This window comes from Streptosporangium sp. NPDC053982 (genome assembly GCF_055585205.1).
Genome location: NZ_JBVJKQ010000016.1, coordinates 206764 through 249406, shown reverse-complemented (window position 1 = coordinate 249406; position 42643 = coordinate 206764). Strand labels below are relative to the sequence as shown.

At 72.0% G+C, this 42643-nt stretch carries 36 protein-coding genes; 16 read left to right on the top strand and 20 right to left on the bottom strand.

Features of this window, described 5'->3' with window-relative positions; translation table 11 throughout:
* Window positions 1–586 precede the first annotated feature (586 nt).
* Window positions 587–1702, bottom strand: coding sequence for a PP2C family protein-serine/threonine phosphatase (locus tag ACZ6W9_RS28880; RefSeq protein ID WP_389965953.1), 1116 nt, complete (start codon window positions 1700–1702; stop codon window positions 587–589).
* Window positions 1703–1820: 118 nt separating this feature from the next.
* On the opposite strand from ACZ6W9_RS28880, the gene ACZ6W9_RS28875 reads away from it, so the two are divergent.
* Window positions 1821–3050, top strand: coding sequence for a GNAT family N-acetyltransferase (locus ACZ6W9_RS28875; RefSeq protein ID WP_389965957.1), 1230 nt, complete (start codon window positions 1821–1823; stop codon window positions 3048–3050).
* 41 nt (window positions 3051–3091) lie between these two features.
* The gene (locus ACZ6W9_RS28870) at window positions 3092–3280 is read left to right on the top strand and encodes a hypothetical protein (RefSeq protein WP_362946655.1); all 189 of its coding nucleotides are present in this window, start codon (window positions 3092–3094) and stop codon (window positions 3278–3280) included.
* A gap of 54 nt (window positions 3281–3334) precedes the next feature.
* Here the strand turns inward: ACZ6W9_RS28870 and ACZ6W9_RS28865 are convergent, their stop codons facing one another.
* Window positions 3335–3802 (bottom strand): ribose-5-phosphate isomerase, encoded by a 468-nt coding sequence (locus ACZ6W9_RS28865; protein ID WP_389965960.1) that lies wholly within the window; start codon window positions 3800–3802, stop codon window positions 3335–3337.
* A 107-nt stretch (window positions 3803–3909) separates the two neighbouring features.
* Here ACZ6W9_RS28865 and def point away from each other — a divergent pair, with 107 nt between their 5' ends.
* The gene (def, locus tag ACZ6W9_RS28860; protein ID WP_362946661.1) at window positions 3910–4398 is read left to right on the top strand and encodes a peptide deformylase; all 489 of its coding nucleotides are present in this window, start codon (window positions 3910–3912) and stop codon (window positions 4396–4398) included.
* Between the two features lie 16 nt (window positions 4399–4414).
* Here def and ACZ6W9_RS28855 read toward each other — a convergent pair whose 3' ends face one another.
* From ACZ6W9_RS28855 to ACZ6W9_RS28845, 3 genes are all read right to left on the bottom strand, one after another.
* Entirely contained in the window at window positions 4415–4954 is a 540-nt protein-coding gene (locus tag ACZ6W9_RS28855) for a hypothetical protein (protein WP_389965964.1), read from the bottom strand.
* 129 nt (window positions 4955–5083) lie between these two features.
* Window positions 5084–6493, bottom strand: a complete 1410-nt coding sequence (locus tag ACZ6W9_RS28850; RefSeq protein ID WP_389965967.1) for an aldehyde dehydrogenase family protein — start codon at window positions 6491–6493, stop codon at window positions 5084–5086.
* A gap of 299 nt (window positions 6494–6792) precedes the next feature.
* Window positions 6793–7413 (bottom strand): mycothiol-dependent nitroreductase Rv2466c family protein, encoded by a 621-nt coding sequence (locus ACZ6W9_RS28845; protein ID WP_470120545.1) that lies wholly within the window; start codon window positions 7411–7413, stop codon window positions 6793–6795.
* A gap of 220 nt (window positions 7414–7633) precedes the next feature.
* Here ACZ6W9_RS28845 and pepN point away from each other — a divergent pair, with 220 nt between their 5' ends.
* Together pepN and ACZ6W9_RS28835 are read left to right on the top strand one after the other, a co-directional pair.
* Window positions 7634–10204 carry an aminopeptidase N gene (gene pepN, locus ACZ6W9_RS28840; RefSeq protein ID WP_389965971.1) on the top strand — a complete coding sequence of 857 codons (2571 nt, stop codon included), beginning with the start codon at window positions 7634–7636 and terminating at the stop codon, window positions 10202–10204.
* A 94-nt stretch (window positions 10205–10298) separates the two neighbouring features.
* The gene (locus ACZ6W9_RS28835; protein ID WP_389965974.1) at window positions 10299–11261 is read left to right on the top strand and encodes a hypothetical protein; all 963 of its coding nucleotides are present in this window, start codon (window positions 10299–10301) and stop codon (window positions 11259–11261) included.
* An 85-nt stretch (window positions 11262–11346) separates the two neighbouring features.
* Here ACZ6W9_RS28835 and ACZ6W9_RS28830 read toward each other — a convergent pair whose 3' ends face one another.
* Window positions 11347–12132, bottom strand: a complete 786-nt coding sequence (locus ACZ6W9_RS28830; protein WP_470120542.1) for a Pycsar system effector family protein — start codon at window positions 12130–12132, stop codon at window positions 11347–11349.
* A gap of 701 nt (window positions 12133–12833) precedes the next feature.
* Between ACZ6W9_RS28830 and ACZ6W9_RS28825 the strand changes: the two genes are divergently transcribed.
* The 3 genes from ACZ6W9_RS28825 to ACZ6W9_RS28815 all read left to right on the top strand — a co-directional run bounded on the left by ACZ6W9_RS28825 (window position 12834) and on the right by ACZ6W9_RS28815 (window position 16224).
* Window positions 12834–13544, top strand: a complete 711-nt coding sequence (locus tag ACZ6W9_RS28825; RefSeq protein WP_389965981.1) for a nuclease-related domain-containing protein — start codon at window positions 12834–12836, stop codon at window positions 13542–13544.
* A gap of 217 nt (window positions 13545–13761) precedes the next feature.
* Window positions 13762–15600, top strand: a complete 1839-nt coding sequence (gene ilvD / locus ACZ6W9_RS28820; RefSeq protein ID WP_470120540.1) for a dihydroxy-acid dehydratase — start codon at window positions 13762–13764, stop codon at window positions 15598–15600.
* 138 nt (window positions 15601–15738) lie between these two features.
* Window positions 15739–16224 carry a helix-turn-helix transcriptional regulator gene (locus ACZ6W9_RS28815; RefSeq protein ID WP_362946682.1) on the top strand — a complete coding sequence of 162 codons (486 nt, stop codon included), beginning with the start codon at window positions 15739–15741 and terminating at the stop codon, window positions 16222–16224.
* Between the two features lie 107 nt (window positions 16225–16331).
* Here the strand turns inward: ACZ6W9_RS28815 and ACZ6W9_RS28810 are convergent, their stop codons facing one another.
* Genes ACZ6W9_RS28810 through ACZ6W9_RS28800 form a run of 3 tightly spaced genes read right to left on the bottom strand, consistent with a single transcriptional unit; the run spans window position 16332 to window position 17924 of the window.
* Window positions 16332–16547, bottom strand: coding sequence for an FmdB family zinc ribbon protein (locus ACZ6W9_RS28810; RefSeq protein WP_470120537.1), 216 nt, complete (start codon window positions 16545–16547; stop codon window positions 16332–16334).
* A 15-nt stretch (window positions 16548–16562) separates the two neighbouring features.
* Window positions 16563–17384, bottom strand: a complete 822-nt coding sequence (locus ACZ6W9_RS28805; RefSeq protein WP_389965992.1) for a GNAT family N-acetyltransferase — start codon at window positions 17382–17384, stop codon at window positions 16563–16565.
* Window positions 17385–17414: 30 nt separating this feature from the next.
* Complete coding sequence (locus ACZ6W9_RS28800; RefSeq protein WP_362946693.1) at window positions 17415–17924, bottom strand: HNH endonuclease; 510 nt, start codon at window positions 17922–17924, stop codon at window positions 17415–17417.
* Between the two features lie 336 nt (window positions 17925–18260).
* Between ACZ6W9_RS28800 and ACZ6W9_RS28795 the strand changes: the two genes are divergently transcribed.
* From ACZ6W9_RS28795 to ACZ6W9_RS28785, 3 genes are all read left to right on the top strand, one after another.
* Window positions 18261–20333: a prolyl oligopeptidase family serine peptidase gene (locus ACZ6W9_RS28795; protein WP_470120534.1), complete on the top strand. Its 2073-nt coding sequence runs from the start codon at window positions 18261–18263 to the stop codon at window positions 20331–20333.
* A gap of 80 nt (window positions 20334–20413) precedes the next feature.
* Window positions 20414–21349: a helix-turn-helix domain-containing protein gene (locus tag ACZ6W9_RS28790; protein ID WP_389965999.1), complete on the top strand. Its 936-nt coding sequence runs from the start codon at window positions 20414–20416 to the stop codon at window positions 21347–21349.
* The gene (locus ACZ6W9_RS28785) at window positions 21315–21662 is read left to right on the top strand and encodes a VOC family protein (protein ID WP_470120532.1); all 348 of its coding nucleotides are present in this window, start codon (window positions 21315–21317) and stop codon (window positions 21660–21662) included. The genes ACZ6W9_RS28790 and ACZ6W9_RS28785 overlap by 35 nt, the downstream gene beginning before the upstream one ends.
* 26 nt (window positions 21663–21688) lie before the next feature.
* Here the strand turns inward: ACZ6W9_RS28785 and purU are convergent, their stop codons facing one another.
* The 3 genes from purU to ACZ6W9_RS28770 form a co-directional block, all read right to left on the bottom strand.
* A complete protein-coding gene (gene purU, locus ACZ6W9_RS28780; protein WP_362930316.1) occupies window positions 21689–22543 on the bottom strand; it encodes a formyltetrahydrofolate deformylase in 855 nt (284 codons plus the stop codon).
* Window positions 22544–22927: 384 nt separating this feature from the next.
* On the bottom strand, window positions 22928–23422 hold the full coding sequence (locus ACZ6W9_RS28775) for a GNAT family N-acetyltransferase (RefSeq protein ID WP_362930314.1): 495 nt from the start codon (window positions 23420–23422) through the stop codon (window positions 22928–22930).
* Window positions 23419–24981 carry a tetratricopeptide repeat protein gene (locus ACZ6W9_RS28770; RefSeq protein ID WP_389966007.1) on the bottom strand — a complete coding sequence of 521 codons (1563 nt, stop codon included), beginning with the start codon at window positions 24979–24981 and terminating at the stop codon, window positions 23419–23421. The genes ACZ6W9_RS28775 and ACZ6W9_RS28770 overlap by 4 nt, the downstream gene beginning before the upstream one ends.
* A 443-nt stretch (window positions 24982–25424) precedes the next feature.
* Between ACZ6W9_RS28770 and ACZ6W9_RS28765 the strand changes: the two genes are divergently transcribed.
* From ACZ6W9_RS28765 to ACZ6W9_RS28750, 4 genes are all read left to right on the top strand, one after another.
* Window positions 25425–25607 (top strand): hypothetical protein, encoded by a 183-nt coding sequence (locus ACZ6W9_RS28765; RefSeq protein ID WP_362930310.1) that lies wholly within the window; start codon window positions 25425–25427, stop codon window positions 25605–25607.
* A gap of 579 nt (window positions 25608–26186) precedes the next feature.
* Window positions 26187–27062 (top strand): mechanosensitive ion channel family protein, encoded by an 876-nt coding sequence (locus tag ACZ6W9_RS28760; protein ID WP_389966010.1) that lies wholly within the window; start codon window positions 26187–26189, stop codon window positions 27060–27062.
* 36 nt (window positions 27063–27098) lie between these two features.
* Complete coding sequence (locus ACZ6W9_RS28755) at window positions 27099–27497, top strand: globin (protein WP_362930306.1); 399 nt, start codon at window positions 27099–27101, stop codon at window positions 27495–27497.
* Window positions 27498–27563: 66 nt separating this feature from the next.
* The gene (locus tag ACZ6W9_RS28750; protein ID WP_470120530.1) at window positions 27564–29093 is read left to right on the top strand and encodes a glycoside hydrolase family 13 protein; all 1530 of its coding nucleotides are present in this window, start codon (window positions 27564–27566) and stop codon (window positions 29091–29093) included.
* Window positions 29094–29301: 208 nt separating this feature from the next.
* Here the strand turns inward: ACZ6W9_RS28750 and ettA are convergent, their stop codons facing one another.
* The 8 genes from ettA to ACZ6W9_RS28710 form a co-directional block, all read right to left on the bottom strand.
* Complete coding sequence (gene ettA / locus ACZ6W9_RS28745; RefSeq protein WP_389966017.1) at window positions 29302–30966, bottom strand: energy-dependent translational throttle protein EttA; 1665 nt, start codon at window positions 30964–30966, stop codon at window positions 29302–29304.
* 10 nt (window positions 30967–30976) lie between these two features.
* Window positions 30977–32239, bottom strand: a complete 1263-nt coding sequence (locus tag ACZ6W9_RS28740; RefSeq protein WP_389966020.1) for a GGDEF domain-containing protein — start codon at window positions 32237–32239, stop codon at window positions 30977–30979.
* 494 nt (window positions 32240–32733) lie between these two features.
* Window positions 32734–33426 (bottom strand): Rossmann-fold NAD(P)-binding domain-containing protein, encoded by a 693-nt coding sequence (locus ACZ6W9_RS28735; RefSeq protein ID WP_389966023.1) that lies wholly within the window; start codon window positions 33424–33426, stop codon window positions 32734–32736.
* 282 nt (window positions 33427–33708) lie between these two features.
* Window positions 33709–34608: a single-stranded DNA-binding protein gene (locus ACZ6W9_RS28730; RefSeq protein ID WP_389966026.1), complete on the bottom strand. Its 900-nt coding sequence runs from the start codon at window positions 34606–34608 to the stop codon at window positions 33709–33711.
* A 157-nt stretch (window positions 34609–34765) separates the two neighbouring features.
* Entirely contained in the window at window positions 34766–36409 is a 1644-nt protein-coding gene (locus ACZ6W9_RS28725; RefSeq protein WP_470120527.1) for a YfjP family GTPase, read from the bottom strand.
* A gap of 7 nt (window positions 36410–36416) precedes the next feature.
* Entirely contained in the window at window positions 36417–38147 is a 1731-nt protein-coding gene (locus ACZ6W9_RS28720) for a GTPase (protein ID WP_389966031.1), read from the bottom strand.
* A 1445-nt stretch (window positions 38148–39592) separates the two neighbouring features.
* On the bottom strand, window positions 39593–40825 hold the full coding sequence (gene cobA / locus ACZ6W9_RS28715; RefSeq protein WP_389966034.1) for a uroporphyrinogen-III C-methyltransferase: 1233 nt from the start codon (window positions 40823–40825) through the stop codon (window positions 39593–39595).
* Between the two features lie 390 nt (window positions 40826–41215).
* Window positions 41216–42421, bottom strand: a complete 1206-nt coding sequence (locus ACZ6W9_RS28710; RefSeq protein ID WP_389966037.1) for a nicotinate-nucleotide--dimethylbenzimidazole phosphoribosyltransferase — start codon at window positions 42419–42421, stop codon at window positions 41216–41218.
* On the opposite strand from ACZ6W9_RS28710, the gene ACZ6W9_RS28705 reads away from it, so the two are divergent.
* A partial coding sequence (locus tag ACZ6W9_RS28705; protein WP_470120525.1) for a hypothetical protein occupies window positions 42420–42643 on the top strand: 224 nt, incomplete at its 3' end. The two genes, ACZ6W9_RS28710 and ACZ6W9_RS28705, sit on opposite strands and share 2 nt — an antisense overlap.

The following is a 42643-nucleotide window of genomic DNA, read 5'->3' as shown; positions in this document are numbered from 1 at the left end:
CGGACGTTCCCGGCACGGCCGCCGAAGCGCAGCCGTGCCGGGAACGTCCGCCCCGGCAGGGGACGCGGCCCGTCATCGGAACCGCGCCCCCTGCCGCCTTCGCGCCGCGCTCGGCCGGACCTCCCCCACGAAAGCCACGACGTCGCGCGGCGCGCCACCGAGGAGTCACCGATCACCGATGCCACGACGGATGACACCGGCGGCCGCCCGCCGGGTGGTCCGGCGCGCCGCACCGTCCGCTGCCCAGACCGGGCCCCGGGGTAACCGCGCCACCATCCCCGGGGTCCGGAACCCATGCGGACGGGCGACCACCGGACCGGCCGGGCCCGCGGTGAAAGGACACCGGGTCCGGCCGCCCACGGGGCGACTCCCTGAGGGTTCGAAACCGCTCCTAGAGCGTTCCAAAAATCCCCTCATCCCCGCCAGTGTTCCGGCTCACCAGAAAACGGTGCGGAACACTGGCCGTTGACCATGCGTTCCGTCATGGTCTGGATACTCTCAGTGTGCTCCGCGTGGCACGGGGGCAGCGGCACGGGGACATGTGCCCGGCGGCGGGTCACCGGTTTCCCGGACCCCGCGCCGGACGTCAGGGACGCCAGATGAGGATGAGCGCGCAGTCGTCGTTGTGCCCGGCCGACATGGTGGTGACGAGGTTCCGGGCGCCGTCGCGGAAGCCGGAGGGCAGCAGCCGCTCGGCCTCGCCGAGCAGCCGGTCGAGACCGGCGTCGATGTCGCGGCCCGGTTGCTCGATCAGCCCGTCGGTGTAGAGCATGAGCGCGTCGCCTCTGCGGAGCATGCCCTTGTCGGCCTCGCAGTGCAGGTCGCCGACGACGCCCAGCACCACGCCCTTGGAGGGGGAGACCTTCCAGGTGCCGGTCCCCGCCTCGAACTTGACCACCGGCGGGTGCCCGGCCGAGTTGATCACGTATTCCGCCGTGGCGAGGTTGATCCGCACATGGACCGCCGTGACGAAGCCCTCCGCCTCGCGCTGACGGCGCAGGTAGGTGTTGCAGGCGCCGAGGAAGTCGTCGACCGAGCCGAGCAGGCCGCCGAAGGCCCCCGACAGCATCAGCGCCCGGGTGCCGGCGTCGACGCCCTTGCCCGAGACGTCGACGAGGGCGAGCTCCAGGACGTCTCCCTCCCGGATGGAGACGAGGAAGTCTCCGCCGAAGGAGGAACCGCCCGCCTGCTTGAGCACGACCCGTGAGTCCCAGTCCTTGGGCAGCTTCGGCAGCTCGCTCTGCTTCTTGAGCCGGTCGCGCAGCTCCAGGAGCATCACGTCGCCGCGCAGGCCCTGCACCCCGAGCTTGCCCCGGGTGCGGGCCATCAGGGCGGCCAGCACGGTGGTGAAGCCGAACGTCACCAGCAGGCCGGGGCCGATGTGCCCGACCCCGCGCACGACGGCCACGTAGAGGAGCGAGACGGCGACCGCGCACAGCAGCTTGGACAGGCTGCGCAGCCGGAGCTGCAGTCCGCCGACGAGGGTTATCGGGATCATCAGCGCCGGGGAGAACCACTCCATGGAAGCCTTGGCGGCCAGCGCGCCGACCGCCAGGGTCAGGACGCTCAGCGTGATGAGGAGGTTGCGGTCACGGGCGAACGGCCCGCGCCGCAGGAACCGCACGATGGGTGCCAGAAGGGGGATCCGCGCCAGGAACGCACGGAGCCCAGGAGGAATCAGCGGCACCGGGCGAGAACTCATGATGCGCCTGACTGTATCGGGCTGCCCCCCGTTTGGGCAGCCCACTTGACTGACACCTTGATCATTTAGGGGGGAAATTGAATGGCCCGACGGGTTTGTCACCTCTACCGTGGGAGAAATGTCCTTCACCCTGCGCCCGATGACGGAGACCGACTGGTCCGCCTGGCTCGACCTCGACGAGGAGGCGTTCGGCTCCGCCGTTCCGCCGCACCGGAGAGAGCAGTACCGGGCGGTGACGGAGTTCGACCGCTCACTGGGCGCGTTCGACGGTGATCTGCTGGTAGGAACCGCCGGTGTGTGCAGCTTCACCATGACGGTGCCCGGCGGGCCGATCCCGGTGGCCGGGGTCACCTCCGTCGGGGTGCTGCCCTCGCACCGCCGCCGGGGGATCCTGTCCGCGCTGATGACCCGCCAGCTCGCCGACATCCGCGACCGCGGCGAGTCGGTCGCCGCCCTGTACGCCGCCGAGGCGGCGATCTACGGGCGCTTCGGGTACGGCAGGGCCGCCGACACCATGTTCTTCGACATCCCCCGGCATGGCGCGACCCTGGCCGCGCACGCCCCGGACGACCCCGCTCTCCGGTTGCGCGTCGTCCGCCCGGCGGATGCCCGCGACGTCTTCGAGAAGATCTTCGAGTCCGTCCTCGGCAGCAGGCCGGGGCTGTACGCCCGCACCGCCGCGCGCTGGGACCGGGTGCTGTCGGACCACGACGCCGACCAGCGGGGCGCCGGGCCGCTGCGCGCCGTGGTCGTCGAGGACGACGGCGGTCCGCGCGGCTATGCCCTGTTCCGGATCAGGCCGGGCGCCACCCCGCACGACGTGCCCGACGGCGAACTGCGGCTGCACGAGCTCTTCGCCCTGGATCCCGAGGCTTACGCCCTGCTGTGGCGGCATGTGCTCGACCGTGACCTGGTCGCGCGGATCAGGGCGGCGGCGCGGCCGGTGGACGACCCGCTGATCCACATGCTGGCCGAGCCGCGCCATCTCAACGCGGGCTGGCTGGACGATCTGTGGATCCGCCTGGTGGACGTCCGGCGGGCCCTCGCGTCCCGTGCCTACTCGGCGCCGGTGGACGTGGTGATCGAGGTCGCCGACCCCGTGTGCCCGTGGAACGAGGGCCGCGTGCGGTTGACGGCCGGTCCCTCCGGCGTCCGGTGCGTGTCCACCGGCGATCCGGCGGAGGTGTCGCTTCCGGTGACCGCGCTCGGCTCCGCCTATCTGGGCGGCCGTCCGCTGACGCCGCTGCGCTCGGCCGGGCTGGTGCGCGAGGCGCGGGCGGGAGCCGTACGGGAGCTGTCGGCGGCGATGTCCTGGGAGCCGGCCCCCTGGGCGGGGCTGGTCTTCTGAGCACTCCCGCGGGCCCCGGCCCGCGGGTTACGGTGGAGGGCATGGCACTGCAGAGCTTGCAGATCACCTCGCTCACCGCGATGCGGGCCCGGGACGTCTCCCGGCCCACCCGGGAGCAACAGGAGGGGGCCGACGCGCGGCCCCTGCGCGACGAGACGCCGCGCAGGGAGCCCCGGCGCGCGGAGCCCCGGTGGGGGGACCGCCCACGCGGAGAACCGCGCCGCGGGTGACCGGCCCGCGGTCCGCGGAAGCCGGTCCGCGGAAGCCGTACCGCGGAAGCCCGTCTACGGAAGCGGCGGGAGACCGCCGCCGGTCTCGTACGAGCCGATCTGCGCGATCCGGCGGTCGTGCCTCTCCTGGCCCGAGTACGGCGTGCCGAGGAAGATCTCCACGAACCGGAGCGACTCCTCCTCGCTGTTCGTCCGGGCGCCGAGGCTGATCACGTTGGCGTCGTTGTGCTCGCGGGCGAGCTTGGCGGTGTCGTCGCTCCAGGCCAGGGCGGCGCGGATACCGCGCACCTTGTTGGCGGCGATCTGCTCACCGTTGCCGGAGCCGCCGATCACGACCCCCAGGCTGCCCGGGTCCCCCGCGACGCCCTCGGCGGCGCGCAGAACGAACGGCGGGTAGTCGTCCTCGGCGTCGTAGACGAACGGACCGCAGTCGGTCACCTCGTGGCCGTTCTCCTTGAGCCAGGAGACGACGCGGTTCTTGAGTTCATAGCCGGCATGGTCGGCACCGATGTAGACACGCACCCGCCCAGTTTCGCAGGTGTATGTCGCCCCGCCGACCCGCCCCCCGGATAAGGTAATGACCGGCATGCCAACGCACCCCTTACAGGGCCCACGAAAGAGAAACCCACATGCGTGACATCCGAGTGATCGGAGATCCGGTCCTGCGCACGCCCGCCGAGTTCGTCACGGATTTCGACCGCGACCTGCGCCGCCTGATCGACGAGATGTTCGCCGCGATGTACGCCGCGCAGGGCGTCGGCCTCGCCGGCCCGCAGATCGGCGTGTCGAAGAGGCTGTTCGTCTACGACTGCAGCAACCGCAAGGGGCACGTGGTCAACCCCGTGCTGACCGTGGACGACTCCGCGGAGGTCCTCGACGAGGAGGGCTGCCTGTCGGTCCCCGGCCGCGAGACCGGCACCCCGATCTACGCCCGGACCCCCCGCGCCGCCGGCGTCACCGTCGAGGGCTTCGACCGCCTGGGCCGGCCGGTCCGGGTCAAGGCCCGCGGCCTGCTCGCGCGCTGCTTCCAGCACGAGACCGACCACCTCGACGGCATGCTCTACGTCGACCGCCTGCCCAAGGACGCCGCCCGCAAGGTCCTGCTCCAGACCCCCTGACCGGTCCCGGTCCGGTTCACGGTTCAGGGTCCGTTCGCGTTCCGAGGTCCGTTCGCGATGCGGGGTCCATTCGCGATGCGGGGTCCGTTCGTGAGCCGGGGTCCGTTCGCGGGCCCGCGGCGGGCTCGCCGGCCCGCCGTCGTGCGCGCCGGAGCCGTCGGAGCGGCCTGGACGCCAGGCCGAGGCCGGCCAGCAGGAGCAGCGCGACGGCGATCCACTCGTTGGACCCGCCGGGGCCGTAGACGTGGCCCCGGCGGCCGGTGTCGAAGGCCCGCACCGTCTGACCGGGGGTGAACGTCCCGCGGTCGCCGCCGTAGAACGCCACCTCGGGGCGGACCGTCCGGCCGGCGCGGAACTCCCCCAGCCAGGTGCACTGCTCGTGGCCGGGGTGCTGGACGCACTCGACCCGGTGGGCGGTGAAGGCGCCCCAGACGCCGTCGCCGCGGAACGCGGCCAGGGCCGGTCCGAGGTTCTGCGCGGCCAGCAGCAGCAGGACCAGCCCGCCCGCGGCGATGACCAGATCGAACGCGCCGACGCGCGCGGTGCCCGGTCTCATGTCGTCACCGTGCTCCTTCGGGGAGGTTGCCCGGACGCCCCTTCGGGGAGGCCGCCCAGACGGGTCTACCCCACGCGGGCCACAATGACGACCCGGTCCCGTGGCCGGGTCCGGCCGCGGGACCGCCGGTCAGAGCTGGACCGACTTGACCTCCAGGTACTCCTCCAGGCCGAACACGCCCAGCTCGCGTCCCAGACCCGACTGCTTGTAGCCGCCGAAGGGCGCCAGCGGGTTGAACTGTCCGCCGTTGACGGCCACCTGGCCGGTGCGCAGCCTGCGCGCGACGGCGACCCCCTGTTCCTCGGTGCCCGCCCACACCGCGCCGGCCAGGCCGTACGGCGTGCCGTTGGCGATGGCCACGGCCTCGTCCTCACCGCGCGTGTAGGGGATGACCGCCAGGACCGGCCCGAAGATCTCCTCCTGCTCGATCACCATCCCCGGCTCGACCCCGGCGAACACGGTGGGCTCGACGTAGAAGCCCCGTTCCAGGGGCCGGTCGACGCCGCCGGTGATGAGCCGGGCCCCCTCCTCCTGGCCGCGGTTGATGTAGCGGACGACCCGGTCGCGCTGGGCGGCCGAGACCAGCGGGCCCAGGCGGGTGCGCTCGTCGAAGGGGTCGCCGACGGTGTACTTCGCCGCGGCCTGGGCGGCCAGCCCGACGGCCTCGTCGTACCGGTCACGGTGGACGATCATGCGGGTCCAGGCGGAGCAGGTCTGCCCGGAGTTGAGGAAGGCGTTGGCCACGGTCACCTTGACCGCCGCGGCCAGGTCGGCGTCCGGCAGGATCACGCTGGCCGACTTGCCGCCGAGCTCCAGGGCGACCCGTTTGATCCCCTCGGCCGCCAGCGCGGCGACCCGCCGACCCGCCCGGGTGGAGCCGGTGAACGAAACCATGTCCACGTCCGGGTGGGAGACCAGCGCCTCGCCGATGGTCGGGCCGTACCCGCTGACCATGTTGAACACCCCGGCGGGCAGCCCGACCTCGTCGAAGATCCCGGCCAGCGCGAAGGCCGCCAGCGGCGCCACCTCGCTGGGCTTGAGCACCACCGTGCAGCCGGCGGCGAGCGCCGGCCCCACCTTGCACAGGATCTGGTGGAGGGGGTAGTTCCACGGCGTGATGGCGGCCACCACGCCGACCGGCTCCCGGAAGACCCGGGAGTTGCCGACCCGCTCACCCTCGAAGTCGTAGGAGGCGGCGAGTTCGGCGTAAGAGGCCAGGACCCCGGCGGGCATCAGCGTCTGCACCTTCATCGCCACGCCGTACGGCGCGCCCATGTCGGTGGCGATGATCCTGGCTATCTGGTCGGAGCGCTCGCGTATCAGGTCGGCCGCCGCGGCGAGGATCTTGCCGCGGTCGGCGGGGGCCGTGCCGGACCACGCGGGCAGGGCCGCCCGGGCCGCGGCCACGGCGGCCTCGACGTCGGCGGCCGCCCCTGCGGGCACCCGGTCGACCGTCTCCTCGGTCGCGGGGTTGACGACGTCGATGCCCTCGCCCGAAGCGGACGGCTGCCAGGCTCCGTTCAGATAAAGATGACGCATGACTCTCATCCTCGCGCGCGGATCGTCATAAGGCGAGAGCCCGGCAGGTCAGGCGAGGGGCGGGTCGCGCGGCGTCACGGCGCGGGCCGGACGCGGGGCCCCTCGCCGCGGCGGGCGCTCGGCCGTCTGTGTACCCGAGCGTACGGCGGAGTGCGCCGTCTGGCAGCGAATGACCGGCATCTGCCCGACATCATTCAAGATTCGTAATATTGGGGATATTTCGGAAGCACTGAAGGGCGGCTTCCGGTCCTGCCCTCCGCTCCTCCGCGCCGGGGAGGGCAGGACCGGACCGCCACGGGTCACTCGAAGATCGGCGGCCGGGTGCGGGAGCGCTTGAGCTCGAAGAAGCCGTCGGTCTCGGCCACCAGGCGGACGCCGTCCCAGAGCCGGCCGGCGGCCTCGCCCTTGGGGGCGGGCGTGATGACCGGCCCGAAGAACGCGACGCCCTCCACGGAGATCACCGGCGTGCCGACCTCCTGGCCGACCCGGCCGATGCCGTCCTCGTGCGAGGCCCGCACGAGGTCGTCGTGGTCCTCGGAGTCCATCGCGTCGGCGAACCCGCGGTCGAGACCGGCGGCCTCCAGGGCCTCCTCGACCGTCTCGCGGAGCCGGTCGAGCTGCCTGAGCATGCCCCGGTTGTGGAAACGGACGCCGAGCTCGGTGTAGAGGCGGCCGACGGTGTCGGAGTCGTACTTCTCCTGCACGGCCGCCACCACCCGGACCGGGCCGATGGCCCTGGCGATCATCTCGCGGTAGGTCTCGGGGACGTCCTTGTCCTCGTTGAGGACGTTGAGGCTCATGATGTGCCAGCGCGGCTCGATGGGCCGCACCTTCTCCACCTCCAGCAGCCAGCGCGACGTTATCCAGGCGTACGGGCAGAAGGGGTCGAACCACAGGTCGACGGGAGTGCGCTCGGTCATCTCTTCAGCTCTCTGGTCGTGAGACTCGTTCATCCGGCGACAACCCGGGACGCGGAGTCCCCTATTCCGGACACGGCCATCGGCGTCCACCGGCCGCTTTATCCTCGGATGGGGTGACCGGCCCGCCCGCGGTCCCCGAGGCGGCGTTCCCCCATGCCGCATGGCAGGATTCGATGGACCCTTCGCAAGGGAGCGGAGGAGTTGTGACGAGGGAGCTGTGGTGGCAGGCAATCTGACCCGTGACGAGGCCCGCGAGCGCGCGCGGCTGCTCAGCGTGCAGTCGTACGCGGTGGAGCTCGATCTGACCGAGGGCGAGGAGCTCTTCGAGAGCGTCACCACGGTCCGCTTCACCAGCGAGCGGGCCGGGGCCGGGACGTTCATCGAGCTGGCCGACGCCAGGATCCGCTCGGCGGTCCTGAACGGCGTCGAGCTGGACGTGAGCGCCTACGACCCGGAGACCGGGCGACTGCCGCTGCCGGGCATCGCCGAGGTCAACGAGCTGCGCGTCGACGCCGACTGCCGCTACACGCACACCGGCGAGGGCCTGCACCGCTTCGTGGACCCCGTCGACAAGAACGTCTACCTGCACAGCCAGTTCGAGACGGCCGACGCCCACCGGATGTACGCCTGCTTCGACCAGCCCGACCTGAAGGCGACCTTCGAGCTGACCGTGCTCGCGCCCTCGCACTGGGAGGTCGTCTCCAACGCCGCGCCCGACGAGATCGAGGAGCTGGAGGGGCACCGCGGCAAGCACGGCGCCCTGCAGGACGCCAAGCGCTGGCACTTCCCCGCCACGCCGGTGATGAGCACCTACATCACCGCGCTGTGCGCCGGGCCGTACCACAAGGTGACCTCCGAGCACGACGGCATCCCGCTGGGCCTGTACTGCCGGGCCTCGCTCGCCGAGCACCTCGACTCCGACAACATCTTCGAGGTCACCCGGCAGGGCTTCGACTTCTTCCACCGGGTCTTCGGGGTCCGCTACCCGTTCGGCAAGTACGACCAGCTGTTCGTGCCGGAGTTCAACGCGGGCGCGATGGAGAACGCCGGCTGCGTGACCTTCCTGGAGGACTACGTCTTCCGCTCCCGTGTCACCGACGCGGTCATCGAGCGCCGCGCCGAGACGATCCTGCACGAGATGGCGCACATGTGGTTCGGTGACCTGGTCACCATGCGCTGGTGGGACGACCTGTGGCTGAACGAGTCGTTCGCCACCTACGCCTCGGTGCTGTGCCAGTCGGAGGCCACCCGCTGGGGCCAGGGCGCCTGGACCACCTTCGCCAACGTGGAGAAGGCCTGGGCCTACCGGCAGGACCAGCTCCCCTCGACCCACCCGATCGCCGCCGACATCGTCGACATGCAGGCGGTCGAGGTCAACTTCGACGGCATCACCTACGCCAAGGGCGCCTCGGTGCTCAAGCAGCTCGTGGCCTACGTCGGCCTGGACAACTTCCTGGCCGGCGTCCGGGACTACTTCAACGAGCACGCCTGGGGCAACACCACGCTCGCCGACCTGCTGGGGGCGCTGGAGCGCACCTCGGGCCGCGACCTGTCGTCCTGGTCCAAGGAGTGGCTGGAGACCGCCTGGGTCAACACGCTGCGCCCGTCGTTCACCGTCGACGACGAGGGCCGCTTCACCTCCTTCGAGGTGCTGCAGGAGGCCCCGGCCGAGTACCCGACGCTGCGCTCGCACCGCGTCGCCGTCGGCCTGTACTCCCTGCGCGGCGAGGAACTGGTCCGCACCAGGCGCGTCGAGCTCGACGTGGTCGGCGCGCGCACGGCCGTGGCCGAGCTGGTCGGCGAGGTCCAGCCGGACCTGGTGCTGCTCAACGACGACGACCTGACCTACGCCAAGATCCGGCTCGACGAGCGCTCGCTGCGGACGCTGGTCGAGGGCGGCATCAGCAGGTTCACCGAGTCGCTGCCGCGGGCCCTGTGCTGGTCGGCCGCCTGGGACATGACCCGCGACGCCGAGATGGCGGCCCGCGACTACGTGGCCCTGGCGCTCTCCGGCCTCGCGTCGATCAAGGACATCTCGGTCGCCCAGGCCGTGCTGCGCCAGGCCCGCCAGGCCGTCCAGCAGTTCGCCGACCCGGCCTGGCGCGCCGAGGGCCTCGCCCTGCTGGCCTCCGGCCTGCGCTCCCTCGTCGCCGGCGCCGAGCCCGGCTCCGACCACCAGCTCGCCTACGTCAACGCCCTGGCCTCCGTGGCCACCTCCGCCGAGGACCTGTCGTTCCTGTCGGGCCTGCTGGACGGCACGATCGTGCTCGACGGGCTGACCGTCGACGCCGACCTGCGCTGGACCCTGGTCCACGCGCTGGCCTCCGGCGGCGTGCTCGGTGAGGAGGACATCGCCGAGGAGCTGCTGCGCGACTCCACCGCCACCGGCGAGCGCTCGGCCGCGCGCTGCCGCGCCGCGCTCCCGACGCCCGGGGACAAGGCCAAGGCGTGGGCGGCCATGACCGAGGGCAAGCTGAGCGGCGCGATGCTCCGCTCCACCATCCTCGGCTTCATGGACCCGAACCACCCGGACCTGCTGGAGCCGTACGCGGCGAAGTACTTCGAGCAGATCGTCCACATCTGGAGCACGTGGACCTTCGACTCGGCGCAGAACTTCGCCGTCGGCTGCTACCCGGCCCTGGCCATCTCCCCGGCCACCGTGGCGAAGACGCAGGACCTGATCTCGGCGGAGCAGCCCCCGCAGGCCCTGAGGCGTCTGCTGCTGGAGGGCGCCGACGGCATCGGGCGCTCCCTGCGCGCCCAGGCCAGGGACGCCGCCGCGGCGGCCTGACCCGCTCGTCCCGGCCGCGTCCCCGCCTCCGGCGGCGGGGGCGCGGCCCATGTGGGCGACATTCACGGCATCGGCGGCCCCGGAAGGTGATCAGGTGGAATCGGCGCGCGACCTTCTCGTCTCCCTGGCGCGGAGGTACGCCTTCGGCGACGTCGGGGCGCTCGCCCCGGAGGTGATCGGGGAGGCGGGCGCCGTCGAGATCGTGTGCGAGTTCGGCCAGCGGCTGCTCTCGCTCGACGCCGAGGACTTCGCAGCCGAGGCGCGCGGCGTGCCCGCGGACCTGCGGCGGCGCGCGAGGGCCTGCACCATGCCCCAGACGCCCAAGGAGCAGCCGCGCGGCGCGCTCGAGTCGCTGCGCCCGGCCTACGGGCTGCTGCTGGAGGTGATCGCCGTCCGGTGGCACCGGCGCGAGCTGAGCCCCATGGTGGCCGCCCTGCACATCGCCAGCGAGTATCTCCCGCTGCTCGCCTTCGAGCCCGCACTCGGCAACGCGGGCGACCCCGCCCGCTGGCCGGCGGGGCTGAGCGCGCCGGGCAGCCGGTTCGGCGTGATCGGTGACCGCGAGTGCGACCACACCAAGCCCGAGCAGTCGGCCGCCAACCGGACCCTGCGGGTGGCCGGGGAGCCCGCCGAGGGATGGCGGGCCTACTTCGACCGCCAGCACAGCCAGGTGGCGGGAGCCCTGGGCACCTGCGTGGCCTCCTGCCGCAATCCCTGCACCGCGATGGACTGGGTCGGGCATCACGTCCGCGACGACCTCACCCTGCGCGCCCGGGCGGCCCTGGCCTTCGCCGAGACCCCCCTCGTACGGCTCCGCCACGCCGCCCCGGTGGGCCACGGGTTCGGCGTCCCCTCCCCCGAGGAGGTCCTGGACGCCTGGGAGCGCAGCCGGGTCGTCCTGGCCAAGAACGACGTGGGCGCCGCGGCGTCCGCCGAGGACGGCTTCCCGCTGCCCGGCCTGCCCAGTCTGTTCTCGGCCGTCGCGGCCGCGCCGGTGACGCCCTCGACGCTGCTGGCGGACATCGCCGCCCACCTGGCGGGGCTTCTGGAGTCCTGATCGGAGCGGACGGCGCGGCCCGCCCCCGGCGAACGGCCGCGGCCGGAGTCCCGGTCGGAGCGGGCGACCGTGGTGGGAGCCCCGGTCAGAGCGGGCGGCCGCAGCCTTCCACCGGGTCGCAGTGCCAGGGCGGGGGCCCGGGGGCCTGCCGTACGGGCGGCGGGGCCATGGGCCTGCCGGACAGGTCCCACGACGTCATCAGCTCGCCCGCCACCGCCGAGACCAGGCAGCAGGAGGCCGCGAACAGCAGCAGGACCAGGCCCCGGCGGACGTAGCGCTGCTTGACGTCGGCGACGGCGCCGAGCCGCCCGGCCCGGTGCACCAGCCGATCGGCCCGGACCCGTGCGTCCCGGTCCCCGTCCCGCTCTCCTCCTCGTTTCCTGTCCGGGGCCCCGTCCCGGCCCGCGTCCCGGCCGGCGGTGCGGGCCCGCAGTTCGGCGAGGGCGCTCTCGGAGAAGGCGCCGGCCCGGGAGTCGTCGACCGGCCCCGCGGCGTACGGGCCCACGGCATACGGGCCCGTATGGAAGGCTCCGGCGGGGAAGGTCCCGTCGGCGGACGGGCTCGCGGGCTCGCGGGCGGAGTAGAAGCGGCGGCGCTCCACGGACCGCGCGGCGAGGCGGGTGCTGTACGGCCAGAGCGCGATGGCGAGCGTCACGATCGCCATCGCGCACAGGAACAGACCCGCCCACCACAGCCAGCTCACCTCCGCCGGGAGGTCGCGCGGCGTCAGCCGGGCGGCCGTCACCCCGCCGGTGAGGGCCGTCCCGGCCAGGAAGGCGGCCCTGCGGTCCGCGCGGCCGCTCCTGTCGCGCGCGTCGGCCAGGAGGCCCGTGAGATAGGCGAACACCTGGTCCGGCGCCTTTCGCACCATTCCCCCCGTGAAATGTGAACGGCAGGACCGTCTCCGGCCCGACCCGGGCCTTTACCCGATATCAGGAAAGGAACGCATGTCATATCAGAAATCCGGGTACCGCGTATCGTTTTCGCGGACGCCACGGGCCGGTACAGGCGCCGTGAACCGGAGCGGACGGGAGCGGGCGCCGCGGGCCGGCGGGCTTAACCGGAGAAGGAGGACTCCGCGCGGCGCGATCCGGCATCCGGCATCCGGCGTCCGGAGGGACGCTCCGGGATCCGCCCGGCCGAGGACGCGGGACCCGTCGTACGGCGCGCCACGGGCAAGGGACCCCTCGCACGGCCCGCCCTCCGGGGGCCTCGCCCGAGCGGCCGGGGGCCCGCACGGCGCGGCGCGGAACGGAGAAGACGCCGGTCACCGGCCATCCGGGACGCTAAGATCACGTACGTGCGCGCCGTTCGCGAGGCGGTGGGCGACGCCGGGTTCTCTAGAGAGGAAATATGTAGATACCCGGCCGCCTGCGGTCCAAGCGGGCAATGGCGGTCACAAAAGTATGAGAAACCCAATACTAGGCACCCCTGGGGACGTCAGCTACCGTGAGTTACGTGGATTCCGGCCAGGTACCAGAAGACGGTAACAACGCGTCACCGATTTGGGTCAGTGACCGGCCGGCCGACGACAGGCCGGCACCCCGACCCACCGCGCCCGAGCCCGCGTCCGTGCCCGTCAGGCGAGCCTCCCTGAGAGAGCTGTTCGACGACCCCAGGTACGGCCACCTGCGCCGGCGCGCGCTGATCGCCGTCGTCGTGGGCGTCGTCGCGGGAGTGCTGCTGGCGAGCTGGCGGCTGGGCCTCACCGCCGCCGTGCTCGCGGCGATCGCCGACACGGTGATACGCGCCCGCTCGCACTCCACCGTGCCCGCCTGGCGGCGCGCCTCGGTCGCGGAACGGCGCACGGAGGCGCAGCTCAAGGGGCTGGAGCGGCGCGGCTACCGCACCCTGCACGCGCGGGCCATCCCGGGCAGCGAGGCCCAGATCGACCATCTGGTCGTCGGCCCGACCGGCGTCTACGCCGTCGACTCCGAGAAATGGGACAAGCGCCTGCCGGTCCGCGTCCAGTCGCACCGCAAGCTGTTCCACGGCCCGTTCAACCAGAAGCCCCGCATCGACGAGGCGCGCTGGGAGGCGGCCCAGGCGAGCGAGCTGATCGGCAAGGCGCTGGGCCGCGAGATCACGATCATCCCCTCCCTCGCCATCTACGGCCCGGCGATCCCGTGGAAGATCCTCAACGTCCGCGAGGTGGACGTCTTCGACGGCAGCCGCGTCCGCAAGTGGATCACCAAGCGGGAGCGGTCGCTGACCGCGGAGGAGATCGACACGATCTACCGCGCCGCCGCCGAGGTGCTGCCCGCCCGCTACCCCGAGGACTGAGCGCGCCCCGTGACCCGGCCGCCCCGGGCCCCGGTGCGCCGCGCGCTTCTCCCGCGTCGTCTCCCCGCGCCCCGCGCCCCCTCCCCGCGAGGGGTCGCGGGGCGCGTGGCCGTCTCATGGTGCGGCCCCTCCGTCTCGTGAGATGGACACGACGTCTCACGCACTGAGCGGTGGCCGTACCATTTGAGGACACGGTTTCGATGATGGGAGAAGCCTCATGCCCGCCCTCAGGTCACGTACGGTCACCCACGGCAGGAACATGGTCGGAGCCCGGGCCCTGCTTCGGGCGACGGGCGTGGCGGGCGATGACTTCGGCAAACCGATCATCGCGGTCGCCAACAGCTTCACCCAGTTCGTCCCCGGGCACGTCCACCTCCGCGAGGTCGGCGACGTGGTGGCCGGGGCGATCCGCGAGGCGGGCGCGATCCCGCGCGAGTTCAACACGATCGCGGTCGACGACGGCATCGCCATGGGCCACGGCGGCATGCTGTACTCGCTGCCCAGCCGCGAGCTGATCGCCGACGCGGTCGAGTACATGGTCAACGCGCACTGCGCCGACGCCCTGATCTGCGTCTCCAACTGCGACAAGATCACCCCGGGCATGCTGCTGGCCGCTTTCCGGCTCAACATCCCCACGGTGTTCGTCTCCGGCGGCCCGATGGAGGCCGGCAAGACGCCGGGCCGCAAGCTCGACCTGATCGACCCCATGGTGGCGGCGGCCGACGACAGCGTCTCGGACGCCGAGCTGCTGGAGATGGAGGAGAGCGCCTGCCCGACCTGCGGCTCGTGCAGCGGGATGTTCACCGCCAACTCGATGAACTGCCTCGCCGAGGCCATCGGCCTGGCCCTGCCGGGCAACGGCACGATCCTGGCCACGCACAGGGCGCGCAAGACGCTGTTCGAGGACGCCGGGCGGCAGCTGGTGGAGATCACCCGCCGCTACTACGAGGACGGCGACGAGAGCGTCCTGCCGCGCAACATCGCCACCAAGGACGCGTTCGAGAACGCCATGGCGCTGGACGTGGCGATGGGCGGCTCGACCAACACGATCCTGCACATCCTCGCCGCGGCCCGCGAGGCCGGGGTCGACTTCGGGCTCAAGGAGATCAACGAGATCTCCCTGCGGGTGCCGTGCCTGTGCAAGGTGGCGCCGGCCACCTCCAAGTACCACGTCGAGGACGTCCACCGCGCGGGCGGCATCCCCGCCATCCTCGGCGAGCTGGACCGCGCCGGGCTGATCCACCGCGACGTGCGGTCCGTGGCCGGCGGGACCCTGGGCGACGTCATCGACGCGTGGGACCCGTGTTCGGCGGACGCCCGGCCCGAGGCCCTGGAGCTGTGGCACGCCGCCCCGGGCAACGTGCGCACCGTCAAGCCCTACTCCCAGGACTCCCGCTGGGAGTCGCTGGACCTGGACCGGGCGGAGGGCTGCGTGCGCGACCTCGAGCACGCCTACACCCGTGACGGGGGCCTGGCCGTCCTCTACGGCAACATCGCCGTCGACGGCTGCATCGTCAAGACCGCCGGGGTGGACGAGTCGATCTGGAGGTTCACCGGGCCGGCCGTGGTGTTCGAGTCGCAGGAGGAGGCCGTCGAGGGCATCCTCGGTGACCGGGTCAAGGCCGGAGACGTCGTGGTGATCCGCTACGAGGGTCCCAAGGGCGGGCCGGGCATGCAGGAGATGCTCTACCCCACCTCGTTCCTGAAGGGCAGGGGCCTGGGCAAGGCGTGCGCGCTGATCACCGACGGCCGCTTCTCCGGCGGCACCAGCGGGCTGTCCATCGGCCACGCCTCCCCGGAGGCGGCCGAGGGCGGCCTCATCGCCCTGGTCGAGGACGGCGATCTCGTCGAGATCGACATCCCGGGCCGTTCGATCGGGCTGAAGGTCTCCGAGGAGGAGCTGTCGGCCCGGCGGCAGCGGCTCCTGGCCGAGCTGGGCGGCTACCGGCCGCGTGACCGCCACCGCCCGGTGAGCGCCGCCCTGCAGGCCTACGCCGCGCTGACCACCTCTGCCTCCACCGGCGCCTCGCGGGACCTGTCGCAGCTGTCGCGCTGACCGCCCCGGCCTCCGCCGGGGCCGTCCGGCGGGGGTGTGTCGCAGCCGTCGCTCCGACCTCGGGATCCTCTCGGATACGTCCTGTCGCATCCGAGAGGATTTTCGAAAAATGTCGGTGTTCGGACGTACCATGGAGACATGGCAAACGTCACGAAGTCCCCGGCCAGCCCGCTGACGACCGCCGAAATCGCCGCCCTCGCCCTGTCCCTCGCCCATCTCGGCTCGGGCCCGCAGGCCACCGCCGCCCGCCTCGGCCTGCGCCACGCGTTCGAACAGCTGCACCTCGACGACGGGGTCGTCGCCGCCACGCTGGCGACCCTCACCGAACCGATGCCCGACGCGGTGGCCGACCGGGCCCGGACCATCGCGGGCGCCATCACCTCGCGCACGGTGATCCGCCTGCACTACCGGGACGTCTCGGGCCGGATCACCGTCCGCGAGGTCGATCCGGTGACGTGCATGGTCCACCGTGACCACTGGTACCTCGTGGGCATGTGCCGGCTGCGGCACGGCATCCGGGCCTTCCGGTTCGACCGGATCATCGCCACCGAGCCGACCTTCGCCCCCGCCCGGCCGCACCTGGCCACCGACTTCCTGCCGTTCCAGGGCAAGCGGGCGGCCTGACACCCGCCCGAGCCGTCCCGCGGGTCCCGCCCACGCCGGAACCCGCGGGAACGGCGCCCTGACACCGCCTGGGCGGTGTCAGGGCGCAACGGCGGAGCCGGAGGCGGCTACCCGCAGCAGCCGCCTCCGCAGCAGCCGCCCCCGCCCCCGGCGGGTCGGGGGGCGGCGCCACCGGACGCGCCGGTGACGGCGACCGTGGACAGCAGCCTGACGGTGTCGTCGTGTCCGCCCGGGCAGGAGGCGGGCTCGTCGGAGCGGGCCATCGGCCGGGAGATCTCGAAGGTGGAGCCGCAGGAGCGGCAGCGGAATTCATAGCGCGGCATGGCACACAAGCGTACTCACGCGAACGCGACGGAGGCGTAGTCGGCGACGGGGACGTACCCGATCGCCTGATAGATCGCATTGGACGTGGGGTTGGCCAGGTTCGTGAAGAGCAGCACCTCGGTGGCGCCTCCGGCGAGCGCCCCGGCCGTCGCGGCGTGGGCGACGGCCGTGCCGTACCCGCGGCCGCGGAAGGCGGGCGGCGTGTAGACGGGGCCGATCCTGGAGACGCCCGCGATGGGCGCGGAGACCCCGGCGAACGCGACCGGCTCGCCGTCCGCCTCCCACAGCACCAGTTCCTCCCGGGTGATCCTGCTGGCCACCAGCGGCCTCAGGTCGAACGCCACGGACTCGTGCTCCTCCTCCTGGAAGGCGACGTTCCAGGCGACGAGCAGGTCGAGGTCGGCGGCGCCGGCCGTACGGGCGGCGCCGCCGGCGGCGGGCGACGGCGCGCGGAGGGCGCCGATCCGGTAGAGACGCTCGGAGCGGCGCCCCGCCGCCGGCCGCCACCAGGCGGCGGCGAACGCCTCGACCGCCTCCTCGGGGCCCGAGACGCCGGGCACCCGCCGCTCCGCCTCGATGAGCCTGGTGGCCAGGTCTCGCACGGCGTCGGCGGGGACGTCGGGGAGCAGCAGGGGACGGGGCGGCGTCTGGCTCGCCGCCGCGACGACCTCGCCGCCGCGCTCCAGCCAGCCCAGCAGGAGGTCCTCGCCCCACAGTCCGGCGCGCATGGCGCGCAGGACCGTGAGCGGCATGGTGTTGCGGATCGGGTCGCGCAGCAGCAACGGCTCCGCCGCCCTGGCGTACTCCTCGATGTCCGAGGTGAACGTCCAGGTCATCCGGCCGTCACCCCGCGGACCGGCGGGCGCTCACGCCGCGTTCTCGGCGAGGTAGGGGGCCCACAGGGGGTCTCCGACGTTCTGCGCGCCGATCAGCCGCCAGTGGACGCCGCGCGGCACCACCGGGGCGACGCTGAGCGTCCACCCGATCTCCTCCAGCATCCGGTCGGCCTTGCGGTGGTTGCACGGCATGCACGAGGCCACGCAGTTCTCCCACGTGTGGGGGCCGCCCCGGGAGCGCGGGATCACATGGTCGATGGTCTCGGCCCGCTGGCCGCAGTAGGCGCAGCGGTAGTCGTCGCGGCGCATCAGCGCGGTCCGGGTCAGCGGGATCCGCGACCGGTACGGGATGCGGACGTACCGGCGCAGCCTGATCACCGAGGGCGCGTCGAGGGTACGGCTCGCCGAGCGGATCACGGCGCCCTGCCCGTCACGGTGCACGACGTCGGCCTTCTCCCGCAGCACGAGCACGACGGCCCGGTGCAGGGAGAGCGTGGTAAGGGGTTCGTAGGTGGCGTTCAAGAGCAGGACCTGGCGCATCAGCGGGCATCTCCCGCCGCACGCGTCCCCAGGGTCCCCAGGGTCGTCAGGTGATGGGGCACGCCGTGGCGCACCCCGACTGGCGGCCCCTCCTGAGGCCCGGATGTTTCCGTCACGATGACCTCCGCCGGACGGCCCAGCGGATGATCACCCCGGCGCCGTCCTTCACCAAGTTTGGCTTCTGCATCGTCGTTCCCGCCACCCATAAAAGGCTGGAGAGACGCCTGGTACGTTTTATGCCCGCATTACCAGTTTTTAACTCCTCCCCCGGCGCACCGGTTCCGCCCGGCGCGCTGGTGACGCCGGGACGCCGCCGGAGGTCGTAGGGTTCCTGCCATGACGCGACAGCCGTACCCTCCAGCCAGCCGTGACGACATCGTCGAGAACCTGCACGGCACCCCCGTCCCCGACCCCTACCGGTGGCTGGAGGACCCCGACGACCCGGCCACCCAGGGATGGCTGGCCGCGCAGGAGAAGCTGTTCGCGGCCGAGATGAGCGCCCTGCCCGGCCGTGAGGCGTTCAGGGCGCGGATCACCGAGCTGCTGCGGTCCGGCTCGGTGGGGGCTCCGGTCTGGCGCGGGAACCGGTCGTTCTTCACCCGCCGCACCCCCGACCAGGAGCACGCGGTGCTCTACACCGTCGATCCCGGCGGCGCCGAGCGGACGCTGTTCGACCCGATGGCGCTCGACCCGACCGGGCTCACCACCCTCGACTCCTGGCAGCCCGACAAGGAGGGCCGGCTGCTCGCCTACCAGATCTCGGTGGGCGGCGACGAGGAGTCCAGCCTCTACCTCATGGACGTCGCGACCGGAGAGCGGATCGAGGGGCCGATCGACCGGTGCCGCTACTCCCCGGTGGCCTGGCTGCCCGGAGGAGAGGCCTTCTACTACGTGCGCCGGCTCCCCTCCACGGAGGTCCCCGAAGGGGAGGAGCAGTTCCACCGCCGCGTCTACCTCCACCGGGTCGGCACCTCCACCGAGGACGACGTGCTGATCTTCGGCGAGGGGATGGAGAAGACCAACTACTACGGCGTGGCGGTGTCCCGCGACGGCCGCCGGCTGCAGATCTCCGCCTCCCGCGGCACCGCGCCGCGCAACGACCTGTGGGTGGCCGACCTGTCCGCCTCCTCCCCCGACTCACCCGAGCTGACCGTCGTCCAGGAGGGCGTGGACGCCCAGACCGCGCTGCACTTCGGCCGCGACGGCCTGCTGTACGTCTTCACCGACCGCGACGCGCCGCGCGGCCGGATCTGCGTGACCGACCCCTCGGAGCCCCTGGCCGAGCGGTGGCGCGACCTCATCCCGCAGGATCCCGAGGCTGTGCTGACCGACTACGCGATCCTCGACGACCTCGACCGCCCCGTCATGCTCGTCGGCTGGACCCGCCACGCGATCAGCGAGATCACCGTCCACGACCTGGCGACCGGCGAGCGCGTCGGAGAGGTGCCCACGCCCGGCCTGGGCACGATCGGCGGCATCACCGAGCGCCCCGAGGGCGGTCACGAGGCGTGGTTCGGCTACACCGACAACACCACCCCGCCGACCATCCAGCGCTACGACGCCCGCACCGGCGAGACCACGCTGTGGGCGGCCTCCCCCGGCGCCGTCGAGGTGCCCGCCGTCCACACCGAGCAGGTGACCTACCACTCGGCCGACGGCACCGAGGTCCACATGCTGGTGATCAGCAAGCCCGGCGCCGAGGGCCCGCGCCCGACCATCCTGTACGGCTACGGCGGCTTCGGCCTGTCGATGTCGCCGGGTTACTCGGCCTCCATCCTGGCGTGGGTCGAGGCGGGCGGCGCCTACGCCGTCGCCCAGCTCCGCGGCGGCGGCGAGGAGGGCGAGGAGTGGCACCGCGCGGGGATGCTCGCCAACAAGCAGAACGTCTTCGACGACCTGCACGCGGCGGCCGAGCACCTGATCGCCACCAGGATCACCACCCCGGACCGGCTCGGCATCTCCGGCGGCTCCAACGGCGGCCTGCTGGTCGGCGCGGCGCTCACCCAGCGCCCCGAGCTGTACGCCGCCGTCGTCTGCTCGGCCCCGCTGCTGGACATGGTCCGCTACGAGCTGTTCGGCCTCGGCGCCACCTGGAACGTCGAGTACGGCACGGCCGAGAAGCCCGACGAGTTCGCCTGGCTGCACGCCTACTCGCCGTACCACAACGTCCGGGAGGGCGTGTCCTACCCGGCGACGCTGTTCACCGTCTTCCAGTCGGACACCCGCGTCCATCCGCTGCACGCCTGGAAGACGTGCGCCGCCCTGCAGCACGCGCAGGCGGGCGACCGGCCGATCCTGCTGCGCAACGAGACCGAGGTGGGCCACGGCGCCCGCGCGGTGAGCAGGACCGTCGAGCTGGCCGCCGACCAGCTCACCTTCCTGGCCCGCCACACCGGTCTGGCCGTCTGACGCGGCTCCTCCCGGCCGGCGATCCGGGCCTCCCCGCCGGGGAGGCCCGGATCGCCGGCCGCCGTGGTTAGAGTGCGGTCGTGGAGGATGTCCCCGCCGACGGCCTCGGTGTCCTGGTGGGGCGGCCGAGTGCCGCCCCACGGTCCGGCGTCACCCGCATCCAGGCCTACACCGAGCGACGCGCCCGTCCCCTGATCCGGCGGCAGCCGCCGTTCGCCGGGGTGGTGCTGATCGTGGGGTGGGGGGCGCCGATCACCCTGACCGGCCCGGGCCCGGACGGCCCTCGGCGGCTCGTCTCCTTCGTCGGCGGCTTCCACGACGTCCCGGTCGACACCGTCACCGCCGGAGTCGCCGAGGGCGTTCAGGTCGATCTCACACCGCTGGGCGCCAGGAGACTGTTCGGGGTGCCGATGAGCGAACTGACGAACCGGGTGCTCCCGCTGGACGAGATGCTGGGGACATGGGCGGACACGATCGCCGAACGGCTGGCGGAGACGCCCGGCCGGGCCGCCCGTATCGCCCTCCTCGACGAGGCGCTCGCCCGGCGGATGCACGCCGCGCCAGCCGTCGACGCACGGGTCGGCCGAGCCTGGAGGCTCCTCAGTGCCACCGGCGGCACGATCTCCATCGCGGCCCTCGCCGGCGAGCTGGGGTGGAGCCACCGGCATCTGGTCTCCCGTTTCCGGGACCAGATCGGCCTCGCTCCGAAGACGGCCGCGCGTGTACTGCGATTCGAACGCGCCACGGCACGGCTGCGGACCGGGGCGCCCCCTGCGGAGGTGGCCGCGGCCTGCGGCTACTACGACCAGGCGCACATGAACCGTGACTTCAAAGTGATGGCCGGGGTCACCCCCGGAGTTCTCGCGGCGTCCCCGCCGGTCGTGGAACAGACCGGGATGGGAGGAGGCGGGTCAGATTCGTCCAAGACGGTGCGGCCCGGCACCGGAAGGCTGGTGGCAGCCACGCGAAAGGAAGAATCACATGAGAACGGTGTACCCGCTGGTCCGCTACCGTGACCCGGGCGAAGCCGCCGACTGGCTGGTGCGGGCCTTCGGATTCGGCGTCCACGAGATCTCCGAAGGAGACGGCGGGAGGGTCGAGCACGCCGAGCTGACCGCCGGAACCGGACTGATCATGATCGGGGCAGGCGAACCGGGCGGGCCGGGCGTCTACCTCGCGGTCGACGACCCCGACGCCCACCACGCCAGGTCTCTTTCGGCCGGGGCGCGGATCACCATGGAACTGAACGACCAGCCCTACGGGTCGCGGGAGTACGCCTGCCGCGACCCGGAGGGGAACCACTGGTTCTTCGGGACCTACCGCCCCTGACCGGGCCGCGGCGGGCGACGGGGGTCTCAGCGGGGGAAGACGATGGTCTTGTGGCCGTCGAGGAGGACCCGCTGCTCGCTGTGCCAGCGCACGGCGCGGGCGAGGACCTGGCACTCGACGTCGCGTCCGATGGCGGCCAGGTCGTCGGCGGAGTGGGTGTGGTTGACCCGCGCCACCTCCTGCTCGATGATCGGCCCCTCGTCGAGGTCGGCGGTGACGTAGTGGGCGGTCGCGCCGATCAGCTTCACCCCGCGCGAGTGGGCCTGGTGGTACGGCTTGGCCCCCTTGAACGACGGCAGGAACGAGTGGTGGATGTTGATCACGTTGCCGGCGAGCTTGACGCAGAGGTCCTCCGACAGCACCTGCATGTAGCGGGCCAGCACCACCAGGTCGGCGCGGTAGTGGTCGACCAGCGCCAGCACCTCCGCCTCCTGCCGGGCCTTGGTCTCGGCGGTGACCGGCAGGTGGTGGTAGTCGATGCCGTACGACTGGGTCAGCGGACGCATGTCGGGGTGGTTGGAGACCACGGCGACGATCTCGATGTCGAGCAGGCCCGAGCGGGTCCGGTAGAGGAGGTCGTTGAGGCAGTGGCCGAACCTGCTGACCATGACCAGCACGCGCGGCTTGACGGCGGTGTCGCGCAGCTTGAGATCCATGCCGAACTCCGGGGCGAGCGCGGCGAGGGCGGTGCGCAGCTCGGCCTCGGGGATCGGTGAGGCGAACTGCACCCGCAGGAAGAACCGCCGGGCCACCGGATCGCCGAACTGCTGGCTCTCCAGGATGTTGCAGCCGTGCCCGGCCAGGAGACCGGAGACCGCGGCCACCACCCCGGGGCGGTCCGGGCAGGACAGGGTCAGCACGAACTCCGCCGCCGGGCTCATCGGCTCCGCCCGCCCGCCCGGCTCGCGCCGGCTCCGTCGACTCGCTCGCTCATGTTTCATCCCTGGAGGTCAGACCGTGAAGGTCGGATCGTACCGGTGCCACCATGCAGGGTACGACCCCTCCAGGGCCTGCGGGGGCCGATCGGGGGCCTCCGCGCGCCTTTCGCCGGCGCCGAACCCGCGCCACTGCCGATGACGGTGACGGCGGGCCGGCTGCCTCAGCCCTCGTGGATGGCGCTGGCCGTGCCACTCAGCCGGACGGTGCCGGGCTTGTGGACAATGATCTTCTTCACCGTACCTCCAGGGAAAGGGACCACAGGTACGAGAAGCGAGTATTCCGGTACGGCATCACGAGGCAAACATCAAATGCCGAAAGGGTTTGAATTATCGTTGATTCAACAAAGGTGATACGACTTCAACCAGCTCTTTTTCGCCATAAATCACCACACATCCCCCGCGTTCCTCTCGGCTGATCTCCCGCCAGCCGTACTTCCGGTACAGCTCGATCGCGGCGGGCTGGTTCAGCGTGGTGTCGCCGCGGAGCCGCGTGTAACCGAGCACGATCGCCCGCGCCTCCAGCTCCGCGACGATCCCGGCGCCGAATCCGCGCCGCTGGAATTCCGGATGCACCCGGATACGGCACATCTCGGCGGTCCGGTCGTCGATGCGGCGGAGCCCGCCCATGGCGACCACCCGTCCGCCGTCGACCTCCCCGACCAGGAACTCCCCCCGGTCCGCCAGGTAGATCTCGTGGATCCGCGGGAAGTCGTCCTCGTAGTAGACGCCGTCCCCCGGGGCGAGACCGACCTGCGCGAGGCAGATCTGGTGCAGCGCCCACACGGATTCGAGATCGGACCAGCGGTAACGCCGTACCCTCATGTGACCTCGCCCGTGATCGGGGCCGTCACCGAGGCGGTGCGCACCGCCTCCAGATACTCCTTGAGGCCGGGGTGGCCCGGGGCCCGGGTCTCGACCGCCTTGGCGACCTCGTAGGCCCGCTGCATCAGGATGTCGGGCCTGCAGCCTTCCTTCAGGCCCGACAGCGCCGTCGTGGCGATCTCCAACGCCTCCTCGACCTCACCCTCCAGCAGCCGGCACTTGGCCCGGTCGAGCTTGATGATCGTCGGGTCGAGCCAGTCGGTCGGGCCGTACTTGGTGAGCGCCTGCTCCAGGATGAGGTCGGCCTCGATCGGCTGGCCCAGCCTGACGAGGGCGTCGCCCTGGTGGAAGTAGAGCTGGCGCTCGGTGTAGCCGAAGGTGGAGTCGTCCTGCTCGGAGGCGGTCATCTGGGAGAACGCCGCCCTGGCCCGCGACAGCGCCCGCTTGGCCTGGTCCACCACGTCCTTCTTGCCCCCGCCCGCCATCATCGCGAGCGCGCGGGCCTCGAAGACCGGAGCCATGGCCTGGGCCGCGCACGGCGTCTGCCCCGCCAGGTCCCGGCTCTTGCGCGCGAGGTTCAGCGCCTCACGCGGATCCCCGTAGTACAGCGGCACCAGCGCCTCCCGGGCGATGACCCAGGCTCGCAGAGCCCGGTCACCGGTGTCGTCGGCGGCCGTCCGGCCCGTCCGGAAGAAGGATCGGGCCATCCTGTGGTCGCCCAGGTTGACCATGATCATGCCGCTGAGTCCGGCGAGCTGGGCCGCCATGCGGCACAGCCTTTCCTGCAGGTCGACCGGTTGCCGATGCTCCATGGCCTTGCGGACGGCGCTGAACTCCAGCAGCACGTCGCACAGCAGGCGCAGCGGCGGTGTGTTCATGTACTGCCGTCCGAAGCCGAGCGTGGCTTCCTCCCACTGGTCGAGCATCGCGGGCGAGACGGTGGCCGAGACCAGGGTCTCGTCCATCCTCCTGCGCACGTTCTCGACCGATCCGAGCAACTGGCCGTCCAGCGTCACGCCGGCGCCGGCCAGGAGCTGTAAAAGCGTCCTCCGTAGCACGTTCTCGTCCTCCTCGCCCCCGTTCGCGGAGGGGTCGCCGCCAGCCGGGCGGTTCAGCGGCTCGCGCGTACCGGGGAAAGTGTCGGGTCTTCTGTTCTGGGGATCGCTCCCGGCCACCACGGGCGCCTTGTGGTCGTGGCCGCAGATGCACGGACCGTCGTAGCCGAGAGAGGCCGGTTCGACCCGGTAGGCGGAGCACAGGTAGTGGAGGTACTCGGGACCGGGCCGCTTGAGCCCGCTCTCGTACGCGGACAGGAGCGTCTCGCCGATCCCCGGCGCCGCCTTGCCGTCGCGTTCGAACAGCGCCCGTATCTGCTCGATCACGTCGGCCAGCGCGACGCCGTGGGCGAGGCGGTGTCCCTTGATGCGGGTGGTCCCGAACTGGGGGCCGCACCTGTCGTAGATCTCCTCGGCGATCTGGGCGGGGACCTGCCCCGCCGCCAGGCCACGGGCCCGGATCTGCCGCGCTAATTCCGTCTCCCTGTGCTGCCTGCCGGACATTCCGGCCCCTCTCTGACGACCAGCCGGGCTGACTGGCGCACTTGACCGGTCCTCACCAGATGACACAGCGTGACTCTCACGTCGCACTGCGCCTACCGAGAATAATGACCCACGCTTGAGTTATTCGGAACGTACAGATGAAGCCATTGGCTAAGGATCGTCCTCCGCCGGACTGTTTCTTTCAACCTGCTTGGGAGAAGGCATATCCCGATCTTGTTTTTCCCACGTTGACCCTTCACGACTGGTGAGTCATCTTTGGCCAACCAGCGCCGATTCGCACAGCTAGGCGAACCGGATTCGGTGCGGTATCGACCGGAAAACGAGGAGGGGACGAGGTGGGGGAAGACGACTTCGGACACCTAGAGCGATTGGTGTCAGAACTTGACTCCCGAGGACTACACGCACGATTGGTGCGTACCCGATCGGGTCGCCCCTTTGTCCGCGTGATCAACCCGAACGCGACCAGCCTGGCGGAGAACGTCACCTGCCGGGCGCAGCCGGCCACGAGCCCCTTCCCCCCGGACGTGTACTACTGGTGGTCCTGGGGAGAGCGGATGCACACGGTCGAGGATCCCGCCGGTGCGGCGACCAAGGTCGCACGAGTGCTCGCCGCGGTGGGGGAGTGACACCGGCGGCGGGCGGGGACGGGGTCGCAGCCGTCCGCGTCCGCCGCGCCCACCGCGGTCCGACGGGGGCGGCGGGGTGATCCGGTGCGGAGCGTCCTCGGACGCTGGGCACCCCGCCGACCTCCCCGAAATCCGCCGTGAAGGAGAGACCGGCGCCCCCTTCCGCCGCGTCCCCTCCCACGGCGTCCACGAAGCCACCGCCCGGATCCGTCCGGGCGGAGGCCGGAGGGATCCCTCCCGGGAACGGCACGGGACACGCTTCCGGGTGCGTGCCCCGGCCGGGCCGTCCGCCACCGGGCCGTCTCCGGATCCGCCCCCGCGGCCCCGGTCCGGGCGTCCCCGTCTTCCCCGGCGCGATGTGACGGCGGCCGGATCGGTCGGCAATATGGACTGGCAACGCGAGTTGCCCGTTTCGCCTACCGACCCGATCCGGGAGGGATCCACTCCGTGTTCCTGCTCGCCCCCGCCCCCACTCCCACTCCGGCGCCCACCGACGTGCCAGGAGTGGAACAACTTCTCGACATGAGTGCGGGCCTTACCAAGGGATGTGAGAACGGTGGAGGGCTAATCTGCAGTCTCATGCAGTCCGTCCTGCCCGCCGCCTGGGCGCCCGCGGTCGCCGGCGCGATCGCCATCGTTCTCGTCGTGCTCGTCGCACTGATCACCCGGAACGTCGCCAACCGCCTGATCACCCGGGTGGTGCGCCGCGCCTCCGCCTCCAACGGCGGCTCGATCGCCGGCCGGTTGCGCGGCAAGCAGAACATCCCGCTGGAGGGTCTCGACGCGGTCGCCGCCGAGCGGCGCCGGCAGCGGGCGGAGACCATCGGCTCGGTGCTGCGGTCGGTCGCCTCGGTCGTCATCCTCGGCACCGCCGTGCTGACCGTCCTGGACCGGCTGTCGGTCCCCATCGCGCCCCTGCTCACCAGCGTCGGCATCGTCGGCGTGGCCGTGGGCTTCGGCGCCCAGGAACTCGTCAAGGATTTCATCGCCGGCATGTTCATGCTCCTGGAGGACCAGTACGGCGTGGGCGACGTGATCGACGCGGGCGCCGCCGCCGGCACCGTCGAGGCGGTCACCCTGCGCATCACCCGGCTGCGCGACAGCGACGGCCGGGTCTGGTACATCCGCAACGGCACCATCGTCCGGATCGGCAACGAGTCGCAGGGGTGGGCCCGCGCCGTCGTGGACGTCCCGGTGGCCTACGCCTCCGACATCCCCGCGGTCCGGGAGCTGCTCCAGCAGGTGGTCGACGACATGTGGGGCGACCCCGCCTACCGCGACGTCATCCTGGTCGAGGAGCCGCAGGTCTGGGGCATCGAGCAGATCTCCGACACCGCGATCGTCTTCCGGATCAGCGCCAAGACGATCCCCTCCCGGCAGTCCGAGATCGCCCGCGAGCTCCGCCTCCGGGTCAAGTCGGCCCTGGATCGCGCGGCCATCACGATCGCCGGCTGACGCCGTCCGGGTCCGGCGTCGCTTAGGCTTGGAGCCGTGTCCGCTATCCCCGAGGAACCACAGTCCTTCTACGACGCCGTCGGCGGCGAGGAGACCTTCCGCCGTCTCGTCCACCGCTTCTACGAAGGCGTCGTGAAAGACCCGCTGCTGTGGCCGCTCTACCCCGAAGAGGACCTCGCCGGGGCCGAGGACCGGCTCACCCTCTTCCTGATGCAGTACTGGGGCGGCCCGAACACCTACAGCGCGCAGCGCGGCCACCCGCGGCTGCGGATGCGGCACAACCCGTTCGTCATCGGCCCGGCCGAACGCGACGCCTGGCTGCGGCACATGCACGACGCGGTGGTCTCGCTGGAGCTCCCCGAGGAGGCGGAGAAGCGCCTGTGGGACTACCTGGTGTACGCCGCCCACAGCATGGTCAACGCGCCGGGCGTCTGACCGACGGGGTGGTAACGGCAGGGTCTCCGACGCATAAACCGCATCGGGCCAGGGCAATCCAAGCACATGGAAATCCCCTGGTGGCGTGATGCCGTCGTCTACGAGATCTATGTTCGCAGCTTCGCCGACGCCTCAGGAGACGGCGTCGGCGATCTGCCCGGCATAAGGCAGCGTCTTCCCTACCTCGCCGAGCTCGGCGTGGACGCGATCTGGCTGACCCCCTTCTACCCCTCCCCCATGGCCGACGGCGGCTACGACGTCGCCGACTACCGTGACGTCGACCCGCTGTTCGGCACCCTGGCCGACTTCGACGCGCTCGTGAGCGACGCGCACGCGCTGGGACTGCGGGTGATCGTCGACATCGTGCCCAACCACAGCTCCTCCGAGCACCCCTGGTTCAGGGCGGCGCTGCGAGGTGAGGGCCGGGACCGCTACGTCTTCCGCGACGGCGGGGACGAGCCGCCCAACAACTGGCAGTCGACCTTCAGCGGCCCCGCGTGGACGAAGACCCCCGACGGGCAGTGGTACCTCCACCTGTTCGCGCCGGAGCAGCCCGACTTCAACTGGCGCCACCCCGACGTGCACGCCGAGTTCCTCGACGTGCTGAGGTTCTGGCTGGACCGCGGGGTGGACGGGTTCCGGATCGATGTGGCGATGGGCCTCTACAAGGCCGACGGCCTGCCCGACCTGCCCCCCGAGGACCAGGCGTTCCGGTCCGAGTCGCCGATCTGGGGGCGCCCCGAGGTGCACGAGGTGTACCGGGAGTGGCGCAAGGTCCTCGACTCCTACCCCGGGGAGCGGATGGCGATCGGCGAGGTATGGACCGACTCCGCCGAGGACCTCGCCCTGTACCTGCGTCCCGACGAGCTGCACCAGAGCTTCAACTTCGCCTGGCTGGAGGCGCCGTGGTCGGCCACGGCGTTCCGGAAGGTCATCGACGACACCCTGGCCGCGGTGACCGCTCCGACGTGGGTGCTGTCCAACCACGACGTGGTCCGCCACGTCACCCGGTACGGCGAGGGTCTGGCGAACTCCACGGCCGGCCTGGCCCGCGCCAGGGCCGCCCTGCTCGCCATGCTGGCCCTGCCGGGGTCGGCATATCTGTACCAGGGGGAGGAACTCGGACTCCCCGAGGTCAAGGATCTTCCCCCGGAGGTGCGCCAGGACCCCGTCTTCCGCCGCTCCGAGGGTTCGCTGCCGGGCCGGGACGGGTGCCGGGTGCCACTGCCCTGGTCAGGTACGGCCGCGCCGTACGGCTTCTCACCCGACGGGGCGGGGGCGTGGCTGCCGCAGCCGGGCGACTGGGCCGCGCTGACCGCCGAACGGCAGACCGCCGACCCGGGATCGACCCTGCACTTCTACAAGGAGGCGCTGCGCGCCCGGCGCGAGCTGCGCGGCGCCCTGCCCGGCGGGATCACCTGGCTCGACTCCCCCGAGGACGCCCTCGCCTTCACCCGCGGCCCGCTGACGTGCGTCCTCAACTGCGGCACCGAGCCGGTGCCGCTTCCCCCGCACGAGCACGTGCTGATCGGCAGCGCGCCGGTGGACGGCTATCTGCTCCCCCCGGACACCGCCGCCTGGCTGCACACGCCCTGACCCGGCGGGCGGCCGGGCCCGGACGCGCGAGGCCACCCGGACGCGTGAAGCCACCCGGGCACGCGAGGCCGTCTCGCCGTACGAGACGGCCGGAGGCGTGAGACAGCCGGAGGCGGAGACGGCTCGGAATCGCGAGACGGCCAGGACGCATGAGGCGGCCCGCCGCTCCCCGTACGGGGTGCGGCGGGCCGCCTCATGCCGTTCCGCGTCAGTCGCGGGTGAGCTTGCGGTAGGTGACTCGGTGCGGACGCGCCGCGTCGGCCCCCAGGCGCTCGACCTTGTTCTTCTCGTAGTCGGCGAAGTTGCCCTCGAACCAGAACCAGTCGGAGTCGCCCTCCCACGCCAGGATGTGGGTGGCGATGCGGTCGAGGAACCACCGGTCGTGCGAGGTGATGACCGCGCAGCCCGGGAACTCGAGCAGCGCGTTCTCCAGGCTGGAGAGCGTCTCGGTGTCGAGGTCGTTGGTGGGCTCGTCCAGCAGCAGCACGTTGCCGCCCTGCTTGAGGGTCAGGGCCAGGTTGAGCCGGTTGCGCTCGCCACCGGACAGGACACCGGCCTTCTTCTGCTGGTCCGGGCCCTTGAAGCCGAACGCGGCGATGTAGGCGCGCGACGGCATCTCCACCTGGCCGACCTTGATGTGGTCGAGCCCGTCGGAGACGACCTCCCAGACGTTCTTCTGCGGGTCGATGCCTCCGCGGCTCTGGTCGGCGTAGGAGATCTGGACGGTCTCACCGACGACGATCTTCCCGCTGTCCGGCGTCTCCCCCCCGGTGATCATCCGGAACAGGGTGGTCTTGCCGACGCCGTTGGGACCGATGACGCCGACGATGCCGTTGCGGGGCAGGTCGAACGACAGGTCGTCCATCAGGACACGGTCACCGAAGCCCTTGGTGAGGTTCTCCGCACGGATGACCGTGGTGCCCAGGCGCGGGCCCGGCGGGATCTGGATCTCCTCGAAGTCCAGCTTCCGGTACTTGTCGGCCTCGGCGGCCATCTCCTCGTAGCGCTGCAGACGCGCCCTGCTCTTGGTCTGGCGGGCCCTGGCGTTGGAGCGGACCCACTCCAGCTCCTCCTCCAGGCGCTTCTTGCGCTTGGCGTCCTTCTGACCCTCCAGCTTGAGCCGGGCGGCCTTGGCCTCGAGGTAGGTGGAGTAGTTGCCCTCGTAGGGGTGGCAACGGCCGCGGTCGAGCTCCAGGATCCAGGTGGCGACGTTGTCCAGGAAGTAACGGTCGTGGGTGACGGCCAGGACGGTGCCGGGGTATTTCTCCAGGTGCGACTCCAGCCACTGGACGCTCTCGGCGTCGAGGTGGTTGGTGGGCTCGTCGAGCAGCAGCAGGTCGGGCTGCTCCAGCAGCAGTTTGCACAGCGCGACCCGGCGGCGCTCACCACCGGAGAGCGTGGTGACGTCGGCGTCCGGGGGCGGGCAGCGCAGGGCGTCCATCGCCTGTTCGAGCTGGCTGTCGAGATCCCACGCGTTGCGGTGGTCGATGACCTCCTGGAGCTTGCCCATCTCCTCCAGCAGCTCGTCGCTGTAGTCGGTGGCCATCAGCTCGCTGATCTCGTTGAACCGGTCGAGCATGGCCTTGGTCTCGGCGACGCCCTCCTCGACGTTGCCGAGCACGGTCTTCGACTCGTTCAGCGGGGGCTCCTGCTGGAGCATGCCGACGGTGAAGCCGGGCATGAGCCGGGCGTCGCCGTTGGACGGCTGCTCCAGACCCGCCATCATCTTCAGCAGCGTCGACTTTCCGGTGCCGTTGGGGCCCAGGACGCCGATCTTGGCGCCCGGCAGGAACGACAAGGTGACGTCGTCGAGGACGACCTTGTCGCCGTGCGCCTTGCGCACGCGCTGCAATGTATAGATGTACTCCGGCATGACTTCTAGCTTAGGGCCTCTCGGGCTTTGCTAGGGGCGGCCGGGGTCCGGGGCCGGTGGGCCGGGGAATCACGGCGACGGGAAGGCAGATCCGGTCGCGGCCCATCTCCTTGGCCTGGTAAAGAGCGAGGTCCGCGGCGGCGAGCAACTCGATCAGGTCGTCTCCGTGCATGCTCATGATCGCGACGCCGGCGGAGATCGTCACCGTGACGAGATTGTCGTCGGCGGGGACCGCCATCCGCCCGATGCGGGACCGCAGCCGCTCGGCGACCCTGCGCGCCTCGGTCACATCGGCCCGGGGCAGCAGGACGACGAACTCCTCGCCTCCGAACCGGCCCACCACGTCGTAGTCCCGCAGCTGGCTGCGGATGGTCGAGGCGACGCCGGCCAGCACCTGGTCGCCGACCAGGTGGCCGTAGGTGTCGTTGACCCGCTTGAAGTGGTCGATGTCCACGATCAGCAGGGCCAGCGTCTCCCCCGTGCGTCGGGCCCGGACGATCTCGGTGTCGGCCTCGCGCTGCCAGGCCGCCGCGTTGAGCAGGCCGGTCTTCGGGTCGGTGCGGGCCGCGGCCTGGAGCTGGGCGTGCAGCAGGCTGCGCTGGAGCAGCATCACCGGCGGCAGTGCCAGCACCAGCAGGGCGAGGTTCAGCCCGCAGGTGATCGCGACGAGGATGCCGACGCACAGCTCGACCACGTCGAGCAGCAGGTTCTCCCGGTTCCACAGCACCTCCCTCCACCGGCTGTCGGGCGCCGCCGCGTGCGCGGCGATGGCGATCAACGCGGTGTTGAGCACCGTGAACAGGGCCGCGCACCCCACGGCGACGAGGATCGGCACCCCTGCCCCGGTGGTCAGCGCGCTCAGATCGCCCACGACGGAGTGGAACAGCACCGAGGCCGAGCACGCGGCCAGGCCGATGGCGGCCGAGCTGAAGACCCGCCGGTAGGCCACCGTCTCGCGCACGCGCTTCTGCAGCAGGATCTGGAGCGGGATCGGCGACAGCAGCGCGTACACCGGAGGCAGCAGCAACGCGACGGGCAGCCACCAGGCCGACAGCAGGTCGCGCGAGACGCCGGCGGGCATGCCGAGCCTGCGGGTCGCCTCGATGCAGACGGCTCCGCACGCCATCAGCGCGGTGAAGGTGAGCACGTCGTGCCAGCGGAAGTCCGTCGAGACGGCGAAGAAGCCGACGGCGAGGAAATCGAGCGCTACGATCGCGCAAAGATAGACGACCAGTGGACGGCGCTGCCCAAGCAAGGGCCAGCGATCAGCCAAGGCCGTCACACCGTCACGCGGTTTGACCGAGGTGTGACCGGGTGCCGTCATGTCGCCCCCTTCTCCGACTAACGATGTGTAACACGATAGTTGCGGAGTGTGCGGCGCGCGACGGGAACCGCTACCTTGAGCGGGTGGGCGCGTGTCTCGACGGCCCGCGAGCGAAAGGACCCGCTCCCCGCCGAGCGGACCGCGTGGGAAAGGAGCAGCCATGCTGCGGGGTGTGACCTGGACCTGACAGGTGCTCCGGCATCTGGCACGGGCAAGACCATCGGGCCGTCTCCACCGGCGCCACCGCCCTCCCGGCGGAGCACCGGCCGCGTCCGGCCGATGCCCCCTCACCCCTCGGGTCTCCCGGGGACACCGCCCGGCACCGGAAGCCCACCGCGGGAACCTCGTCATCCGGAGAACACCTCTGCCAGACCGGAACGCCTCCGCGGGAAAGCCGAGCGGGAAGCTCGCTTCCCGGACTACCGTGGGGCCGCCACGAGGGGTCACCGAGTTGTAGTGATCTGCCCGAGGATGTCCGTCGTCATGCGATCGAGGCGTGCAGCGGCGGCCGGGTCGAAATCCTTGCCGGTCAGCGACAACGGTCTGCCGCGCATGCAGGCGGTGAGGGCGGGTCCCGGCGCGGCGTCCAGCAGTGCGGCGATCGGCACGATCGCCTTGCCGACCGGCATCGCGAAGAGCCGGGCGAGCGCCTTGGTGACGGCACGCATGGGCTGCGGCAACGGGTCGGCCATGCCCGTGTTCACGAAGCCGGGGTTGTAGAGGACATAGCGCGTGCGAGCGGCCGGGTAGCGGGCGGGGAAGGCGGTTCCCAGCAGGTCGTTGCAGCGAGAGGACTGCATCGCCGCGCGCATCCCCGTATAGCCTTCGCGCCATTGGAGGTCGTCCCAGTTGATGCGACCCGGCAAGCCGCCGGGTCCGGCGATGTTCATCACGACGGGCGCCTCGGCGCGTTCCAGGTGTCCCATCAGGTCATGGCCGATGACGAAGCGGCTCAGGTAGGCGAGCGCGAAGGTGAATTCCAGCCCGTCCGCCGTCTCTTCGCGCCTGGGGCGGAAACGCTGGGCCGCGAGCACCAGCCCGTCCACGGCCTCGGTGGTCGCCGTCACCTCCTCGACCACCTGCCGCATTCCCGCGACGGTGCTCAGGTCGGTCGAGGAGACGCGCACACTGGTCACACGGCTGGTCGCCGCCTTGGCCGACTGAGCTATGCCGCGTCAGGCCACGTCCGCCCTGTTGACGATCCTCCGTAGGCGGGAGTCGCCGGCGTTGCGGTCGCGCCAGGCGATGTAACGGCGGATCATGATCCTCGCTCCCGAGGGGAGGCGCGGTCGGCCACCTCGGAAACATCGCCTTCACCGGCTCGGCGCGCTCCTGGCCTATGATGCCTGCCGCGCCGGGGAACCGTAGCGGAACACCCGCCCGGCAGGCATCACGCTCAGGCCGATCCGATCACCGGTTCAGGCCGCCGCGCGCACCTCGACGGGCCACGGCGTCTCGTCCGTCTCCTCCGGCACCGGTGACTCCCGCCTCTGGGATCTCCGTCCTGACGGCTTCCGCGCGGCCTCGCCGGGGGCCTCCCCGCCGGCCCTCTCCACAGCGGCACCCTCACCGGCGGCCCGCTCCGCGCCTGTGACCTCCTCCCCGGCCCGCTCCACCGGGGACTCCACGGTGGAGTCCCCGGTGGATTTCACGACGGCCTCCGCGCCGGCCTCCTCCATGCCGGTCCTCTCCGCCCCCGTCCCAACGGTCGCGTCGTGCCCTGCCGGATCCTGGCCGCCCGCGGCGCCGTCGCCGGACCGGACCAGCGTGAGGGCTCCGGGAGAGGACACCGCCGCGGTGCCCGGAACGGACGGCGTCACGGCGTCCGGGACGGATCCCGCCGCGGCACCGGGAACGGGTGCGGACGTGAGGGCCGCCGTACCGCCCATGGCCCAGTCGTGCGTCCCGTGGTCGAGCTCGCTCCGCTCGTCGCGGCCCAGCGACGGGGCGTTCCCGCCCCGCATCGGCTTGGTGAAGCTCCCGAGGCCCCAACGCAGGTCGTGGCCGAGTGAGTTGGCCTCCACCTCGGGCATGAAACGACGCTCGCCCTCGTGGACGAACTCGCGTATCCGCAACCGCCCCTGCACGACGATCGGCTGGCCGAGCCGTACCGACTGGGCGACGTTGTCAGCGAGCCCGCGGAAGCAGCGGACGCCGAAGTACGTCGTCTCGCCGTTGCACCACTGCTGGTTGTCCCTGTCGAAGTAACGACTGGTCGAGGCGACCTTGAGCGAGGTGACCCGGCTTCCGTCGGGGAAGGTGTGCTGGCGCGGCGGCGCCGCGACGTTGCCGGTCAGCGTGATCTGGATGTCGTTCATCGTGATCTCCCGTGAAGGCGGGCGGGCTGCCCGCGGCCTGAGGACACGATGGCCCGTGCCGCCATCGGCACGGGTCTCCGAACGTCGTTCTGTGGATGACCGCGTGATCACGCCCCGGCCCTGTGGACAACCCCGGCCCCACAGAGAACGGAAGACGTCACCCCTGGACGCCGCGCATGGCGGCGTAGAACTCGTTGTACCTGCTCAGTTCCTTCTCCACCGGATCGATCACCAGCTCTCCGGCCACCGCGGCCACCCTGCGGCGCATCTCCCGTTCCAGGCGCTCCCGCTCGTTCTCCGCCCGCATCGCGACGATGTTGCGGGCGGCCGTGGCGGAGAGCAGGCCGAGCCCCAGGACCGAGAACATCATCAGCCCCACCCACGGCAGCGAGGCCGCGTCCGCGAAGAACTCCAGCGCCGCGGGCGGCTTCCCCGCGCCGAACACTCCGTAGGCGAGAGCCGTACCCGCCCAGGCGAGACCGGCCACGAAGAGCAGGACGAGCAGGTACTGCCAGACCCGCGCCAGCCGCCACCAGGCGGGGACCCGGTCGAGGCGCGGCGCGACCTCCGACAGCTCCTCGGAGAGCACCCCGGGAAGCCGGTCCGCGTGGGAACGCGCCGCGTCCCTGATCCCGTTGCGCCACGCCTCGTGCATGCCGGTGGTCAGGCCGTCGGCCAGGGCGTGCACCGCGTTGTCCACCTCGGCGGGCTGGGCGCTGACCGCGCCCCCGGTCAGACCGCGGATCTCCTCCTTCAGCCCGCCCAGGCGCAGGCTGCTCAGCGGGTCGGGCCGGAGCGCGGCGGTCCAGCGGGCGTACGGCCAGCCCAGCCACTCCGTCGCCCGCACGCCGTACACGTTCTCCATGGCCTCTCCGACGGCGGGCACGCCGACGGCGTCGCAGAGGGCGTCGGTCAGGCCGATCCTGCGGGCCTCGTCGACGGACGCGGCGGCGGCCGGGGCTCCCTCCGCGGGCATGGCCTTCGTCAGCCGCGCGGTGAGCCGGTCCAGGTCGGCCTCGATGCGCTGGACCGCCGCACGGCGCCTTGTGACGGTCTCGGCGAGGACGGCCTTCAGCTCATCGACGCCCTCCCCGGTGAGCGCGGAGGTGGTGACGATGACGGGGTCGGTGACCCCTTCGCGGCGCAGCAGGTCCGCCAGGTCGGAGACGCACTCGGCCCGCTCCTCCGGCTCCAGGCGGTCGGCCTGGTTGAGCACGAAGATCGTCACCGCGTCGTGCCCGGCCAGCTCGGTGACGTAGCGGCGATGGGTGGAGGCGTCGGCGTACTTCTGCGGGTCGAGCACCCACACCACGAGGTCGGCGATCTGGATGAGCCGGTCCGCCTCGGTATCGGTGAGCGCCCGGATGGAGTCGTGGTCGGGCAGGTCGAGCAGGATCAGCCCGTGCAACCGGCCCTCCCCCCGGTCCAGCGCGCTGGCCCTGGCGAAACGGTGCCGCCACTGGATCTGCAGCCAGTCGAGCAGCGGACCGGCGCCGTCCAGGCCCCACACGCAGGCGTGGGTACGGGCCGTCGTGGGGCGGCGGACCCCGGTCGGCGACAGCTCCAGACCGGAGACCGCGTTGAACAGGGTCGACTTGCCGCTCCCCGTGCCTCCGGCGAGCGCGACCACGGTGTGCTCGGAGGAGAGCTTGAGCCGGTCTCCGGCGCGCAGCAGCAGTCGCCCCGAGCCGCTGAGGATCTCGGGATCGACCCTGTCCGGTCCCAGCTCCACGACCCGGGCCAGTGCGGCGAGCCTGACGCCGATTCCCTGCCGGGTACGGGTGGTGCCAACGGTGGTCATCGCTCGCTTACCGTTCCTCGTTCACCGCGGGGGCACCTCGCCCCGCGCGGACCACTTCAAGGTTGTACGCCGCCTGGTAGAGGCGGGTGGCGGCGGACTCGTCCGGCACACCCGCGCCGTCGAGGACCCGGGTGTGACGCGACGTCTCGTCGTCGAAGATCGCGCCGATCCGGGCGTGCAGGTCGCTGCGGGCCCTGGCGCCGATGGTCCGCACCGACTCGGCACCCAGCAGGGCGTTGACGAGCCGTTGCGGCAGGGTTCCCGAACCGGGCCCGGCGGCCTCCGCCGGACCGTGCCCGAGGAGGCCCACCGTGAAGACCAGCGCCAGCGACTCGACGTCGAACGAGACCAGCCGCGCCACCGACCGCTTGCTCACGCCCTCGGTGCGGATCAGCTCGACGATGTGGTCCTGCCAGGCGGCGATGGTACGGCCGGTCCTGCGCGCCAGGTCGTCGGAGGCGCGGCCGAGATCCGGGGCGACCGCCAGGATCTTCTCCGTGCCGGGCCGCTGCGACCAGCGGGAGACGGCCTCCTCGGAGGCCCGCTGCGCCGCCGAGATGACGACGGACTCCAGGCCCGCCCGGAGCGCCGCCTTCAGCGCGGTGATCCGCTCGGGGGCCTGCCGGTCCGCCTTGCCCGCGAACCGACCGGGCCTGCGCAGGTGCAGGGTCCGCATGAGGTCGCCCGAGCCCGCGAAGTCCTGCCAGCGGGCGAGCACCTCGCCGCAGAGCAACGAGCCGTCGCCGGTCGCCTTCTCGATCGCGGCCAGCGCCCCGCCGTAGACGGCGTCCACGTCCCGGCGGAGCTCTCCCCGGAACGCGACCTGGAACTCCAGTTGCCGGGCCAGCGCGGGCATCCGGGTGCGGAAACTGTCGAGCACGCCGGACAACGTCGCCTGTACGGCGCGCGCCCGGCGCTGTTCGTCGATGGACAGCCCGGTCAGCCAGTCGCGGAGCTCGGCGACCTCGTGGGCGGGGAGCATGCCGCCGGTGACCTTGCTCTCCTCGACGACGAAGCGCTCGACGTCGCCCAGGCCGTACTCGGCCAGCATCCTGAAGAAGTGCTTGGTGACCACGTCACGCGACCTGGGCGGCACCCGGGAGAGCACGATGGCCAGCTCGGCCCCGCGCTCCTTGGCCAGACGCAGCAGTCGCCACGCCGGGGCGTCGGCGTAACGAGTCGCTGTGGTGACAAATATCCATAAATCGCCCACGTCGAGCATGCGGTGGGCGATCTCGTGGTGCTCCTCGACGACCGAGTCGATGTCCGGGGTGTCGAGCAGGGCCATGCCCGCCGGAAGACCCTCCGCGGGAGCGAGCACCAGGGAGTCACGGCCGACCGCGGCCGGGACGGTCTCCTGCCTGCGCAGGCTTCCCAGCACGTCGCCCTTGGCGAACCAGTCCCGGTCGTCGGGGTGACAGGCGAGAACCGGGGTGGCGGTGGTCGGACGGCGCACGCCGGTGGGGCTGACCCGGGCCCCGGACAGGGTGTTGAGCAGTGTGGACTTGCCCGCGCCGGTCGAGCCCGCGATGACCACCAGCGCGGGGGCGGTGCTCGTACGGACCCGGGGGATCACGTAGTCGTCGAGCTGGGCGAGGACCTCCTCCTGAGCCCGCCGCGATTCCTCGGCCCCGGGGAGGTCGAGGCCGAACCTCAGGCCGGTGACGCCCTCGCGCACGGCGGTCAGCGCGCGGCTCAGGAGGCCGGCGGCGGCGTCGGGCAGCGGGGTCTCCCGCATCCGGTCCGGGCCGTCCGCGGAACGCGGGGCGGGCGCAGGACCCGGGGCAGGCGCGGAACGCGGGGCGGGCGCAGGACCCGGGGCAGGCGCGGAACGCGGGGCGGGCGCAGGACCCGGGGCAGGCGCAGGACCCGGGTCGCGCACGGAACGCGGGTCGTGTGCGGCGACCGAGCCCTCATCGGGCGCCGGATCCCGGACGGGCTCCGAGTCCTCTCCGAGGCCCGGACCACGCGCGGGATCCGGGACCTGCTCGGGGTCCGAGACCTGCGCGGGGTCCGGGACCCGCGCGATGTCCGGGACCTGCGCGGCCCCGGACACGACGGGCTCCGAATCGGGTACGGCCTCGGAGACGACGGGATCCCGGACGTCCCCGGAAGTCCGGTCACGCACGGGCTCAGCGGCGGGTACGGCCTCGGACGCGACGGGGTCCTGGACATCCGCGAGGACCTGATCGTGTACGGGAGCCGAGTCGTCCACGCGGTCCGAGTCGTCTGCATGGTCCGAGTCGTCCACGCGGTCCGAGTCGCCGACGAGGTCCGGGCCGTCGGCCGGGCCGGCCACGACGTGAGCGGGCGCGGCCCCGGTGGTCTCCCCGTTCTCGCCGGGACCCTCGCCTGCGTCGTCGATGCGGGCGGACGTGGACGCCTCCCCGGACCGGTCCGGGGAGGGAGGCGCGGAGGTCGCACCCTCGGGAGAGCCCGGAGAGGCCCCGGGAGAGCCTGCGGAGGTCACGCCCTCGGGAGAGTCTGGAGAGGAGACCGGGGCGTCGCCCACGGGGGCCTTCTCCACGGGAGCGCTGCTCATGGGGGCGGCTGATGAGGCTTCATGACCGCCCGCCGGCGACGCGGGCGCGTCGCCGGTCAGGGCCGCGATCCTCGCCTGGGCCGCCGCCGCGGCGGCACGGAAGGCGGCCATCGGGTCGTCGGCCGTCGCGGCGGCGCGGAAGTCCGCGAGCGGGTCGCCCGTCGGCGGGCCGGCGGGACCGTTCACCGGCGGGGAGGCGGCCCCACTCCGCGGGGGCACCTCGCCCGAGGGCCGGGCAGGCGCGTCCGCGGGCCGTCCGGGAACATCGGGCCGCGCGGGCGTTCCCCCCGGATGACGGGCAGGCCCCGCACCCGGCGGGGGCGGTCCCGCGGCGCCCTCGCGGGGCGCGGGCGCGTCGCCGGTCAGGGCCGCGATCCTCGCCTGGGCCGCCGCCGCGGCGGCACGGAAGGCGGCCATCGGATCATCGGCGGGCGGGGCGGTGGATCCGCCGGCGTCCCCGACGGCCGGGGGCCGGCCGGACGCGCGGGGGTCCTTGGCGGGGTCGATGGCTCCGAAGGCGAGGGTCTGCTCCCCGGGCGACTCGGCGTCGTCCGGAGCGGCGTCGCCGGAGGGCTCCCGTGAGGCGCGGGCGACTCGGCGATCACGCTCGTCCGGGTGGGGGGGCCTGTTGGCAGGCGACTTCACGGTACGCGCTCCGCTCGAACCATATCGACCTCCTGGCCGACCTTCACGACATCGCCGACGATCACGATCGCAGGTGGCCGGATCCCGGACGCGGTCACGCGCTCCGCCACGGTGGACAACGTCGCGTGGAGAGCCCGTTGGGTGGGAAGAGTACCGTCCTGTACCACCATCACGGGAGTTTCCGGCGAACGTCCCTCATGGATAAGAGTTTCGGCGATTATCCCGATTCGTTCGACGGCCATCATGAGCACCAGGGTTCCGTTGGAACCCGCCAGGTTCGGCCAGTCGACGGTCGATCGCGGATCGCCGGGCGGAACATGGACCGACACCACGTGGAACTCCTGGCTGACGCCGCGGTGCGTCACCGGGACACCCGCCGCGGCGGGCACCGCGACGGGGCTGGTGATGCCCGGTACGACGATGACCGGGATGCCTTCGCGGGCGCAGGCGAGCAGTTCCTCTCCGCCGCGCCCGAAGACGAATGGGTCGCCCCCTTTGAGGCGGACCACGAATTTGCCCTGCTTGGCGTGCTCGACCAGCAGTCCGTTGATCTCCTCCTGGAGCATGGACCGGCCGTAGGGGACCTTCGCGGCGTCGATCAGTTCGACGTCCGGGGGAAGCTCGTCGAGCAGGGCGCGCGGCGCGAGCCGGTCGGCGACGACCACGTCGGCCTGGGCGAGCAATTGCCGGCCGCGCACCGTGATCAGGCTCGGGTCACCGGGACCCCCGCCGACCAGCGCCACACCCACCGGTTTGGTACGGCCGCGCCGGGCGTCGATCGTGCCGTCGCGCAACGCCGTCACCACGGCGTCCCGGATCCCCGCCGCCCGGCGGGGATCACCACCGGCGGTGACCGCCACGTCGATCTCGTCGACCCGTCCGCGGGCGGGGGTCCACGCCGCCGAGGCCTCCCTGTCGTCGGCGCGCACGCACCAGATCCGCTTGGCCTCGGCCTCGGCGGCCACCGCCGCGTTGACCGCCCGGTCGTCGGTGCACGCCTGCACCAGCCAGGCCCCGTCCAGGTCGCCCACCTCGTACGGCCTGGCCTCCCAGATCACGCGGCCGGCCGCGATGAGGTCGTCGAGGGCGTGGGTGACCTCCGGAGAGATGACGGTGACCAGCGCACCGGCGTCGAGCAGCGCCGGGACCCGCCGCTGGGCGACGCGTCCACCGCCCACGACGAGCACCCGCCGTCCGGAGAGGCGCAAACCCAGCAGATAGGGCGACATGCGGCAGATCTCCTGTTCGCGGTCGATCGGTGGGCATGGAGCGTCAGGAGGCAAACCTACCGGCTTGTGACGTGTAGTTGACTGCCTCCGCCCCAACAGAGTTCCCAACAGGGTAAGGAACACATCCCCGTCGCCCCCACGACTTCCCGCTCCCCCCGGAACCTCCGTTTTCCGTGATCTCCCCGGAACCTCCGCGTGGTCTCTCCGGAACCTTCGCACGGTCCCTCCGGGGTCTCAGGCGATCTCCGGACGGCCTTCCGTGATCTCGCCCGGTCTCCCCGACCTTCCGGCCTCCTCCGGCCTCCCGGTCTCCCGACCTCTTCCAGGCTCACCGGGTCCTCCGGTGATCGGTACGGCGGGCCCCGCACCGATCACCGGATCGGGGAAGGCTCACGCCTCCTTGTCCGTGACCCCGGCCGAGTCGAAGGTCGCGACCTCGTGCATCACTCTGACGGCGGCGCAGACCAGCGGGTGGGCGAGCAGCCCGCCGGTCCCCTCCCCCAGTCGCATCTCCAGCTCCACCAGGGGCCGCAGGCCCAGATGATCGAGGGCGACGGCGTGGCCCGGTTCGGCCGAGCGGTGTCCGGCGACGCAGTGGTCCACCGAGCCGGGGGCCAGCGCGGCGGCCGCGAGCGCGGCCGAGCCCGCGATGACGCCGTCGAGGATGACCGGCACCCGGGCGGCGGCCCCGCCCAGGATGAACCCGGCGATCGCCGCGTGCTCCAGCCCGCCGACCGCGGCCAGCGTCTCCAGCGCCGATCGCGCCGGCGCTTCGCCGGACGCGCCGCCCGAGCCCTCCCGGCCGCCCGAGCCCTCAGGACCGCCCCGACCGTCCGAGCTCCACGAGCCCTCCGAGCGGCCCGAGCCCTCCGAAGCGTCCAGGGCGTCCGCGCTCTCCGCCGGGCCGGCGGCCAGGCCGTTGATCCGCAGCGCGCGCCGGATCACCGCGACCTTCCGTGCCAGCGTCTCGTCGTCGACGCCGGTCCCCCTGCCGGTCACGACGTTCGGGTCCCGGCCGGTGAAGGCACAGATCAACGCGGCCGAGGCCGTGGTGTTGGCGATGCCCATGTCCCCGGTGACCAGGCACCGGGCGCCGTGCTCGACGAGGTCTCGGGCCACGGTGATTCCGGCTTCCAGGGCGGCGACCGCCTGATCGGCGGTCATCGCCGGCCCCTGCGACATGTCGGCGGTGCCGTAGGCGACCTTGCTGACCGTCAGGCCCGGCGCCGGTTCGAGGTCGGCGGCGACGCCGACGTCCACGACCGTCACCGAGGCGCCGACCTGGGCCGCGAAGGCGTTGGCCACCGCGCCGCCCGCGAGGAAGTTGCCGACCATCTGGGCGGTGACCTCCCGCGGCCACGGGCTCACCCCCTGGGCGTGGACGCCGTGGTCGGCGGCGAAGATGGCCAGCGCCGCCGGGAACGGCATCGGCGGCGGGTTGACCGCGGCGGCTCCGGCCAGCCGTACCGCCACCTCCTCCAGGGCGCCCAGGGATCCGCGGGGTTTGGTCAGGTTGTCCTGGTGGGACCTGGCCGCGGCCAGCGCGGCGGGGTCGGCGGGCCTGATCGCGGTGATGGTCTGCTCAAGGAGGGTCATGCCGTTCAGTTTCCGCGAAAACCCGGCGTTCCGCGAAACCCTGGCGTTCCGTGGAACCCTGGCGTTCCGTGGAACCCTGGCGTTCCGTGGAACCCTGGCGTTCCGTGGAACCCTGGCGTTCCGTGGAACCCTGGCGTTCCGTGGAACCCTGGCGTTCCGTGGAACCCTGGCGTTCCGTGGAACCCTGGCGTTCCGTGGAACCCTGGCGTTCCGTGGAACCCA

What these genes read in the sequence shown, in the direction of transcription:
- ACZ6W9_RS28880 (WP_389965953.1), bottom strand. Translation starts at nt 1,702, where the DNA reads ATGAGTTCTCGCCCGGTGCCGCTGATTCCTCCTGGGCTCCGTGCGTTC.
- ACZ6W9_RS28875 (WP_389965957.1), top strand. Translation starts at nt 1,821, where the DNA reads ATGTCCTTCACCCTGCGCCCGATGACGGAGACCGACTGGTCCGCCTGG.
- ACZ6W9_RS28870 (WP_362946655.1), top strand. Translation starts at nt 3,092, where the DNA reads ATGGCACTGCAGAGCTTGCAGATCACCTCGCTCACCGCGATGCGGGCC.
- def (WP_362946661.1), top strand. Translation starts at nt 3,910, where the DNA reads ATGCGTGACATCCGAGTGATCGGAGATCCGGTCCTGCGCACGCCCGCC.
- ACZ6W9_RS28855 (WP_389965964.1), bottom strand. Translation starts at nt 4,954, where the DNA reads ATGAGACCGGGCACCGCGCGCGTCGGCGCGTTCGATCTGGTCATCGCC.
- ACZ6W9_RS28850 (WP_389965967.1), bottom strand. Translation starts at nt 6,493, where the DNA reads ATGCGTCATCTTTATCTGAACGGAGCCTGGCAGCCGTCCGCTTCGGGC.
- ACZ6W9_RS28845 (WP_470120545.1), bottom strand. Translation starts at nt 7,413, where the DNA reads ATGACCGAGCGCACTCCCGTCGACCTGTGGTTCGACCCCTTCTGCCCG.
- ACZ6W9_RS28830 (WP_470120542.1), bottom strand. Translation starts at nt 12,132, where the DNA reads ATGGTGCGAAAGGCGCCGGACCAGGTGTTCGCCTATCTCACGGGCCTC.
- ilvD (WP_470120540.1), top strand. Translation starts at nt 13,762, where the DNA reads ATGCCCGCCCTCAGGTCACGTACGGTCACCCACGGCAGGAACATGGTC.
- ACZ6W9_RS28815 (WP_362946682.1), top strand. Translation starts at nt 15,739, where the DNA reads ATGGCAAACGTCACGAAGTCCCCGGCCAGCCCGCTGACGACCGCCGAA.
- ACZ6W9_RS28810 (WP_470120537.1), bottom strand. Translation starts at nt 16,547, where the DNA reads ATGCCGCGCTATGAATTCCGCTGCCGCTCCTGCGGCTCCACCTTCGAG.
- ACZ6W9_RS28805 (WP_389965992.1), bottom strand. Translation starts at nt 17,384, where the DNA reads ATGACCTGGACGTTCACCTCGGACATCGAGGAGTACGCCAGGGCGGCG.
- ACZ6W9_RS28800 (WP_362946693.1), bottom strand. Translation starts at nt 17,924, where the DNA reads ATGCGCCAGGTCCTGCTCTTGAACGCCACCTACGAACCCCTTACCACG.
- ACZ6W9_RS28795 (WP_470120534.1), top strand. Translation starts at nt 18,261, where the DNA reads ATGACGCGACAGCCGTACCCTCCAGCCAGCCGTGACGACATCGTCGAG.
- ACZ6W9_RS28785 (WP_470120532.1), top strand. Translation starts at nt 21,315, where the DNA reads ATGAGAACGGTGTACCCGCTGGTCCGCTACCGTGACCCGGGCGAAGCC.
- purU (WP_362930316.1), bottom strand. Translation starts at nt 22,543, where the DNA reads ATGAGCCCGGCGGCGGAGTTCGTGCTGACCCTGTCCTGCCCGGACCGC.
- ACZ6W9_RS28775 (WP_362930314.1), bottom strand. Translation starts at nt 23,422, where the DNA reads ATGAGGGTACGGCGTTACCGCTGGTCCGATCTCGAATCCGTGTGGGCG.
- ACZ6W9_RS28770 (WP_389966007.1), bottom strand. Translation starts at nt 24,981, where the DNA reads ATGTCCGGCAGGCAGCACAGGGAGACGGAATTAGCGCGGCAGATCCGG.
- ACZ6W9_RS28760 (WP_389966010.1), top strand. Translation starts at nt 26,187, where the DNA reads ATGCAGTCCGTCCTGCCCGCCGCCTGGGCGCCCGCGGTCGCCGGCGCG.
- ACZ6W9_RS28750 (WP_470120530.1), top strand. Translation starts at nt 27,564, where the DNA reads ATGGAAATCCCCTGGTGGCGTGATGCCGTCGTCTACGAGATCTATGTT.
- ettA (WP_389966017.1), bottom strand. Translation starts at nt 30,966, where the DNA reads ATGCCGGAGTACATCTATACATTGCAGCGCGTGCGCAAGGCGCACGGC.
- ACZ6W9_RS28730 (WP_389966026.1), bottom strand. Translation starts at nt 34,608, where the DNA reads ATGAACGACATCCAGATCACGCTGACCGGCAACGTCGCGGCGCCGCCG.
- ACZ6W9_RS28725 (WP_470120527.1), bottom strand. Translation starts at nt 36,409, where the DNA reads ATGACCACCGTTGGCACCACCCGTACCCGGCAGGGAATCGGCGTCAGG.
- ACZ6W9_RS28720 (WP_389966031.1), bottom strand. Translation starts at nt 38,147, where the DNA reads ATGCGGGAGACCCCGCTGCCCGACGCCGCCGCCGGCCTCCTGAGCCGC.
- cobA (WP_389966034.1), bottom strand. Translation starts at nt 40,825, where the DNA reads ATGTCGCCCTATCTGCTGGGTTTGCGCCTCTCCGGACGGCGGGTGCTC.
- ACZ6W9_RS28710 (WP_389966037.1), bottom strand. Translation starts at nt 42,421, where the DNA reads ATGACCCTCCTTGAGCAGACCATCACCGCGATCAGGCCCGCCGACCCC.